This is a genomic window from Aquimarina litoralis (assembly GCF_019295435.1).
GTDB lineage: Bacteria > Bacteroidota > Bacteroidia > Flavobacteriales > Flavobacteriaceae > Aquimarina > Aquimarina litoralis_A.
In genome coordinates, this window is the sequence record NZ_WEKL01000019.1 from 57,672 (window position 1) to 108,687 (window position 51,016).

The 51,016-nt window shown below is 33.8% G+C and carries 27 protein-coding genes (1 of these 27 running past the window's edge); 11 read left to right on the plus strand and 16 right to left on the minus strand.

The window, feature by feature from the left end; all coding sequences use genetic code 11:
* Positions 1-821, plus strand: partial view of a glucuronate isomerase gene (gene uxaC / locus GBO31_RS11860; protein ID WP_219008560.1) — the 3' portion only. 586 nt of this gene lie to the left of the window's left edge; 821 of the gene's 1,407 nt are visible here — the last part of the coding sequence; its start codon lies off the left edge, out of view; it ends in the stop codon at positions 819-821.
* Positions 822-902: 81 nt separating this feature from the next.
* On the opposite strand, the gene GBO31_RS11865 is transcribed toward uxaC, so the two are convergent.
* The 7 genes from GBO31_RS11865 to GBO31_RS11895 form a co-directional block, all read right to left on the minus strand.
* A complete protein-coding gene (locus tag GBO31_RS11865; protein WP_219008561.1) occupies positions 903-3,332 on the minus strand; it encodes a glycoside hydrolase family 2 protein in 2,430 nt (809 codons plus the stop codon).
* Positions 3,332-4,534 (minus strand): glycoside hydrolase family 88 protein, encoded by a 1,203-nt coding sequence (locus GBO31_RS11870; protein ID WP_246615850.1) that lies wholly within the window; start codon positions 4,532-4,534, stop codon positions 3,332-3,334. The genes GBO31_RS11865 and GBO31_RS11870 overlap by 1 nt, the downstream gene beginning before the upstream one ends.
* Before the next feature lie 14 nt (positions 4,535-4,548).
* Entirely contained in the window at positions 4,549-6,054 is a 1,506-nt protein-coding gene (locus GBO31_RS11875) for a RagB/SusD family nutrient uptake outer membrane protein (RefSeq protein WP_219008562.1), read from the minus strand.
* Positions 6,055-6,095: 41 nt separating this feature from the next.
* The gene (locus GBO31_RS11880; protein ID WP_219008563.1) at positions 6,096-9,110 is read right to left on the minus strand and encodes a SusC/RagA family TonB-linked outer membrane protein; all 3,015 of its coding nucleotides are present in this window, start codon (positions 9,108-9,110) and stop codon (positions 6,096-6,098) included.
* 235 nt (positions 9,111-9,345) lie between these two features.
* Positions 9,346-13,446, minus strand: coding sequence for a hybrid sensor histidine kinase/response regulator (locus GBO31_RS11885; protein WP_219008564.1), 4,101 nt, complete (start codon positions 13,444-13,446; stop codon positions 9,346-9,348).
* A 105-nt stretch (positions 13,447-13,551) separates the two neighbouring features.
* Entirely contained in the window at positions 13,552-15,210 is a 1,659-nt protein-coding gene (locus GBO31_RS11890) for a hypothetical protein (protein ID WP_219008565.1), read from the minus strand.
* An 11-nt stretch (positions 15,211-15,221) separates the two neighbouring features.
* Positions 15,222-16,355 (minus strand): T9SS type A sorting domain-containing protein, encoded by a 1,134-nt coding sequence (locus GBO31_RS11895; RefSeq protein WP_219008566.1) that lies wholly within the window; start codon positions 16,353-16,355, stop codon positions 15,222-15,224.
* 322 nt (positions 16,356-16,677) lie between these two features.
* On the opposite strand from GBO31_RS11895, the gene GBO31_RS11900 reads away from it, so the two are divergent.
* The 10 genes from GBO31_RS11900 (at position 16,678) to GBO31_RS11945 (ending at position 26,104) form a co-directional block, all read left to right on the plus strand.
* The gene (locus GBO31_RS11900) at positions 16,678-17,508 is read left to right on the plus strand and encodes an SDR family oxidoreductase (RefSeq protein WP_219008567.1); all 831 of its coding nucleotides are present in this window, start codon (positions 16,678-16,680) and stop codon (positions 17,506-17,508) included.
* A gap of 9 nt (positions 17,509-17,517) precedes the next feature.
* Complete coding sequence (gene uxuA, locus GBO31_RS11905; protein WP_219008568.1) at positions 17,518-18,699, plus strand: mannonate dehydratase; 1,182 nt, start codon at positions 17,518-17,520, stop codon at positions 18,697-18,699.
* 25 nt (positions 18,700-18,724) lie between these two features.
* A complete protein-coding gene (gene kduI / locus GBO31_RS11910; RefSeq protein ID WP_219008569.1) occupies positions 18,725-19,564 on the plus strand; it encodes a 5-dehydro-4-deoxy-D-glucuronate isomerase in 840 nt (279 codons plus the stop codon).
* A gap of 7 nt (positions 19,565-19,571) precedes the next feature.
* Positions 19,572-20,366: a gluconate 5-dehydrogenase gene (locus GBO31_RS11915; RefSeq protein ID WP_219008570.1), complete on the plus strand. Its 795-nt coding sequence runs from the start codon at positions 19,572-19,574 to the stop codon at positions 20,364-20,366.
* An 87-nt stretch (positions 20,367-20,453) separates the two neighbouring features.
* Entirely contained in the window at positions 20,454-21,695 is a 1,242-nt protein-coding gene (locus GBO31_RS11920) for a DUF4861 domain-containing protein (RefSeq protein ID WP_219008571.1), read from the plus strand.
* A gap of 1 nt (position 21,696) precedes the next feature.
* A complete protein-coding gene (locus GBO31_RS11925) occupies positions 21,697-22,692 on the plus strand; it encodes a sugar kinase (RefSeq protein ID WP_219008572.1) in 996 nt (331 codons plus the stop codon).
* Complete coding sequence (locus tag GBO31_RS11930; protein WP_219008573.1) at positions 22,693-23,364, plus strand: bifunctional 4-hydroxy-2-oxoglutarate aldolase/2-dehydro-3-deoxy-phosphogluconate aldolase; 672 nt, start codon at positions 22,693-22,695, stop codon at positions 23,362-23,364.
* Positions 23,365-23,366: 2 nt separating this feature from the next.
* A complete protein-coding gene (locus GBO31_RS11935; protein WP_343211312.1) occupies positions 23,367-24,341 on the plus strand; it encodes a TRAP transporter substrate-binding protein in 975 nt (324 codons plus the stop codon).
* On the plus strand, positions 24,338-24,805 hold the full coding sequence (locus GBO31_RS11940; protein ID WP_246615851.1) for a TRAP transporter small permease: 468 nt from the start codon (positions 24,338-24,340) through the stop codon (positions 24,803-24,805). The genes GBO31_RS11935 and GBO31_RS11940 overlap by 4 nt, the downstream gene beginning before the upstream one ends.
* 3 nt (positions 24,806-24,808) lie before the next feature.
* Positions 24,809-26,104 carry a TRAP transporter large permease gene (locus GBO31_RS11945; protein ID WP_219008575.1) on the plus strand — a complete coding sequence of 432 codons (1,296 nt, stop codon included), beginning with the start codon at positions 24,809-24,811 and terminating at the stop codon, positions 26,102-26,104.
* Between the two features lie 106 nt (positions 26,105-26,210).
* Here the strand turns inward: GBO31_RS11945 and GBO31_RS11950 are convergent, their stop codons facing one another.
* The 9 genes from GBO31_RS11950 to GBO31_RS11990 all read right to left on the minus strand — a co-directional run.
* Complete coding sequence (locus tag GBO31_RS11950) at positions 26,211-30,689, minus strand: Ig-like domain-containing protein (RefSeq protein WP_219008576.1); 4,479 nt, start codon at positions 30,687-30,689, stop codon at positions 26,211-26,213.
* A gap of 669 nt (positions 30,690-31,358) precedes the next feature.
* Entirely contained in the window at positions 31,359-36,239 is a 4,881-nt protein-coding gene (locus GBO31_RS11955) for a carbohydrate-binding protein (protein ID WP_219008577.1), read from the minus strand.
* Between the two features lie 419 nt (positions 36,240-36,658).
* Positions 36,659-36,856, minus strand: coding sequence for a T9SS type A sorting domain-containing protein (locus GBO31_RS27395; protein WP_429725743.1), 198 nt, complete (start codon positions 36,854-36,856; stop codon positions 36,659-36,661).
* The gene (locus GBO31_RS11965; RefSeq protein ID WP_219008579.1) at positions 36,857-38,305 is read right to left on the minus strand and encodes a T9SS type A sorting domain-containing protein; all 1,449 of its coding nucleotides are present in this window, start codon (positions 38,303-38,305) and stop codon (positions 36,857-36,859) included.
* Positions 38,306-38,399: 94 nt separating this feature from the next.
* The gene (locus tag GBO31_RS11970) at positions 38,400-40,508 is read right to left on the minus strand and encodes a T9SS type A sorting domain-containing protein (RefSeq protein WP_219008580.1); all 2,109 of its coding nucleotides are present in this window, start codon (positions 40,506-40,508) and stop codon (positions 38,400-38,402) included.
* Positions 40,509-40,983: 475 nt separating this feature from the next.
* On the minus strand, positions 40,984-43,215 hold the full coding sequence (locus GBO31_RS11975; RefSeq protein WP_219008581.1) for an Ig-like domain-containing protein: 2,232 nt from the start codon (positions 43,213-43,215) through the stop codon (positions 40,984-40,986).
* Between the two features lie 83 nt (positions 43,216-43,298).
* On the minus strand, positions 43,299-46,097 hold the full coding sequence (locus GBO31_RS11980) for an Ig-like domain-containing protein (protein ID WP_219008582.1): 2,799 nt from the start codon (positions 46,095-46,097) through the stop codon (positions 43,299-43,301).
* Between the two features lie 86 nt (positions 46,098-46,183).
* Positions 46,184-50,281 carry an Ig-like domain-containing protein gene (locus GBO31_RS11985; protein WP_219008583.1) on the minus strand — a complete coding sequence of 1,366 codons (4,098 nt, stop codon included), beginning with the start codon at positions 50,279-50,281 and terminating at the stop codon, positions 46,184-46,186.
* 221 nt (positions 50,282-50,502) lie between these two features.
* Positions 50,503-51,016, minus strand: a 514-nt coding sequence (locus tag GBO31_RS11990) for a T9SS type A sorting domain-containing protein (RefSeq protein WP_219008584.1), incomplete at its 5' end; no start/stop codon positions are given.

The following is a 51,016-nucleotide window of genomic DNA, read 5'->3' on the forward strand; positions in this document are numbered from 1 at the left end:
TTTCCTACTTACAATATCTTGATCAGCTTAGTCAGGTATCAAGCATACAGATCAATTCATTTAGCGACTTATTAGCCGCCTTGGAAAATAGAATTGATTATTTTCATAAAATTGGTTGCAGGTTAGCAGATCATGGTTTAGAAAATTTATCTTTTGTCTCGAAAGGAAGTTATTCCATTGATAAAATATTTAAGAAATTACAATCCCAAACACCATTAGATAAAGAAGAAACAGGCTATTTCACGTATCAAGTATTGTATTTTTTAGGTACTTCTTATCACAAAAGAGGATGGGTCCAGCAATTTCATTTAGGAGCCATCAGAAATAATAATAAAAGACTTTTGAATACACTTGGGCCTGATACTGGTTTTGATTCTATAGGTGATTTTTTACAAGCTAGAAATCTGAGTAATTTCTTGAACTCTTTGGACGAAACAGATCAACTTGCCAAAACTATATTATACAACCTAAATCCTTCACAAAACGAAGTTTTTGCTAGCATGGTTGGTAAWTTTAACGATGGATCGGTTAAAGGAAAAGTTCAATATGGTGCTGCCTGGTGGTTCTTAGATCAGAAAGATGGAATTGAAAAACACCTAAATACCTTATCTAATTTAGGATTATTGAGTTGTTTTGTGGGAATGCTAACCGATTCTAGAAGTTTTTTATCCTTTCCAAGACACGATTACTTTAGGCGTATCCTTTGCAATTTACTTGGTGAAGATGTAAAAAATGGAATACTTCCTAAAGATGAAAAATGGTTAGGTAAAATAGTTTCCGATATATGCTATACCAATGCTAAAGAGTATTTTCCATTCTAAAAAGTATTAGAGGAGAAATCCCTGAAGACAACTCCCCTAAAAACAATTCAAAAACTAACAAAATGTGAGAACTCTATTTAATCATAATGGTATGGTTAAATAAGTTCCTTTAAAACTCTGGTTTAACACCATCATTTCAATTTTTTCTTTTTCTTTATTCGGTATAACTTCAATTACTGCTTTGCCATTTGACATTTTTATAGATTCACTACCCATAGGTGTTCCCATGAATTTTTTAGTTTCTCCACCAGAAAGACATTGGAAATAAACCCTTTCTTCATAATCCAAACAACGTAAACCTTCTTTGTCCAAGGCTGTTGCCATCACTAGATAGTTTCCATTATCCATCTTTTCATAGGAAAGACTCAAAGCATTAGCAACTCCATTTTTCTTATGCCTATAATTAATACTTAAACTATCTGTGACTTTATTACCATCTATATAACCTATTGCTTTTAGTTTATTAGCTCCTTCTCTAAAAAGAACGTCCCAAGTAAGCCCAGACGCAGGGAATATAGCTATGTTTTTTTCTTTCTTTCCACATGACTTCCCTTCAAAAAACAATTCTACAGTATCACAATTACTATAAACATTAACTGTCCTTGATGTATCTTTAGGACCTTGTCTCTCTGTCCAAGAATGTGATTCTATATATACAAACGGATCTTTGGCCCAGTAACTTTTAAAAACATAATAAGCATCTTTAGGGTTTCCTTCCCGATCCATAATTCCTTTCTRATTGACATAGGGAATATCATTTTCTGGTCGTAAAGGAGTTCCAAAGTCTTTGAATGCCCATTGTACATTTCCTACAAAGGATGGCGTTGTTTCAGAAGTTTTTAAATGCCAATCGAAGAGGTCTACAATATAATTCTCACTCCAATCTCCTATTTTGGCAATATTAGTAACTGCAGTTTGTGTAATCGCTTCTGTCCAACCATCATTATCCATTTCTCCTAAACCATCTATTGGATTTTCAGTATGCCTTCCGTAATGACTGGATCCACCATATTCCGCATGAAGAAAGTGCGGATATTCTTTAATGTATTTAGTTAAAGCTTTTTCATAAGTCACATAACTACCCGAATACCAACCAGACCAAATTGATGGTGAAAAAACATCTACAATATCTGATCCTGCATAATATTTTCTAATCGCTGTTTTCCGAGAAGGGTCTAATTGATGAGATAAATCATTTAATTCTTTTAGGAAAGAATTCATTTTCTCCACATTATCACCATCTTCAAAATCAGGTAACCAATAAATTTCATTTCCTAATGACCATATAATGACACTTGGGTGATTATAATTTTGGTTAATGATTTCTGTTAGCATGTTTTTGGTATTGGCTTTCCAATTTTCATTACCGATTCCTCCTCTACACCAAGGTAATTCATCCCATACTAAAATTCCGATTTCATCACACATTTTATAGACTTCTGGATCTTGGGGATAATGGGCTAACCTAATAAAGTTAGCCCCCATTTCCTTGATAGCTTTAATATCCTTACGATGTAATTCATTAGGCATTGCAGCTCCATAACCAGCGTGTTCCTCGTGTCGATGTGTTCCTCGTAATAGCACCCTTTTTCCATTAAGATAAAATGGTCCTTTATGCTTGAATTCAAACCAGCGAAAACCAAACCGATCTGATAGCACATCGATTTGTTTTCCTGATTCTTGTAACACCACTTTTACTTGGTATAAATGAGGTGTATCGATATCCCATAACAATGGGTTTACAATGTTTTTAAAATCTATTTTAAATTGACTGTTTGTAATATCTTTCGAAACTGTTTGTATTTTTTTTCCTTCTGGATCAAATAGTTGGGCTTGTGCTTTATATATTCTGTTTTCTTCTAAATCTTCGACTGCAATATTAAGTTGTAAAGAAGCATTTTCTTTAGATACATTCGGAGTTGTTATTTTTAAACTTGAAATATTGGTTTTATGTTTTTTAATTAACCAAACATCTCTTGTAATTCCACCGTAAATAAAAAAGTCACTTTTTTGAGAAGGTATAATTTCAGGATCATAGCTATTATCAACTTTCACTAATATTTCATTAGCACCTTTTCTTACATATTTTGAGATATCAAAATTAAAGCCAATATAACCACCTATATGTTTTCCAACCAGTTGTTTATTAATGTAAAGCTGAGTTGTAATATTTGCTCCTTCAAAATATAGTTCATATGCTATGCCTTGACCAACATCTTCTATTTGCAAGTTCTTTTTATACCAACTACCACTCCTTCTATATCCTGGTGTAAGATCCATAGTATCATAATTATTCCAAGTATGTGGTAAGTTTATGGATACCCAATCTGTTTGTTGACTAATCTGACCAACATTTTCAATATTTTGTTCCAAATATTGCCAATCTGTATTGATATTCTCTTTTGACCTGTATACTTGAGCTGAGCAAAATAAACTGAAATACATAAACAGTAGCATGCTCAAAAACCTGCGAGAAGAAAAAACGACGATATTCTTAGAGTTTTTCTTCATTATTTAAGAGTTTTTCTTCTTAAAATTGCTTCTAAAAAATAATAATCTGCATAACTAATTGGTCCATTAATCTCATCATTCTTTGGCCAATTTCCTGTACTATGATCAAGAATAAATGGTACTATAGTTTCTTCTTGAATTACATATTTTTCTGAGGATAGGCTATTGATAATTTTATCAGAAAAATCTAAGTACTTTTCATCTTTAGTATGTTCATATAATTCTATCATCCCAGAAGCAATCACTGCAGCGGCAGAAACATCTCTAGGTTCGTTAGGAATTTTAGGCGCATCAAAATCCCAATAAGGTATTGCATCTTCCGGAAGTCTATGATGCTCTATTAAAAAAGTTGCTATTTTTTTAGCTTGTTCTAGAAATTCATTATTATTAGTATATCGATATGCCATTGTATATCCGTAAAGTCCCCAAGCTTGACCTCTAGCCCAAGAAGATTCGTTTCCGAAACCTTGATGGGTTACTTTAGATCTAATACCACTACTTATAGTATCATAATCTACAACATGATAACTACTATTATTTGTTCTGAAATGATTCTTTAAGGTAGTCTTAGCATGCTGTTCCGCTATATCGTAATATTTCTGGTCTTGAGAATACTTGGAAGCTTCAAAAAGAAGTTCCAAATTCATCATGTTATCAATTATTACTGGAAACTGCCACTGTTCTTTATTAAAATCCCAAGATCGAATGGATTTTACTGTGCTATTGTATCGTGTAGACAAGGTTTCTGCACTTTCAATAATAACATCTTTATATCTCGGATCATTTAGTATTTTGTAACCATTTCCAAAACTACAAAACACTTTGAATCCCATATCATGGGTTCTATCATTATATTTTTCTTTTTCAATAAAAACTGTCCACTCTTTGGCTCTATCTCTGTATCTAACATCGTCAGTTATTTGATAAATTCGCCATAAACTCCCAGGAAAAAAGCCACTTGTCCAATCTTTTGATGGGACTTTTTTTATTTTTCCATCTCTATCTGCACTTCTTGGAAACGAAATAGAATCTATTGGGTATTCTAACAAATAAGAAAATCTATCTGAATATTTTACAATTGTGTTTTCTTCACCAATCTCTTCTTCGACTTTATCTTCTGAAGAAGCATCTTTACAAGCTGTAAAGAAAACCATTATAAGTATTAACAGCATGGGAGATATGAGTTCTTTTTCTTTGGTCATAGCATATTATAGGATTAGTATCCCGGGTTTTGTGGTAATAAATTTGGGTTCCTTCCTAATTCATCATCTGGTAATGGGAATAAATAATCTCTTGTACTATCAAAATTAGTTTGGGGTTCAAAAGATGTAGGTCCGAAAACTTYTACCCCTAAGTTTAACCTTTTAATATCATACCATCTTTTAAATTCGAAAGCTAATTCAATTCTTCTTTCCTCTAAAATAGCATCTCTTAAAGCATCTTTTGACAAGCCAGTCATTAGATCTTCTGGAAAACTACTCATTGTTCCTGCAGCATTTCGTGCTCTTGCTCTAATTTGATTGATATAATCATATGCTTCTCCTGTAGGTCCTGAAAGTTCATTAGAGGCTTCTGCTGCAATTAAAAGAACTTCTGCATATCTCATTGCTCCATAGTTATGATCCGAATCTCTATTATTGTTCCCTGCAGTTCCTGGGAAACGATAATACTTAGCGATATGAGGTCTGGAAACTCCTCTATTAGCTGTTCCAAAATCCTGCCAAGGAACAGTCACTCCATCAAAAACAGCTTGGGTATCAAAACTTACAGCCTTTCGGTAGTCATTATCATCAAAGGAATCAAAAACATCAACCGTTGGCACAGCAACACTCCATCCTTCAATATCTGGTCCTCTCATACCTGTAACAGGAGGTAAGAAATCAATTCCAGGAGCTCCACTAACTACATCTAATCCCTTAAAATCAATTGAAAATATGTGTTCTACTAAACCATCTGCCTTAGTAGCGTCAAATAAATCCTGAAAATCAGCTTCTAAAGCGTACCCAAATCTACTTCTATTATTAATCACAAAAGTAGCTTCGTCATAAGCGTTTTGCCAGTTACCTAAAGTTAAATGAACCGACGCCAGATATGCGGCCGCAGTTCCTTTTGAAGGTAATGAGCGAAAAGGTTGTTGATCTGGCAACCAAGTTTTGGCGAATTCTAAATCTTCAATAATTTCTTGATAAATGTCTTCGACTGAAGTTTTTTCAATACTAGACAAGGTTTCAGCTTCTCGTACCGCAAAATCAATATAAGGTACTTCACCAAAAATACGAACCAAATGATAGTACGTAAAGGCTCTTACAAAATATGCTTGTGCCACTACAGCATTAATTTCTTCTTCACTTCCTTCCACTGACGCTGCTCCTTCTATAGCATAATTAGTAGACCCAATAATAGCATAGCTTCTTGGCCAAAAACTAGTTACCATTCCATTATCACCATTCATCCGAAATTCATCCACTTCGATCCTTCTAGAAGAGGTTGTAGGATCACCGATCGTTACCATATCTCCTCGTAAAAGCAAACTAAGAGTAAATTTTCTACCCCAAAACTGTTCTGAGGCAATATGTCCATAAGCACCGTCTACAGCAGCTTGCACATCATCTGTAGTATTAAAGAAAGTTTCTGGAGCTAATATTCCAATGGGTTCTTCTTCCAAATCTGTGCAACCCATCCATGTAGTTGCTACAATTAGTATAAAAATTATCCTTTTCATTTGTCAGATTTTAAGTTTGTTATAATTTTATTTTTTCTTTTTTAAAAAGAAACATTAAGCCCTAATGTGTATGATCTAACATTTGGGTAACTTCCATAATCCAATCCAAGATTTATATTACTTCTACTATTACTATCAGATCTATATAGAACTTCAGGATCTAATCCAGGGTAATCAGTAAATGTTAGCAAGTTTTGACCACTTATATAAATTCTTAGTTTAGACATTTTTAGTTTGTCTAAAAGCTGGTTATTAAATGTATACCCTAGTGTCATATTTTTTAATCGTGCATATGAACCATCATATACCCATCTTGAAGAAATAATTCTGGTTCTTGGTGCTGCACTTGGCACATTTGTATTTGGATTTGTTAATGTCCATCTATTTAATGCTTCAGTAGTAGCATTGCTAGAACCTGTAAGTGTATTTAATTCTAATAATGTGAAGTTAAACATATCTCCACCAACAGCTCCTTGAAAAAACACATTTAGATCAAAACCTTTATAAGTAAACGTATTATTAATTCCAAATGTAAAATCTGGATGTGGGTTACCTATTATAGTTTGATCGTCGCTATTCAATTCACCATCTCCATTAAGATCTCTATATCTTTCTCCTCCAGCTTGTTGTTCAAAAATTGCTCCTGGCAGAAAGGTATCTCCATTTTGATATACTCCATCATATACATATCCAAAATATACTCCAACAGGTTCACCCTCTCTTAAGATCGGAACATCTGGTAGCAACAAATGTCCTGGACTAGAATTACCAATATCACGAATATCTTCTCCGTCAGGTAATTCTAAAACCTTATTTCTGTTTCTGGAAAAGTTAATATTAGTATTCCATGTGAATTCTCCTACTAAGTTTCTGGTAGATAATTCAATTTCAAATCCTTTATTTTCTAAACTCCCTACATTTTGAAGTTGTACCGGATTACTTAATCCGGAGGTCTCTGGTAAAGGTCTATCCAGTAACAAATCCTCGGTAACCATATCGTAGTAGTCTGCAGTTAAGTTAATTCTATTGTTAAACAATCCAATATTTACACCTACATTAAACTGCTTGGTAGTTTCCCATTTAAGATTATCATTAGCCAATCTTGCTAAAGCTACTGCATTTACAAGTTCTCCTCCTTGAATAGAAATAATATCTTCGTAGGTTGCCAAGGTACCAAATGGTTGTATAGCTCTGTTTCCAGTAAGTCCATAACTAACTCTCCATTTCCACTGGGATATTAGTTTTGAATTTTCCAGAAAGCTCTCATCTCCCATATTCCAGGCAATTGCTCCAGATGGAAAGAAGCCCCATTTATTATTTGCACTAAAGGTAGAAGACCCATCTTGTCTTGCATTAAATGTAATCAAATATTTATCCAGTATATCGAAATTGATTCTCCCATAATAGGAGGCTAACTCTGACTCTAGTAGTCTTGATTCGATAAATAACAAGTTTGAAGCACCATCTAAATTCCAAAAGCTAAAGGCATMATCTAAAAATCCAGAACCAGAAGTAGTAACTCTCTCCGATCTTTCTTTTTGGTAAGAATATCCTACGGTTCCTGAAAATTTAGCAAAGCTAAAATCCTTTTTATAGGTAAAATAATTCTCTGAAAGAATATTGGTTTGTTTAACCGTTTGTATACTTCCTTCTCCATCCACACCAGCTCCTCTTACTGTTGTCGTTGGGAAAAATATACCTTCTCTATTGTTTCTCACATTATATCCTAGGGTAGATTTAAAAGACAAACCTTCATATAATTTTAAGTCAGCATATACATTTGTTTGATAAAGATCATTTACAGTTTCGTTAAATATCTGTGTAGTTGTAGCAAATGGATTATCGATATCATCTCCAACACTTGGAAGGGTAAAATCTCCGTTTGCATCCCGAATTCCTTGATCAGGACTAAATCTAAACGCTGCTGAAACTGCTCCTGCACTTCCTGTTCCTCCAGTAGACTCTTGTGTTCTTGCTCCTTCACGAGTAGATCTTCTTCCTAGTGCGTTCATTCCAACTTTTAACCGATCAGAAAAGTTAATATTGATATTACTGGTAAACGAAAAACGTTCTAGTCCAGAACCTAGCACAGCTCCATCTTGATCAAAGAATGTTCCCGAAAGATAATAATCCACATTTTCTGCACCACCAGATAAGGAAACTTGATGATTTGCTATTTGTCCAGTTTTAAATATTACATCTTGCCAATCTGTATCTGCTGTTCCTCTTACATAGCCAGGATTAATTTCCTGAATATAATCTCCAAATTGATCTGCGTTTAACAGGTCTAATGTGTTGGAAACTGTCTGCGTCGAATATGATGTATTAAAATCAATTCGCATTCTTCCTTTTTTACCTTTTTTAGTAGTTACAATTACAACTCCATTAGCTCCTCTAGATCCATAGATTGCAGTTGCAGATGCATCTTTTAATACTTGTATAGAAGCAATATCTTCTGGTGCTGGTAATGCTGCTCCCACAAAGCCATCTACTACAAAAATGGCATCACTACTAGCATTTATTGAAGTAGCACCACGAACTCTTATTCTAATATCTGCTCCTGGTTCTCCACCATTAGCTGATTGCACYGCCACTCCCGCAGCTCTTCCTTGTAATGTTTGTTGAGCTGTTGCAGAAGGATATGCAGTTATGTCTTCGGCATCTACAGACACTACTGATCCCGTTAGATCCTTCTTTCTTCTGGATCCATATCCTACAACCACTATTTGTTCTAAGGATTCTACAGAAGCTGATAATGTAACATCAATTTTTCTTTGAGAACCTACGGTTATTTTCTGATCTGTATATCCTACATAAGAAAATATCAATACCGAATTTTCATCAGGAACTTTTATTGTATAACGCCCATCAAAATCAGTTGTAGTACCAATCGCTTCATTTTGTACACTAATATTGGCACCTGGTATTGGCACTCCATCTTCTGATATAACAGTACCTGTAATTTCGATTTGGGCAGTTAAACTAGTTCCAAAAATTAGAAGAAGTATGGGGATACATTTTTTCAATAATTTTAAATATGTATACTTTTCATTCATGAGTATTGATTTATGTTAGTGTGTGTGTTTTAGTAGAGGTATATAATCAGAAGACAAAAAAAGATGATGCACAACGAAAAGAAGAGCTGCAAAAAAATATATCTGTTTTGTTTTCTATTCATACTCAAACCTAGTCAAAACACTATATCTAAAAGTCCTAAAAAGGGTATATTTCTGTACTAAATACTGAAAATGAGCCTGTAAACGCGATAGTTACAGTTAAAACAGCACATTTTTAGGAATAAAATTTTGATGCGTATTCTGAAGGGGTTTGATTGAAGTGTTTTTTAAAGCATTTTGTGAAATATTTGGGGTTTCTAAAACCAACTTTATAACAAACTTCTGAGATATTTATCTGTCCAAGTTCCAATAATTGAGAAGCTCTTTTCATACGAATAGAATGGATGAACTCATTTGGTGTTAAATTTGTCCATCCTTTAATCTTCGAAAACAACATAGTTCTACTTACTCCAAGTTCTGAACTAAAATATGGAATATCAAAAGAGGTATTACTAATATTTTCTTCTACAATTCTTACAGCTTTCTTCAATAATTCTTCATCTACGGAAGTAACAGTTAAATCAGACGATTTAAAATCATTTGAAGAAAATTTTTCTTTTTGTTTTTCTATAGAAGAGAGAAGGTTTCGTATAGTGAGCAAAAACTCTTTTACGTTAAAAGGTTTATTGATATAAGCATCTGCACCAGACTCTAATCCGTCGAACTTATATATCAATGATGTTCTGGAAGTAAGGAGAATAAATGGAATATGGCTAGTTCGAATATCGCTTTTTATTTTTGCACATAATTCGGTACCTTCCATTTTAGGCATAATTACATCACTGATAATCAAATCCGGCATCTTCTGTAATGCTTTTTTAAAGGCAATTTGTCCATCTTCTGCTTTAATCACCTGATAATAATCTTTAAGCATATCGCCAATAAAATTTCTTAGCTCATCATTATCTTCTGCAATAAGAATCAATGGTTTTTCATCATCCTCAAAAACCATTTCCATATCCAACTCCTTATTTTCTTTTGCTATAGAAATTTGATTCTCATATTGTGAAATATCATCGCTAATCTTAAAATCTTTAATGATATCAGCTTCTTCAAGATGCGATTTACCTATTAATAAGCTAACCCTAAAAACAGTACCTTTTTCTACATTGGTATCCACAACTTCTATAGTTCCTTTATGAAGATCTATAGCTTTTTTTGCAATTGACAAGCCAATACCACTTGCCTGATTAAATTGTTTTTGATAATCTTTATCACCCGCTACTTCGTAGAAACGATCAAATACTTTATCTACAAATTCTTTTTCAATACCCTTCCCATTATCCTTAATTTCAATAACTACCTGATTATCTTTCTCAAAAATGTTTACATTAATTTCACCTCCTTCAGGTGTATATTTGAATGCATTCGAAATTAAATTATAAAACACTCTCTCTAATTTGTATCGATCAAAATACACATTGATTTTATCGGAAGAAGCTTCAAAAGTGTAGGTATAAGATCCTGCCTTTGCAAATTCATTGAACGACAAATAAATTTCCTTTAGGTATTTTACCAAATTACCTTCTGCAACTTGTAACTTAGAGTGTTTATTTTCAAATTTTCTAAAATCTAAAAGTTGGTTTATTAATTTTAATAATTGATCTGCATTGCGCTCAATAACCAATAAACGCTTATACATTTTATTACTTCCTTGATAGTTTTCTATCAATTGTTGTAAGGGTGCTATTATTAATGCCAAAGGTGTTCTGAATTCATGAGAAATATTTGTGAAAAATTCTAGTTTAGAGCGATTCATTTCCTCTTTCCTTATATTTTCTAGGTGTTCTAAATCTAGTTCATGTTTTAATTTTGTTCGTGCTTTATTAATATGATTTAATCCAAACAACGCTAGAGCAATCATCAATGCATATCCTGCAAATGCAATTGGACTTTTCCAAGGTGCTGGCTTAACTAGGATTTGAAGTTGTGTAGGAGTTTCATTCCAAATATTATCATTATTAGCTCCTTTAACTTCAAACGTATACTTTCCTGCTTTTTGTATGGTATAATTTATTTCAGTATTCTTTGTATACTGCCATTGATCATCTAATCCAACCAATCTATAGGCATAGTGATTATTTGAAGGGTTGATAAAATTGGGAATAGCAAAACCAATTCCGAAAGAAGCCTGATCGTGGGCTAATGATAACTTATCTGTATAGGAAATACTTTGTTTTAGTACAGCACCCTTCCCGTAAGTGTCGATATTTTTACCTTGAACATTAAAATCGGTAAGAACTACTTGCGGAATAAAAGTATTCTTTTTTATTCTTTTCGGATTTAAAAAAGATACTCCCGAAGGTCCTCCAAAATAGAGATCTCCATTTTTGGCTTTCAGACAAGAATTATTGTTAAACTCATTACTAATGAGTCCGTCGGTTTGATTATATAATATAGAGGTTTCCTTTTTAGGATTATATGCAATAATACCTTTGTTAGAACTTATCCAAATTGAATTTTCTTCATATTCAACGATGCTAAATACAGTACTAATTTTAGTTCCTACAACATTCAGTTCTACTCTTTGAAATGTTTCATTTTCAAACTTATAGACTCCATTGGCTTTGGTTCCTATATAAATAACTCCTTTTGAATCTTCGTAAATACATAAAATATCATCTCCAGAAAGTTGCTCTTCATTAAAGAAATAACGTTTTACAACAACCTTTTCATCTTCTAATTTTGAATTTTCAATATAATTCAACCCATTCTGAGTACCTATCCATAAATTCGAATTACTATCTACTAGCATAATTCGAATTATATCATTTGAAAGGGATTTTTTATCGATATCACTATGTGCAATAAATCTAAATTGTTTCGTATCTAGATCATATTGAATTAGTCCTTTTCCAAAAGTACCGAAGTACATAAAATTATCGGATCTCTCAATAGCATATACCCCTACCTCTTGCAGAAGTGTTTGTAAATCTTTACTTAATCGGTTTGTTATAAACTCCTTAGAATTAGTGTCGAATAATGCAATTCCAGCATTGTACGTTCCAATCCAAAGTATTTCTTCATTTAGATAAAGGGATTTTATATTCAAACTTGGAAGTTTATTTTTTGAAATTGTTTGAATATCGAAAGATGCATTTCTTTTAGGATTTAATATGCTAATTCCTTTTCCTTCAGTTCCAAAATAGATATTGTTATTTTTATCCTGTATAATACTACTTACCACACCATACTCGATATCATTATTATTCTTTTGTAGTGATATAAAATTAGAATTAGATTCATCCCAAATATTAATTCCGCCATAATATGTACCTAACCAGGTAGATCCTTTTTTATCGATAAAAATAGTTTTGACCGAATTTCTGCTAAGACTTTTAAGATTGTTTTGTTGGTGTTTTATTTTAATAACTGAATCATCATTATTTTTTATACAAAGTCCATCATATGTTGCGATCCATAATACTCCTCGATTATCTATTGACAGGCTCCTTACATCTTTATTAATTAACTGATTTTTCCTAGTTCTTCTAATTTGCTTAAAGGAATTGGTTTGAGAATTATAAAAATTTAATCCTCCGTATTTTGTTCCAATCCATAATCTATTCTGGTCGTCTTCTACTATTGCCTGAATGTAGGAATCACTAAGTGTATTTGATTTATTGCTACTATAAAATCTTTCAAAAACAAACGTTTCTTTGTTTCTTGTTTTTAATTTATTAAGTCCATTAGCGGTTCCAATCCAAATATCCTTTTTCTTATCCTGATAAATACTCAAAATATAATTATTAGAAAGACTAGAAGTATCTGCTGCATCATTCTTAATAATCGTAAATGAATCAGAACCTCTATTATAAACCATTAATCCATTAGAAGAACCAAACCATAGCTCACCATTATCTAACATCTTCATTGTCCAAATAGTGTTATCAGATAAGCTTCCTTCTTTACTGGAATGGAAATATGACTTGAAAACATTTTGTTTAGGATCGTACCGATTGAGTCCATTGTATGTACCTATCCAAATAAAACCTTCCTGATCTTCCTGAATGGATAGAATATCATTATTACTAATAGAGGTAGAATCATTAGGTATATTTCTGTAAACGGTAAAATTGTTACCATCATATTTATTGAGCCCATCTCTAGTTCCGATCCACATTTGTTCCAGACGATCCTGATGTATAGCTATTACAGAACTTTGCGATAAACCATCTGAAGTAAAAAGATGTAAAAACTTATTATAAAAATCATCTTGTGCAGTAGAAACAGTTGATGTAAAAAACAACAATAACGCACAGTATATATATTTCATCAATTCCCCTAATTTTTTCAACTAATAACGTCTACCTTTCTAAAATATTAAAAAAATGTTAATAAATTAACACCTAAAATCAGTTTCACAAACTTCCTAATGACTTTACATATGTTGTCTTTTAGCAAGTTGGTATTGGTATAGCGATGGAATTTTCTCCATTCTTTTATTCACACATTTTACATAAGAAACTGGATCATAATTGATTACTATTTTATTATTTCCCCAAACACCAATTACTCTTGCATTGGGTCCATCATTCATACCATTAAGTTTTATAACATTTTCCTCTTTAGAATTATTCAAAATATTTATTTCAATATTCCAAAAAGTATTATAAGATCCATGAGATGGTTTCCAATAACTAGCTCCTCCTCCAGCAAAAAGAGGATATGAATTATCATTCAAAACATCCAAATGCACCTTTATATTGTCAAAAAGATTTTGATGGTTCACTCCAGAATGTTGGTCTAAAATTGGGTTTTTAAATATCTCACAATTGCTATACACACTTTTTGTAGAGAACGTATCAAAACTTAATGGATGTAAACTATCATTATATACCGATAGATTTTTCACTAAGACATTATGAACTCCTCCCATTTGTACTGTATAATGAGCTTTTTTCTCGCCTTTTGTAACGATATCTTCTATTGTAACATTAGCGATTGCCTCGGTTAGTATACCGCTATCTGCATTTTCAACGACCACATTTTTAACCCAACTATTAAAAACACGAGTTAAATAAATACCATTATATCCTTGTTCTACATGATGTGCTATATAGTTAGAAAAAGGAAATGTAATTTTAAAGTTTTGAATTCCTACTTCCTCTAAATGCTTCCATTCTACAATTCTTACTTCGTATTCCGAAATAATATTTAATAATAGTGGAGATTTTATCACAATAGAATCATTAGTAATTTTTACAATTTTAACCTGTTGACGTACCAATGGTAAATCAGGATAATTCCAATGATGAGCTCCTATCTTCAAATTTTGATCTCCATACAACTCCTTAATTAACTTCCCTTTTTTACCTTGTTTATTAAACCATTGTATTTCAACAACATCACCAACTTTCAATCTCTGGTTTTGCAGTACTTTAAAAGAAGTTTCTCCTCGATATGCGGTAGCAATAGTGCCTAAAACTTTTGGTGCTACATCATATTTTTGTAAATAAGATTTTACTCTAGTTCCAGGAACTCTTGTCCAAAAAACACCTCCAGACCAGGAATATTGAGAGAAAGGGATTGAGATATTATTTTCTTTTTCTCTTTGAACTTTACTAAGACGAATTAAATACTCTCTTAACTCCTTTAAATCTTCTGGATCTTTTATATACATCAAAGGTCTTGGACAAAATACTTCTGTCCCTTGATCTCCAATTCCACTACCATTAAGTATGATATTACTTCTTTCAAAATAAAATATATCACTTAAGATAATCCTTCCAGGAGGTAATTGAATAAGAACAGGATCTTGCTTTTCATGCGCAATCTCGAAGACTTTTTGCAATGCTTTAGAATCATCTTTTTCATCATTTGGGATTACTCCAAAATCTAAAGCGTTCAATACCACAACACTTTTAGGAATTTCAATACTTTGTTCTCCAAAATGATATCCTGCATAGCTATAGTTGGGAATAAAAGGCCCTTTATTATTTGCTAAATCTGTTAGGGAGTAAGTATCTTGACTTGAAATCTTACCGAATGTAAAAATTAATAATAGCCAGAAGTTTATATTGTTGTTTACCGCAAACATATTAGTTGAGACTATTGTTTTAGAACCTTATATATACCATTCCTATTGCCATTTGTCGTTTTAAGAATATAAATTCCAGCATTCAAATTATGTACATCAATTTCGTTTGCAGTAGCAGTAATTATTAATTTACCTTGGAGATTGTACAATTCAAAACGAACTTTTGATTGTACGTTTTGAAAATATATCTTATTTGAAACGGGATTTGGATAAAACCCAAAAGCATTTTCGTCAAATTCATCAGTACTTAATAGTAATTGATCTTTTTCTGTGATTGAAAAATCAGCAAAATATACTGTTTCGTCTCTTAGTGGCATTGAAGATTCCAAACTTCTATATATTCCCCATTTTGGTCTCAAAAACACAGCACTCCCCTCTCTTAACATATCTATATCCAGATCCTCATAATTTAATAGTTCATTTCCTGTAAAAACATCTTTTATTACCAATTTTATTGATCCTGGTTTCTCATCAGAAGGAATTGTAGTGCTATCTTCATTTACATACACTTCGCATGTAGCCTCCACCCAATTGCCTAAAAAGGGTGCCAAATCTATCTCTCTTACCGTAACATACTCCGGTCCTGATGGAGGATGATCACCTTGACTATATCGTACTCTCAGCTTACGAACTGCCGAAGAAGAACTTGACTTAAATGGAGAAATCGTAAGAACTGGGTTAGAATCATCATTACCTCCTTTAGCCTTTATTTGAAAAATATGTGTAAATCGATTAGTTGGTAGAAAATCGCTATCTAATTTAAATTTCCAATTATAAACAACCAACTCTTCTTTTACCGCCTTTAATTTATTTGGAGAAGGATCATAAGTCTTAATCTCGTTTCTTTGTCTATCAATATTGATACGACATCGATCGGTATCTATATCTCTATGTATATCGAACTTGAATACATCCTTATTTAAGTCATTATCAAACACCTCATTAATATGTGCTACTGGAGGATTATGATCACAATCTGGGACTTCATATGGAGTACCTCCGAAGGTGTTTTCTATTAATTGATAAGTATCTCCTGGACCATCTGCTGTTAATAAAGTTACTACATCTTGCGCTTGTAAAAAACTTATAGAAAAAAACAAAAACAGATAAATTCGAAGTATAGTTAGGGGTAATTTAACAACCATGACTTTAAAGATTTAAGCTTAACAAATCAAAACTATCAAATCTTCTAATTGCAAGAGTTCATATTATGGGGGTCAATTGTTCAATTAATCTCAAAAAAACTCTTAAAATTCATGTTTTTCATCAACAAAAACATAGAAAACCAAAGATCGTTATGAGCTCTCAATAAGTCATTCACAATATTTTTAAAAAACATAAAAACCTCAATACCAGTAACTTGTACTTTTTTATCCTACTTTATGTATGATCCTTTTTTTAAATTAAAAGAGTAATTGTCATAAAAAGTTCAACTTTGAAGGAGTTGATTTTTTTTCTCTTTACACAATGAATAATAAAGTAATCGTATTAACTGGCGGCGGTGGAGTTTTAGGTAGCACTATAGCACTGGCTTTGGCAAAAAAAGGAGCGAAATTAGCCGTTTTAGATCTTAGAAAAGAAGCAGCTGAAAAAGTTGCTCAAGAAATCAAACAACAAGGAGGAACGGCAATTGGAATCTCAGCAGATGTTCTCAATAAGAACTCTTTGTTGGAAGCCAAAAAAGAAGTGAATCAAAAATTAGGTAGTTGTGATATCCTAATTAATGGAGCTGGAGGAAATCATCCAAAAGGAACAACTTCTCATACGCATTTAACCTTAGAAGATCTTGAAAACAACAAAAATGATTTTAAAACCTTTTTTGACCTAGACTCAGAAGGAATTCAATTTGTTTTTAATCTCAATTTTATAGGCACACTGCTACCAACACAGATTTTTGCAAAAGAAATGGTTGGTAAAAAAGACTGTTGTATTCTTAATATTTCTTCCATGAATGCATTTACACCTTTAACCAAAATACCTGCTTACAGTGGTGCAAAAGCTGCCATTTCCAATTTTACACAATGGTTAGCAGTACATTTTGCAAAAGTGGGGATTAGAGTAAATGCTTTAGCTCCTGGTTTTTTCTTGACTGATCAAAATAGATCCTTGTTAACTGATGCAAAAGGAAATCCTACAAAAAGAGGAAAAACAATCATTGAGCATACACCCATGGGAAGATACGGTGAACCTGAAGATCTTATCGGAACCACCGAATGGTTATGTGGAGACGGTTCCAAATTTGTTACAGGTATAGTAATACCTATTGACGGAGGTTTTAGCGCATTTAGCGGAGTATAATAATAAGTTATGAATTTAGAACAAACATGGAGATGGTATGGACCAAATGATCCAGTAACGCTATCTGATATAAAACAAGCGGGTGCAACTGGAATCGTATCAGCACTGCATCATATTCCAAATGGTCAAGTATGGACCAAAGAAGAGATTATACTTCGAAAAAACACTATTGAAACTTCCGGACTTCGATGGTCTGTCGTAGAGAGTGTTCCTATTCATGAAAACATTAAAACCAACTCCGGAAACTACCAACAATACATAGAAAATTATAAAACGACCATCAAAAATTTAAGTGCCTGCGGCATTCATATTATATGTTATAATTTCATGCCTGTTTTAGATTGGACACGAACAGATTTAGTATATCCTGTTTCGGATGGATCAACAGCTCTTCGTTTTGATGCAACAGAATTTGCTGTATTTGATCTATTATTACTAAATCGACCAGGAGCTGAAAATGATTACACGGATAAGCAGATAGAAAACGCGAAAGCTTTTGAAAAGCAAATGTCTGAAGATCAGAAAAAGCTATTGATAAATAATATAATAGCAGGATTACCAGGTGCTGAAGAAGGATATTCATTAGAGGATTTCAATAATATCCTAAATACCTATAAAGATATTGGATCCAAAGAATTAAAGACACACTTATTCAATTTTCTTAAAGAAATTATACCCGTTGCACAAGATTCTGAAGTACTTATGTGTATTCATCCAGATGATCCTCCATATCCAATTTTAGGTTTACCAAGAGTAGTAAGTACTGAACAAGATATTCTGGATCTATATAAGGCTGTAGATTCTCCTAACAATGGACTAACCTTCTGTACAGGTTCTTTTGGAGTACGAAATGACAATGATTTGTCAGGTATGATTGAACGTTTAGGAGATCGAATTCATTTCATTCATTTGAGAAGTACTAAAAGAGATGACGAAGGTAATTTCTATGAAGCTAATCATCTAGAAGGCGATGTAGATATGTACGAAGTGATGAAAGCACTCATTAAAGAGCAAAAAAAGAGATTTAAAAATGGACGATCTGATATCAATATCCCGATGAGACCAGATCATGGTCACAAAATGTTAGACGATCAACATAAGAAAACAAATCCAGGCTATTCTGGTATTGGAAGACTTAGAGGTCTGGCAGAACTTAGAGGTTTGGAATTAGGAATTAGAAAATCTTTATAACGTAAATAAATAAAATAAGAGAATTATGGCTACTGCTTACGAATCAAGATATGCATCTCACCCTAAAGCTGTAAAAGCAATGGATACTACTGAGCTAAGAGATGAATTTTTGATAGAAAATATTATGCAACTCGGAAAAATCAATCTCACCTATTCGCATTACGATAGATACATAGCCGGATCTGCAGTACCAAATGACACTCTAAAACTAGAACCTATCGATCCTTTAAAATCATCTTATTTTTTGGAGAGAAGAGAATTGGGTGTTATCAATGTAGGAGGAAAAGGATCAGTTATAGTGGATGGTACTTCTTATGATTTAGAATATAAAGAAGCATTATATGTAGGAAAAGGAAATAAAGAGATACTATTTAAAAGTCAAAGTGCTTCTAATCCCGCCAAGTTTTATATCAACTCAGCACCTGCACATCAGAGCTATCCAACCGTAAAGGTTACGAAAGAAAAAGCAAACAAAATAGAATTGGGTTCTTTAGAAACATCTAACCATAGAACCGTACTGCAACTTATTGTTGGAGGGATTGTAGAAACATGCCAACTACAGATGGGGATGACAGAATTAAAAAAAGGAAGTGTTTGGAATACCATGCCTGCTCATTCTCATGATCGAAGAATGGAAGTATACTTCTATTTTGAAGTTCCTGAAGGTCAATCTGTATGTCATTTTATGGGTCAAACTCATGAAACTCGACATATTTGGATGCAAAATGAACAAGCTGTTATTTCGCCACCCTGGTCCATTCATTCTGGTTCTGGTACTTCTAATTATACATTCATTTGGGGAATGGCAGGAGAAAATTTGGATTACGGAGATATGGATACATGTAAAATAACAGATCTTAAATAATACATATATGTCTTTATCCTTATTCGATATAAAAGATAAAAATGCCTTAATTACAGGAGCTACTCATGGTTTGGGTATGGCAATGGCAAAAGGTCTAGGGCTTGCTGGAGCAACTATCATTGTTAATGGCAACTCATCACAAGAAAAAATTGATCATGCGATAACAACTTATACCGATTTAGGAATCAAAGCAAAAGGCTATAAGTTTGATGTGACCAATGAGCGTGAAGTACAAGATGCAATTTCAAAAATTGAAAGTGAAATTGGCCCTATTCATATCCTTATCAATAATGCTGGAATTATAAAACGAATCCCTCTGGAAAATATGGAAGTTGATGACTTTAAAGAAGTATTAGACGTGGATCTAGTGAGCCCCTTTATTGTCTCCAAGCATGTAGTCAAAGGAATGATAAAACGAAAATCTGGAAAGATTATTAACATCTGTTCGATGATGAGCGAATTAGGTCGCAATACTGTTGGAGCATATGCAGCTGCTAAAGGTGGACTAAAGATGTTAACTCAGAATATGGCTACTGAGTGGGCAAAACACAATATACAAGTTAATGGAATTGGCCCTGGATATTTTGCGACAGAACAAACTGCACCTATTCGAATCGACGGGCATCCATTTAATGATTTTATTGTAAACAGAACTCCCGCAGCAAAATGGGGAAACCCTAATGATCTTGCAGGTTCAGCAATTTTTCTAGCCTCAAAAGCAAGTGATTTTGTTAATGGACATATACTATATGTAGATGGGGGAATCCTTGCAACAATCGGCAAGCCTACGAACGAAAAATAAGGGAATGTAATCTATTAATTAGGTTATCAATTGCAGATAAACTTCAAGGTACATTCTACCTTAATTAAAAACCTTAAAAATAAACAGATGAGATATCTATTTATCATTATTTCTTTATTCTGTGTAATAACAAGTTGTAAAGATAGTTCGAACCCTGAATTACCTAAAAAGTATATTAGTTTTACGAATACAACTAATATTGATCGAGTAGACCAAGATATTGTCATTTCTAAGGACCAAATAGTTACTGTTTTAGATAGTCTTCCAGCTAACAACATACCCGTACTAAAAGATTCGACTGGAAAAATTGTCCCTTTTCAATTGGACGATTTACAGAAAGATGGAGCTTGGGATGAACTGATTTTAGTTTTGGATTTTAAACCAAGTCAAACTAGAAAATTAGAGTTAACAACTATCGCTCCCGAAAGCATTCCTTCTTTTAAATCTAGAACAAATATTCGTTTCGGAATAGGAACCAACAAGTCAAATGTAAAAGAAGTGCTAGCTCAGGAAAGAAAGGGGGATCCTAGAACTAACGACAGTATTTTTTATCAAATGGAAGGACCATCTTGGGAGAATGATAAAGTAGGTTTCAGATTTTATTTTGATCCTAGAAATGGCATCGACATTTTTGGTAAAACAACTTCAGATCCCGTTTTGGACAAGGTTGGATTAGGAGAAGGAAACTACCATGAACTAGCTGATTGGGGTATGGATGTCCTAAAAGTTGGGAAATCATTAGGTGCAGGAGCTTTAGCGATAAAATACAAGGATTCTTTATATCGAATTACCGGAATAGATCATACTAAATTTGAAGTGATTACTGAAGGTCCTATTCGGTCTATTTTCGAAATGAATTATAAGAATTCAAAAATCGGAGATCAACATATAGATGTAATCCATAGAATTACTATTTGGAAAGGACAATGGGGATATCAAAGTGATGTTTTTTTTAAAGGCCTAACAGATCAAATGAAACTAGTTAGTGGAATTGTAAATCTAAAACCTAACCAAATGAATACCAAAATTTTTAATAAATATAATGTCTTAGAAACTTTTGGTAAGCAATCCGAAAATAAGGATTTGCTAGGTATGGCCATATTAGTTTCCAAAGCTGATTTTATTACTCAGGAAAAGGTCGATGATGGAGAAACAAATATTGTAAACACCTATTATACAGTTATGAAAGCTTCTGATCAAAAACCAACTACTTTCTATTTCTTATCAGGATGGGAAGCATCAGATGCACAATTTAAAAACCACAAGGGGTTTGAAAAAATGGTTATCGAAACGAGTGAGAAACTATCGAATCCAATAGTAATAAACTAATATGAAAAAACGTGTAGTTACATTAGGTGAAGTATTGATGCGTTTAACCACAGCTTTGAATGAACGATTCGAACAATCGAATTCATACAATATTCATTTTGGTGGTACTGAAGCCAATGTAGCCTTATCTTTAGCAAGATGGGATGTAACAACATGTCATATTTCTGGCTTTCCAGATAATGCTATTGGAAAAACAGCCTGCGCATATTTAAAAAAATCTGGAGTTCATACCGATTATATCAAATTCACTGAAGGTCGAATGGGACTGTACTTTCTCGAAAATGGAGTCATGCAGCGATCTTCAAAAATTATTTACGATCGATTTCATTCTGCATTTTCTCAATTAGATCCTTCGTTGTTTAACTGGAACGAAATTCTTAAAGATGCAAATTGGTTTCATTGGACAGGAATAACTCCTGCTATTTCTGCTTCTGCTGCACAGATCTGTTTAGATGCTATTACCGCAGCTCAAAAACTAGGAATTACTATTAGTAGCGATATCAATTATCGCAGAAATCTTTGGCAATACGGAAAATCACCTTTAGACATTATGCCCGATCTAATAAGTAAAAGTAATGTAATTGTTGGAGGTTTGACAGATTTCAAAAATTGTCTAAATATTTTGGAGGATAGTTTCCAAGAAGCTTGTAAAAAAATACAGAAACAATACCCCAACATTCATACTATATCCAATACAAGTAGAGAAATCATTTCTGCTTCTCATAATAAATTATCAGCTGTACTTTGGAAAAACAACACGCTATACAATTCTCAAACCTATGATATGCAAAGCATTGTAGATAGAATCGGTGGTGGAGATGCATTTATGGCTGGACTAATTTATGGGTTAATGCACAAAGAAAATACAGAAGCTTTAGAGTTTGCATTAGCATCATCGGTATTAAAACATGGTATTACTGGTGATGCTAATTTAGTTTCCGTGGAGGAAGTTGAACAAATAGTAAATGGTAACAACATCGGACGATTATTACGATAAATGAATTACACAAAAGAACATATAATTTCTACAATGGAAAAAGTGGGTGTAATTCCCGTTTTTAATCATTCCGATATTGAAGTTTCTAAAAAAGTATTAGACGCCTCATACAACGCTGGTATTAGAGTATTTGAATTTACGAATAGAGATACCAAAGCTCTTGATATATTTTCTGAATTAAAGCAATATGCAACCAAATATGAAGATTTACTTTTAGGTATTGGAACCATATTTACTAAAGCTCAAGCGCAACAATTTATAGATGTCAAAACAGATTTCATAGTCTCACCAGCTTTGATTCCTGAGGTTATGGATTTTTGTAATGAAATAGACTTGTTATCCATTCCTGGATGTGCCACCATTACTGAAGTGTATACAGCTCATCAATATGGAGCAAAACTTATCAAAGCTTTTCCAGGTAATGTTTTAGGTTCGGATTTCATAAAAGCGGTAAAATCTGTTTTGCCGCAAGTAAAAGTAATGCCTACAGGAGGCGTGCAGCCTACAATAGAAAACTTGAAACTATGGTTTGATTCTGGAGTGAGCTGCGTAGGAATGGGGTCTCAACTTTTTGATAAAAATGATATCAAAAAACAAAACTTCTCAAAACTTACTAGTGATATCAAACAAGTGATACAATATGTTCAAACATTAAAAAATAAAGATCTATGAAAATGAAGAAACTAATTTTATTTTTTACTGGTTTGATTGTAATGGTGTCCTGTTCCACTGAAAAAGAAATCAAAATTCTTAGGCTAGCTCATACTTTGGACACAAAACATCCGGTACATAAAGCAATGGTTATTCTAGGAGAAAAACTCGAAAAAAAGTCAAATGGAACCCTACAAGTTAAGTTATATCCCAGCGGTCAACTTGGGGCAGAAAGAGAATGCTTAGAGTTACTGCAAATAGGAAGTTTAGATATCACCAAGGTTTCTGCCGCTGTTTTGGAAAATTTTATTACAGAATATAAAGTATTTAGTATTCCTTACTTATTTAGAGACAGACAACATGCTTTTGATGTTTTTGATGGTGCCATTGGTGATGAAATGCTCACCAAAGGTGATAAATTCAGATTAAGAGGACTCACATTTTATGATGCTGGTAGTCGAAGTTTTTACACCAAAGAAAAGCCTATTAGCACCCCTACTGATCTTGAAGGACTTAAAATAAGAGTTCAGAAAAGTAATATGGCAATCGCTATGGTTAATTCGTTGGGTGGATCTCCAACTCCAATTTCGTGGGGAGAACTATATACCGCATTGCAACAAGGTGTTGTAGATGGTGCAGAAAATAATCTTCCTAGCTTTTATACTTCTAAGCATTATGAAATATGTAAATACTTTAGCTTAGATCAGCATACTTCAGTTCCAGATGTATTATTAATTGGTTTAGACACTTGGGAACGATTATCCGAACAAGAACAAAAATGGCTAAAAGAAGCTGCTAGAGAATCAACCATAGAACAACGGAAATTATGGGCTGCTTCAGAAAAAGAATCATTAGATGTTATAACTAAAGCTGGTGTAGAAATTATAACTCCCGATAAAGTCCCGTTTCAGGAAAACACTAAAAGTATCCAAGATATGTTCAGTGACCGTCCTGAAATGGTATCCCTAATTCAAAATATCAAAAAGATAAATCAATGAAAAAGATAATCGATACCGTTTTAGAAAAAGCATTGATTGTATTGTTTTCAATAATGCTATTTAGTGTTATATGGCAGGTTTTTTCACGATTTTTATTAAAATCACCAAGTACAATTACTGATGAAGTCTCTAGTTTTTCACTGATCTGGTTAGGGTTATTAGGAGCTGCATATGCAACTGGGAAACGTTTGCATCTGGCTATAGATTTAATCCCTTCTCATGTTATTGTTAAAAGGCAGCTATTCTTTGATGGGATTATACAAATAGCTGTATTTATTTTTGGTTTTCTTGTAATGGTCATAGGAGGTTCACGGCTATGTTGGTTAACCTTTGTATTTGAGCAAAAATCGGCTACGTTAGAGATTCCGTTAGGGATTATTTATCTGGTTATTCCACTAAGTGGTTTATTAGTTTGTTATTATTCTTTGGAAATTTTGCTTCAAAAAAGAGCTCTTAAAAAATAATTTATGAATTATACTGAAGTTTTAATCCTAACACTAAGTTTTCTGGTACTACTTTCTATTAGAGTGCCTGTCGCATATGCTATTGGTCTTTCCGGATTATTTACGCTAATCGTTGCAATGCCTTTTATGCCATCAGTTACCACCTTAGCACAACGTATGGCAACATCATTAGATAGTTTTACGCTTTCTGCTATTCCATTTTTTATATTAGCTGGGCAAATTATGAACAGAGGTGGTATTGCAGTAAGGCTTATCAATTTTGCGAAAGCCATTGTAGGTCCTTTACCTGGTGGATTAGCCTTTGTAAACATATTTGCTTGTATGCTTTTTGGTGCCATTTCTGGCTCTGCAGTAGCTGCTGCTTCTGCTATTGGAGGATTTATGAATCCGATGATGGAAAAAGAAGGATATGACAAATCTTTTAGTGCTGCTGTGAATATTACAAGTTCAACAACTGGTTTATTGATTCCACCAAGTAATGTCTTAATTATATATTCTCTTGCTAGCGGTGGAGTTTCTATTGCTGCTTTATTTGTAGCTGGATATGTGCCTGGATTATTAATCGGTTTCGCCTTAATGTTGGTTGCAGGAATCTATTCGGTAATCAAAAAATATCCTACCGAAAAATTAGTCAGTATTACTACTTTTTTCAGGAGATTTTTAGATGCATTACCAAGTCTTTTATTATTGGTAGTAGTTATTGGAGGAATAGTAGCTGGTATTTTTACAGCTACTGAAGCATCAGCAATTGCAGTGATCTATACATTTATATTAGCATTAGTGTATAAGGAAATTACATTTAAAAGTATTCCAGTCATATTACTGGAAACCATTAAAACCTCATCAATTGTTTTATTATTAATTGCTACTTCTATTGCTATGTCTTGGGTAATGTCTTATGAAAATATTCCTCAGGAAATCAGTAATGCATTACTCTCGGTTAGTGATAATCCGATCGTCATATTAATCCTTATCAATCTTATTTTACTGTTTGTTGGAGTATTTATGGATATGACTCCAGCAGTATTAATTTTTACACCAATATTCTTGCCTATTGTCACGGATTTAGGAATGAATCCTATCCACTTTGGTATTGTTATGATATTAAATCTATGTATTGGATTATGTACACCTCCTGTAGGCTCTGTTCTTTTTGTAGGATGTAGTGTGGCAGAATTAAGTATTCAGAAAGTGATTAGACCTTTAATGCCGCTATTTCTGATTATGATATTTGTCTTAGTAATGATTACATATATTCCAGAATTAAGTCTTTGGCTACCAAGAGTATTTGATCTCTAAAAACCAAATTGTATACTATATATAACAGACCTCTTGACGAATTGTCAAGAGGTCTGTTATCATTCTATTAATCTATTTCCTATATTATTTATTTGAGAGAAATAGCCTATTTTTTAGCAACTTTAAAAGTTTTAGTATTTGAATTATTATCATAATCTATTATTTTAACTAAATATAGCCCAGCAGAAAAAGGTTCCATAGAAATAATATTTTCTCCTTCTGTTAACTCCTTTTTAATTTTAACAGCTCCTAATACATCATATACTGTAACTACTTTCTCAGCTGTATTTCCAGAGATAAATAAGGTGTTCTGAACTGGATTAGGGTAAAGTCTCAACTCCTCATCTTCTATTGGAGTTTTATCTTCTTCTAACACCTCAAAAATCCAATGTTGATTTTGATTACTATTACCGTTAGTCCATAGATAAGTAGCCCTTCCATTAGCTCCTCCAAAATCTCCATCTATAGAGAACCCACTAGAGTTTCGTTTTTCCAAACGATACATATTCCCAGAGATTTTAACCTTTCTCCAGTGCTGATTCTGATTATTATTTTCGCAGTTCCATAGGATTATGTTTTGACGTAGTGCTCCGTTATTTCCTCCATCCATACATAAATCAGTATTAACTTTTTGGTATGAATAATAGCCATTCCCACGATCAATTTCTATCCATTGTTGGTTTACATTATTTGGATTGGCAGCATATAAAAACACGTTATTATTAGGAACTCCACCATTCCCACCATCCAGAGCAAAATTTATAGCATTACGTTTACGTATATGTACTACGGTATTACCAATAACCTGCACATTCTTGGTTATAGTTGCTGTAATTCCTGCATTATTTGTCGCTACTGCTTTTAATTCATAAGTCCCAGCTGCCATATTCAACAATAAGGCATCATTTTGACCAGGGTTTGCAGCACCCCATTCATAAGGTGTTACATTTTCTTGCCGTACCAAAATATCATTTATATATAATCTTACATTAGAAATACCTTCGTCATCTATAGCATTTACCACTACACTAAGATTTTCTCCTACTTCAAATGTTGTATTCACAGGACTTGTAAAAGTCACGGTTGGTGGTTCATTGGGCTCAGAAACTTCAATAACTTTTGTTATTGTAGTCATTGCTCCATTGTTATCTCTAGCTTCTGCTTTTAAAGTGTAATTTCCAGATGATAAATTGAGTAATAAAGGATCTTCGTTACCCGCATTTGCTATACCCCATTCGTAAGGAACTACATTTTCCTGACGTACAAATTCATCATTGATATATAATCGAACATTAGTAATAGAACCATCACTATCAACAGCATTGACCACTACACCAAGATTTTCTCCAACATCAAATGATGTATTCGTAGGACTTATAAAAGTTACAATTGGTGATTGGTTCTGTCCTGAAACGACAATGGTTTTTGTTATTGTCGTGCTAGCACCATTATTATCAGTTGCTACTGCTCTTAAGGTATAATTACCAGCCGACAAGTTGAGTAATAAAGCGTCTTCATTACCTGCATTTGCAGTTCCCCACTCATAAGGAGCTCCATTTTCTTGTCGTACCAAAATATCATTCATATATAATCTTACATTAGCAATAGAACCATCATTATCAGAAGCATTAACTATTACACCTAAATCAGACCCTTCATCAAACTGATTGCCGTTTGGACTCTGAAAACTTACTATCGGAGGTGTGTTATCAGGAAGATCATTATTGCAACTTGCATTCTCTTGATTATTTTTTACCATTCCAATAGGTTGCCCACAAGATTGCCCAGCCCATCTAGCATAAATTAAAGTGCCTACAGGAACATTATTAAAGCTTCTTGTTCCTACATTATCATTGAAATTTTGTGTATATGTTTGTCCTCCATCTAAACTTACTTGTACCTGCGTCTTCGTAGGGTTATTTTCTATATGAACTGTAGCTCTTGCCATACAACCCGATTGGTTAGAAGTTCTTACATAAGCATTCATAAGATTTGGTTCTTCATTATATTGGTTAAGGTTAGGTAAACTACCAGAGTTCCATCGAACTATATACTTGGTGGTCAAAAGTTTATTCTCCAGTATAAATTTCACATACAAATCCCCATTATTTTCTACATAATAAGCTGTAGTATTTGAATTGTTAACTTGATTAATGCCATTGCTTTGGGATATTCCATCTATCCTTACATTATTCAAATTTCCAAAACCTTTAAATCGTACGGTCATAGCTTTTCCAACTTGTCTGTCATTATTTAGTATTACCTCCATACTATTTCCAGAAAGACTACTATAATAAATAGCATGTTCAAATTGATCGTGAGCATCATCTAGTGTAAAGTGATGGTTGGAATAAGGTCCGACACCGCAAGCACTAGAACTGAAGACTTTGGAAATTGTACATCCCACTTTTTTTCTAGTCATAGTAAGAGGAACATCATTGCTTGTTCTCAACAATGCAAAGGATTTAGGGGCACTATGCAACCCATCCCAGTTATGCAATTGGTAAGTATCATCAAATACATAAAAATCAGTTTCACTAGTTAAAGAGCTAGACACGCCGGTGCGTGTGAGGGAGCCATCCAAATCTTGAATAACATTACTCCAGGTCTGTAGACATGTATGATCATTATCGTTGGGTGGTGTCCATTGATGCTCAATATTTATTCTGGGAGGGCCTGCATGATTATAAGTAATACCTTTAAACTGGTGATTGATAAATTTGGTACCTGCTCCATTATTATCAAATATAGAGCTATCATTTTTATCCCAGTCTACTAAATGACTATCAAACATTCTTAGTGCGCCATCATACAAAAGGTTAAGAGATTTTTGCTCATTTGATGTGTTTAAACCATTACCGGTATCAGAAACAAATAACGAATTTTGGAGGGTTGCTCTAGTGGCTAGCATTGTATGAAATCGAGCATCTGAGGACATCGCATTCTCAAATATGATATTTTCTAAACCTCCACCAATACCAGCATATATATTAATATGATTACTAAACATTGTGAAATCTTTGATAACAAATGGATTATCTACTGTAAAACCAACATTCTTTCTTAGCGTATGGTTTTGTGTAAGTGCATCGTTGATATCAAAACCTGATCGACTACTATGTGCACTATTCCCAGAAAACTCCTTTAACTCCGTTTCTCTAGGCTTTAAATTGGCCAAAGCGGGTAAGCTTTCTGAATTGCCCGTAGGTCTATCAGGAAAGGCGAACCAGTAGGCTGTACCTTCTGTTCCAGCAACGATGTTATCAATGAAACTATTATCTGGATTTGTGATCCAAAAAGCAGACGGAGAAACATTCTGTGGTTCAGAAAAATCAAAATCCGAATCCAATAAAGCATCTTGCTCTAATGGCTTTTTAGATAACAACACCAAATTATTTGAAAAAACATTGTTAATCTCTGAACCATCTTCTAAAAAGATACCATGGCCTCTATGATCATAGGCTACATTATTGTCTACCAAAGTTCCCCAAGTACCGTGTACAGTAATGGCTCTATTATAACTTTTTCTAATGCTACAATTGGTAATATACTGCCCATTACCTGCAGCCCCTAATAAATGCCAATGCCATGGATACCTCCCTAGTGTTCCTCCTTGTCCCATGCGATAAAATTCTACATTGTCCGCATTTCCTGTGGAACCATTCATAATCATCACATGAGCTCCATATCGATTACCATCAGTAGTGTTATTATCTCCTTGAATGGTAAGATTTCTACTAAGTAGCCCAACTTCTACTCGAGTATCCATTGTCCAAGTTTTTGTGCCATTAGAATAGGTCTGTAATTGTCCCATTCTAGGGAATTGCAAACCTTGTGCAAAAGAAATGGTTCGTCCATTACTGGAAACATTTGTAATGCTCCTAACTTCAGCTTCTTCCGGGTTTAGTCTGTTTGGAGTAATCACTACTTGGTCACCTACTTCCCAATCAACATCTTCTGTAAGGGTTATTGATGTTGATCCAGCTGGTGTTTGAGTGGCTATTTTTACCCAAGATTTTTTTGGATTACCGTGTAAATTCATAGTAGCGCCGCCCATTACCATAATAGCCTTAGAATTAACTGGAGTTCCTGGGATTAATTCATTTCTATTGGTTCCGGTTAAGGTAATAACGCCACCTTCGGCACTTATATACGGCTGATCCTTAGTACCAATTTCCATTAATGCATTTTGGCCCATTACCATAATATATTTGGTCGTTAAGTTGAACCAAGTTCCTTGAGTTTGATGATTATAAGCTCTTAGGGTTCCATTCACTTCAATACTTCTGGCATTACAGTTTCCTATTAGTGTAAGTGTCATTCCTTCTGGCACTACTACATCATCATTTGAAGTCGGTCGGATACCATTTTGCCAAGTACTATCTTGATTCCAAGCCCCAGATTGTATAGGTTGTATGGTGGCTAAATTTAAAGGAGGTAGACAATCATAAGAAGATGTCACCTTTTTAATGGTATTCTTTCTGGGAGTATGAGCGAAAATATTGCCAATTCCCACAGATAAAAACATCATTATAACAAACGTATAAAAACGTTTATTTTTCGATATGTATCTACGCTTTTTCATAAGTTGGTTTGTATTAAATTAATCTTAGTGGTTAAAAAAATATATTGTTATAGCTAAAAACTCTATATGTAAATATTACATATGAATTCATTTTTTATATTTTGTTGATTTTAATAAATCATAGACAATTAAATCCTATGCAATCATATTGCAGGCAACTAATGGAAGCCTGAAAAAATGGAAACATCTTATGTTTAAAATAAAGTGTTAAAGATCCTGGAGGAGAAGGAACATTAAAACAAATACAATTGAACTGTTTTCTTCACTATAAAGAAAATTAATTAGGATCTTAATAAAATGGAAAGACTTGCAAATAAGACCTGTCTTAAATAAATTCTATAAGGAGATACAATGTAAATTCATGTATAAAAGAAGAAAAGTCTGGAATTTCTTCTATGCATGAAACTATTTTTTCTTGTTTTAGTAAACATTATTCGACAAAAGATAATGGAGATACAATTATTATATAATATTACCTCTAATAAGTTAATAAATAATCATTGGTTTAAGTCCAAGAGATATTCAATGGATATTACATTATAAACTTTCACGTTTTATTGGTCTATTGAAACGTAGTGATATGACATTCCTTGTATAGAAAACCAAACCGCTTTAGTTTGCGATTTGGTTTTTTCATAGAATTATAAACTAAGGCTACATTCACCTTTACTAATTCGATTTTACAACTTTATATAACATTGGTTCTATTCTCCGATTATTTACATCAATAATTCGTACCATATATATTCCTTTGGATAATCGTCCTAAGTCAACTTCATTTTCATTTTCTCCCAGAGAGATATTTATTTTTTCTGCTCCAAGCATATCATATACTTTCACAGTTTTAGTGAAATTAGCCTGTGACATACTTAAAACATCTCTTACTGGATTAGGATATAACACAGGCAAATTCTGATCAACATCAGGGTTTTTATTTTCCAAATAAGTAATTACTAATTTTGGAGCACCTGTAGTTCCATTTTCTTTAGATCCAAAAGCAAAATCATTACCTCCACTCATTTCTAATATCAAACTTAATCTATTACCTGTAGTTTTGGAAAGATCAAGTGGTACTCGAATAGTTGAACCTATAGCATAAGCACCTGTTCTTGAGCCTATAGTCTGTGACTTTTTATTCGGTTTATTCTGATTAGAAAGATTTGTCTCAGTCCAATTGTTATGTGTTGCTTCCTGAATAACGACTCCTCCATTTCCAGCATCTCCAAATACTTCAAATTCTAATTCAGCATTCAGAATCTCTCCATTAATACTGGATGTATCAAACATTAAATATCCGGTACGTCTTCCATTTTCTAGTCTCAYCATATTGTTATTAAAACGAATACCATTATCGAGATAAGCATCATGTATTGCTGATAATGTGGTAGTAGTTTCTATCTGAGTTGGTTTTGTAACTTCAACTCTATCTACATTAAATAAGTAATTGCCTCCTCCAGTATATGATAATCGCAATGTTTGAATCCCACTGGAAAGACTTATAGAACTGGTGTACGCTTGATACGAATGCCAATTTGCATTACCCGGAATTTGAATTGTTCCTTTCAATGTATTATTTGTATAAATCTGGATATTACCTCCAATGGTAGCACTAGAAGCAAAAGCAGTAATCTCATACGTTCCAGAATCGGCTACATCAATCTCATATTCAGTATAGTTCCCATTAAGAATGAACCCAAGATTTTCTCCTCCGCCTGGTGTATTTTCTATTCGTACACTTCCAGATATATCAGTATAATCTTCAGCTTCAAAATTCCCAGGAATAGCGATAGCATTTGGATTTGGATCTGCATTAATATTTAAAGTAAAACTTTTAGAAGCGGTACAACCATTAGCATCCGTATTCGTTACTGTATATGTACCTACTTGATTCAATTGTACATTAGATAACAACAATCCTCTATCATTATGACTAAAATTATTAGGACCTGTCCAAGACCAACCATTTGATGTAGGACCAAATTCTTCGGATTGTGGACCAAACCATACCGTATCACCGACATTTGCATTAGCTACATCTACAGATTGCCAACCTGTATTATTGATATTTACATATGGTACAATATCACATGTTAGATCAATTACAGTAATCGTCTTAATTTCCGTAGTACTTGTACCGTTTGTAGCTGTCGCTACTGCCTTTAACTCATAGGTTCCAGCCGCTAAATTTAATAAGGCATTATCATTAGCACCTGGATTTGCAGTTCCCCATTCGTACGGTGCTGCATTCTCTTGTCTCACCAAAACATCATTTAGATAAAGCCTGATATTAGCGATATTTCCATTGCTAACACCAATTACAACGCCAACATCATCTCCAGTTAAAAACTGGTCATCTGTAGGACTTGTGAATGTGATCTCTGGTGTATTATCACATGGAGCGCTGGAGGCATCAGGACCATGTATATAATCTATCCAAGTATGTCTAGGCGCAGATGCATCTGGAGGGAAGTCCAAACGAATTTTGGTAATTGTTTTCCCCATCCATGTATTCAAATTACTCATATCAAAAACAAGTTCTTCGAAAACATTTGTTGTTTGAGGAGCRACTGTTACTGATCTAGCAGCAGCGAAATTAGGTTGATCCGTAGTTGCCCAGAATAATTGGAAAGTACCCGCAGCTTCAGATTTTGTTCTGATTTTCAATTGTGGTACTTGACTTCCACTAAATTTTAAACCATTCCTTACGATATAGGGATCATTAGAATTATCTGCCCTAATCAACCAAAACTGATCACTACTTGTATTTGCTGCAGCTGTATTAAATCGTTGAAAACTCTCATCCGTATTGCTAAACTCAAAGTTTAAATCAGATGCATTATTTGGATTTCCACAAGTATCCGTTTCGACAATATCTGGCCTTCCATCACCATCGCTATCCATTGCTGTTACTCCATCTAGATCATTTGTAGTACAAGGTAGGGCTGCTGGTTGAAAACTTCCATTATTATCCCAATTGAAGAAAATATTAGATCTATCATCACCTCCTAAATTTCTAAGTTTAAGATATACATCACCATTCCCTGCAATAAAATAAGCATTATCTGTAGCATTTTCTACTGCCGCTATAGAATTTAGACGCGGTAGATTAAAATTATGCCCTCTTGCTCTAAAATTACCTAGTTTTCCAAGTCCTTTAAAAACTACAAATCCTAAATCACCAGCATCTCCTCTATTCCAAATGAGATGAATGCTTTTATTTGATGGTGCTCTATCCAGATAATATGTATATCTAAAGCCTTCATTGACAATCGTAGGAAACTTATACGTTCCTGAAGATGCATTTCCAGATTCATAGAAACAAACATTTTCTGTTCCAGGTTTCGAACGGACTACTGATATTCGTGTTCCACTGGAATTAATCCCTGCAAGCCATAATCCTGCGAAGAAATAATCAGATCGTGCAGCATTTCTCCAGGAAGGATGTCTGTATTCATGTCCATCTCTAAGAAATGCAATATCTCTAATTAGCGTTGTATTTGCTTTACCTGTTAATCCTCCATCATAGTCTTTGAAGAACTGTCCCACTTTTCTGGCGCGAGTATTATCTGTATTTGGTAAAGGAAAAAATCTAAATGGGAACGGTTCTGAAAACCCTTTTGTAGTTCCACGGAATGTAGGGTTAAAATTCTCCGTGGCTCCTCCTCCTGTAATTTGCTTAATCATTTCTGCATTAGATCGATTCCATCCTTCAAAATGACAATCGATATGTCTACCAGGTCCATCATAGAACCTAAAGAATTCTCGTACTCCATTAAACACTCCTAGATCCGTATCAACATTAAAAAGACTATTTTCTATAGTTAGATCTCCAGCGAGCATGGAAACCGTTTTATTATCGCTAAAAGCACAGTTATAAAAAACAGTATTTTCATTGGTTCCACCTACACCCAATCCGCTATATAATGCTTGGTCATTTCCATACATCAGACCATCTTTAATCAATTGCCTAGTATTAACATCCCATCCAAAATTCTTTTTTAAAGAATGATTAGGGTTTAATCTATCAAAAACGTCCCAACCAGTCATACAGGTATGAGCTACAAAACCATCAAATCTTCCTAAAGGCTCCTTTGAAGGGTTCAAACCTTGATAATAGGCTAGATTACCAGAATCGAACATAGGTCTTTCAGGAAAGGCAAACCAAAATCCTGTTCCTTCAGTACCTGCTGCTATGTTATTTTCGAAGTAATTATTTGGGTTCGTAATCCAATAAGAAGCAGGAGTTCTGTTTTGAGGTTCATTGGCTTCGTTATCCGATGGTGTTAGTTGTTCTCCTGGTTTTGGTCTTCTAGTTACAAAAACTACATTATTCTTAATGGTATTGAATCGTTCAGCACCGTCTTCCAAAAAGATTCCATGACCTATTTGATCATAGGCAAATATACCGTCTACAGTTACATAATCGGTACCATGAATGGTTACAGCTCTGTTGAAAGATTTATGTACACTACTATTTCTAAAATAACTGCCTTGAGCCTTATCTTCATTTAAATGCCAATGAAACGGGTATCTTCCTAAAACTCCTTTTTGACCCATTTTATACAATTCTACATTTTCTGCGTGAGCGATAGAATTCTTCATTAGCATAATATGTCCTCCAAATCCAGTTTGCTCATTATTAGCATCCATTTTACCTTGGATCTTAATATAATGTGTAAGCAAACCAACTTCAGCCTGAATATTTACATTCCAAGTTTTCCCGTCTCGAGCTCTTGTATAGGTTTTAGATCCACCGATATGGGTAAATTGCAGTGGGGATGCTAATGTAAGTGTTCTTCTATTTCCGCTAATGGCAGTAATCTGTGCTTCGTCAACATTGTTCCAAGCTTTCGATTGAGAGCTTGCTAATCCTGTAGCAGTTAATGCAATTTGATCTCCTACTTCCCAGTCTACAGCTTCTTTAAGTGTTATTTGTTGAGCTCCTTGATTCGCGGTAGTTGCAATATTAGTCCAACTCATTTTTTTCTTTCCATGTAGTTCTAAGCGACCACCACCCATTACCATAATGGCTTTATAAGATGCGGCCGCATTAACTACTTTTGTACCAGTAAGTGTGATCTGACAACTAATTCCATTGGCATTTCTGTTAGCATGATAAGGTTGTGCTTCGGTTCCTACTTCCATATAACCGCCATTGGCAACCATAATGCTTCGCGCTTCTAAATCGATCCACGCTCCTCCAGCTTGCCAATTAACAGCACTTAACTTTCCTTGTACATTAATGTTTCTCGCTCTACAGGTTCCTACCATAACTAAGTCTATTCCGGAAGGGACAACAACATCATCATTTGATGTGGGAGCAATACCATTAGGCCATGTAGATGCCTGATTCCAAAAACCTGATTGTACAGGACTAATAGTAGCCAAAGTACTTAAAGGTGGGGCACAATCATAGGAAGAAGTAACTTTCTTTGGTTTCGTGTTCTTTGGGGTATTTGCAAAAACATGACTCGTACCCATAATTAAAAAAAGCATCATGACAAACGTATAAAAACGTCGATACTTCGTTGTGTGTTTACGATTTTTCATTGGTGAGTTTGTGTTAGGTTAATTTTAAAGGTTTAATAATTAAGAGTATAATTGGTTAATTAAGAATTCATTTATAATAAGGTTACGTTACAAGAGCATAATATCCCTAGCTAATACGTATTTTGATTTAAAAAGCGGTTTATACATTTTATGTTTAAATTATATTACAATCATCAATTTCTAACAAATCGATGCATAGGTCTTTGTTCCTTTTCTTCAAAGGAGTTACAAATCAAATATTGACACGCTATTGCGAATAAATATCTAAAGACTAAGGGAAGAAATATTTTAACTCTAGACGAACTATATTCGTTCGCATTTATTAAGAACCTTTATTAAGATAATATCGACTAAACACTTTTTTTCTAAAGCGAATTCCCAAATGATACTATCCCTAAAAATGGAACATTTTTATCAATTTATTTTTTAATGAATATTCTATTAATTTGATTTTTACGATTACTAATATTAAGAATATACAAAACAGAATTTAGTCGAGTAAGGTCTAGTTTTGTAATTTCTTTTGAAACTTCTTTAGTGATTAAAATTTTACCAAACACATCATGAATCCTCAATACCATATTCTCTTTTGATAGTCCATCAATTGAAGTTAAAATCTACTTTTTTACTACTTTAATAGTCTCGATGTCTGCATCTTTAAATTGTGCTTTTAAGAAATAAACTCCTTTAGAAAACATAGAAAAGTCTAAAGAAAATTTTTCCTTTGATTCTCTATCTATTGTAGCTTCGACTAATTCTTTACCCTGCAAATCATATATAGAAACATTAGAAATTTCAGCTTTTGGAGTTTCTACAGTTAAAAAGTCAACCACAGGAATAGGATAAACAGTCATTGGTTTTTCTCTAGCAAAATCTGGTGTAGATAATACAGTGTCTTCTACAACTAAGGTGAAAGAAATCTCGCTTGTTCCTCCTCTATTATCAGTAGCTACTGCTTTTATTTCATATGTACCTGCTACCAAGTTTTTTAATTCATCATCTAGATCATCTCTATGTCCCCATTCGTAAGGTGAATTCACTTCTTCTCGTATTTCCACATTATCCATATACAATTTTACATTGTCTATATTTCCATCTGGATCACTTGCATCTACATTTACCATCAGATTATGACCTTCATCTACTGTTACTGTTTGAGTGGTGGGGTCATTAAATGAAATAACTGGTAATTGATTCTCACCAGAATCCGATCCTGACGGCATTGCTGATTCTAAAGTAGTTGCAATTCGCATTTCATCATAATAAGTAGTTGTATTATAATTACAAGCATTTGAATTATAGGATCCCCATTTTGGATACACTACTTTACCATCAAATGTTTTATGATATGCTCTTTTACCGTCCGAAGAAATATCCACTTGATAATCTTGAAAATCAGCATTTGATAGTGTTTGTTTTTGTCCGTTATACCATAATTCTACATAACCTATTTCATCATTTCTAGACATTTTTATTCCGACTACAAAACTTACCCAAGTATTCTCCGGAATTGACTTACTCCACAGTGTAGTTTTACGTTTACTAATCGATCCACTACAGGAATTCCAATTTGGATAACATGGTCCCCAAGCGCTAAAGCTCAACCTACCATTTCCATATCCCATATTTAGCGGATAATTTTGTGTATTGTTTTGTCCTCCAGCATCCGTTTTCCATTGCCAAACAGCAATGCCACTAGTAATGTCAGGAGTAGACTCTATTTTCCATCGCCATCCGTAATAAACCAAATCTCCTTCTTCAGGTTCATAGTTATTTATTGTACCCGTAGTTCTTGCGAATTCACCTCTCTTTTGACCTATGGGTTTACGTATTCTCCAAACCTTTCCATATTCTGAATCATTTACTGTTGATGCAAAGGAATTATTATTAGATTGATTATTACAATCATCACCTGCATTACCTGAGTCAAATCTTCTAAAACTAGAATTAACACTTTTATCTGGATCTCCATACCATAAAACCTGTGCCTTTATGCTATTGATTGCAAACAGAAAAAGTATAAAGACGGAATACTTCCAAATTTTGTGTAGGTCTTTAGTTTTCATAATAAGTTTTTAGTTGGTTTTAAGTTTCTTGTATTTACTTGTTTACAGAACTTTTATTTATGTTTTTAGATTGGTTACTTCTAAAAACAACTATCTAGTTTTTCACAAAGAATACAGATTCCTTATGCCTACTTGATTTGATTAAAAGAATATAGGTTCCTTGATGTAAGTTAGAAACATCTATTTTTTGATTATTAGGATCTAGTTTTTGGGATATTATTGTTTTTCCTAGTAGATCTACTACTTCAACTGTTTTTTCTTCTCTGGAAATAGTTGATATATGTAAGTGTTTTCGATGTACTGGGTTAGGGTAAATCTTCACATGTAATTCTCTTTCCGAAAAATCTGGGTTTGACAATGTTGATTCACACTCAGGGCTTTCCGTTGAATTATTAAAATAAATGGTAAATCCATTATTTTTAGAAACCATGACGAAATTATCACCATCTTTAGTAACCCAATAAGAACCATCCCATCCTAGCAAATTAGAGTTACTTAAGGTAAGTTCAGGTTGAGGAGTATTAAATTCATAATCGATAACATCTTTAAGATTCATATAAAATTCGGGTACTCCATCTGATGTATTCATATCAAATCTGTCCAATTTATTTTCTTCCAAATTCCAAGAGATTCTTAAACGACTAATATTACTTACATTTGGTCCTTGACCTAAGACATGAGCATTATCAAACGAAGCACTATCAAAGGTTGGTAATCCTTCAGACATGGGAGCTCCGAATGAGCAATCTCCATCTCCTCCAGTATTCTCATTTTGCACAGTTAACGTAAACGCCACATCACTAATCTTTCCTTCATTATCTACTGCTTCTGCCTTAATCGTATGGGTTCCTAATGGAAGTCCCAATAATTCATCTATATAATCGCCTGTTCCCCATTGGTAAGGAGGTTCATTTATTTGTCTTACTAATGTATTGTTTATGTATAATTTTACATCTGAAATACTACCATCCGGATCTGTTGCACTGACCTCAACAGTTAGCGCTTCATAACCTACTAATACGGTTACATTCGAAACTGGATTCATAAATGAAACAATTGGTGCTTGATTCTGAGTTCCATCACATGATTCTATATTCCAGCTGGGACAAGACTGAGTAATATGGTTTAAACTACCATCGCTAATAGGAAAATCTGGAGTATTTGGATTTCTAATATTATCCCAGACATGTATTTCTGAAGGATCTCCTTGCTTTTTTCTAGCTGTTGGTATTTCATCTCCTCTACTTTCTAGATTGAAAGTATTATTAAATATTGCATTTCTAAACCCAGTATTATAGTTAGTACCTCGATCTAAAAAATCTACTCCTGCATTGATTATCGTAGATCCATCTAGATTGAAAGTGTTATTATACACAAAACCATAAGCTCCTTTAAGATCTATAAATGCATCTGCACTATTCTCTCCTGAGATTCCTTCGGCAGAGAACACGCAATCTCGTATGATTGTATTTTTTGTTCCTTCCTTGATATCAGCACCTTCTGCAGTAACATTTGGACCAATGATACATCCTTCTATCGTATTGTTATTACAATCAGGATTATATTTACTATTGTTATTTTCATCACCAGGTCCAGCATGTTGATTTTTATCCGAGCCTACATATAATCCTTCTCCAATACCTGGTTTTTTAATCCCAACATTATATACTTTACAGTTTTTGACAAGATTATAACTAGAGCCATCTCTCAAGTGAATTCCCTCTTCTCCCAATTCTCTAACGGTAACATTTTCAATAATACCATAATTAGCATTATCAAAGACGATTCCTTTAGAACCTTCTTCAAAAATGATGTCTTTGATTTGCCAGTAATCCCCTAATATATGAAGTGCATATCCATCATAAATTCCATCTGGACCTTTAAGAACAGGAGGATTAGTAGGATTTTGTCCTCTTAATATAATTGGGTTTGATGAGGTACCATTGTTAGAAGAAGCAAATCTGGAGGCTTTTCCTTGGTTATTAAATTTATCAGGAGCAATATAAGTTCCAGATTCAATGATAATTTCATCTCCTGGCGCTGCATTTGTCATTGCTTCTAGAATACAATCTACAGTATTACAACTAATACTGTTCATTTTGGTATTATGTTCTTGTGCCTGAACAGCATCTGTGAGTGAAGAAAAAGTAACTAATAATAGTGTAAATATTCGTAAGAGTAACGAATTCGTATAGGTCTTCATTTTTTGGGACTTTGTAGTTATTTTAATATCAATTATCTATTGTTTTTTCGGATCAAGAATTCTAAATGAATTCATTATATCCAAATGCAAAACGCAACATCTTCTTTTAGATATTAAAAGACTAAGGGAGGTAAATCAAAATACTTCAAACGAGTAAACTATTCGAAATATCATCTATTGAATATAAATTGAAGGTCTGGAACTTCAATCACTTTGCAACCGATGTAAAATTAGTAAAAATAGTTGTTTAGACGTGTACAGAATAGGGGTGACAAATATCCAGATATTTGATTACCAGTATTTTGATTATTTTTTTTCAATGACTTTTATAGATAATTAGTATAAAAACTATATCCTTCATCTATTAAAATTAAGATGAATATTATATATTCAATTGTTTTAGATCAATGAATAACATAAATAATAAACCAGGATGTTTATAATAGTCCAAAACATCCTGATAAATTCTACTTTTTTATTTTTTTACAAATAATATTGATTCTTTAAATCGTATTGATTTAACCGATACGAAATATGAACCAGATGGTAATTCTGAAACATCTATTATCTCCGTTTCTTTATCTGTTGTAATTTCTTTTACTATTTTTCCTTCCAAACTGATTATCTGAAGAGTTTTTAAATCTTCTGACATTCCTGAAACTGTTAAAAAAGAATCCAATAAAGGATTAGGAAAAGCCTTAATCTGTGAAACATCCATTGCTGGATTCGATCTATTGCAGTTTGGAGTAGATGTTGAATTATTGAAATAAATAGTATAATCTCCAGATTTAGAAACCAATACAAAATTACTCCCATCTCTAGCTACCCAATAAGAACCATCTAATCCATCAAAACCAGTATTGCTTAAAGTAACTTCTGGGTTTGAATCTTGTAATTGAAAACTCATGGAATCTTTAAAATCTACATACCAATCTGGCGATCCATTATTCGTATTGATTGCAAACTGATATAAACCGTTACTTTGAGGCTCCCAATTAATGGTGAATTTCCTAAAATTACCAAGTTTAGGACCATTATCTCCCAATACGTGAACATTGGAATAGGTGACTTTATCCATAGCGCTTAAGCCACTATTCATAGGTGCTCCAAAAGAACATGTATCTCCACCTCCAGTATCTGTTCCTCTTACCGTTAATGTAAATGTTGCTTGGTTGGTAGCTCCATCATCATCAGTAGCTACCGCCTTAAATGTATAAGAACCTGTTCCTAATCCATTTAATTCTTGTGGATTTGGAGATGTATCATGTCCCCATTCGTATGGAACTTTATTCTCCTGACGTACCAAATTATTGTCAATATATAATTTTACATTGGCTATGGTACCATCTGGATCTGATGCATTCACAACTGCAGTAAGATCATATCCTTCATCAACCGTAATATTATCTGATGGTAATGCAAATGAGATATTTGGTTTTTGATTATTTGAGGTGCCTGTTACCGTTACCCTTATAGACTTACTCGATCTTGCACCGTCATTATCGGTAGCTTCTGCCTTGATTGTATGCTGTCCTACAGACAACCCTAAAAGCTCATCGGTGAAATTTCCTTGTCCCCAAGTATAAGGTGCATTTACTTCCTGACGAATAAAATCTCCATCGACGTACAACTTTACATTTCTAATAGATCCATCAGAATCAGATGCATTTACAGTAACTTCGAATTCATCATACCCTTCAGGCAAACTAATATCTCCTGATGGTGAAGCAAAAGAAATATTTGGTTTTTGATTGGATCCTCCATTGCCAATTGAAGAAGGACACTGATTCACAGAAGATTCTGAAATACACCAATCCGCAAATCTAACCTGTTCATCTTTTAGTCCATTTACTTTTTTTCTATAAATCCCCCATTTAGGTCGGTTGTAATCTGCTCCACTCCTCCATAAATCTATATTAGATTTGGAATAAGAAAGAAGTGTTTGTCCGTTCGAAACTTTCTTCAAAGTAATAGTAACTGAACCATTTTCACTATGTTTCAGTTTAATATATCCTTCTATCCATTCTCCTTTAAAACCTGATAATGGCACTTCTTCTACTTTTCCTAAATCCGTTCCTGTATCACCTCCATTATGAATAAACTGTAATGTGCTGGATCGTGGTGTAATGGTTAAAACTGGAAAACCATCATCATTTCCACCCTTTGCTTTAAGTTGAAAAATATGGCAAAAACCAGAACTTCCTTTGAAATTATCTGCCAAACGAAACTTCCATCGATAGTAACTCGTGGAATTTTTGGTATGTCTTAAAGTATTTGAACTACCACCAGGACCTCCTTTTATTTCGGTACGTACTCGATCGAATTTTATACATCTATCGCTATCTTCATCAATATAACTGTAAAAAACAAATACATTTTTGTCTAACTCATTATCAAACCTTTGGGTAATATGAGGTTTGAATCTTTCTGCTACGCAGTCATCTGGATGTTCAATACCAAAACCAGCGTTCTTAATTACAGAATACCCACTTCCTGAACTGGAAGTAGCCGAACATCTTACTTGCGCATGAAGCATTGGCATATTTATAAACAAAATAACCCAAACAAATATGCTAAATATACCGATTGACGTATCATGAGAAGGTTTTTTCTTTATATTATTAAAAATCAAATCTTTCTGAAACTCGACAAGATGTTTTTGCAACCAAAATAATTTTTGATTGGGTCTTATTTTAATTCTTTTCATGATTAGTTGTGTTTTAAAGTCTTTTATTTAAGCTTGTTATATAATTTTCATAGCAATTTTTTTCCATTCATATTAGTAATGTTCTACTTTTTAATAAATAAAAGTGATTCCTTGAATCGTATGGCTTTAACAGAAAGAAAATAAGATCCAGATGGCAATTCTGAAACATCTATTATCTCCGTTTCTTTATCTGTAGTAATTTCTTTTACAATTTTTCCTTCCAAACTGATTATCTGAAGAGTTTTCAATTCTTTTGACATTCCCGAAACCGTTAAAAAAGAATCTAAAATGGGGTTTGGAAAGGCTTTAATTTGTGCAGTATCCGTGCTTGGATTAGATCTATTACAATTCGGAGCGGTATTAGAATTACTAAAGTAAATTGTATAATTCCCAGACTTAGAAACCAATACAAAATTAGCACCATCTCTAGTTACCCAATACGAACCGTCTAATCCATCAAATCCTGTGTTATTTAATGTAACTTCTGGATTAGCATTCTGTAACTGAAAACTCATGGAATCTTTAAAATCTACGTACCAATCTGGTGATCCATTATTAGTGTTGATTGCAAATTGATATAATCCATTATTCTCAGGAACCCAATTAATGGTAAATTTCCTGAAGTTTCCAAGCTTAGGACCATTATCTCCCAATACGTGAACATTAGAATACGTAACCTTATCCATAGCACTTAAACCATTACCCATTGGTGCTCCAAAAGAACATGTATCACCTCCACCGGTATCTGTTCCACGAACTGTTAAGGTAAATGTCGCTTGCTTAGTAGCTCCATCATTATCGGTAGCTACAGCTTTGAATGTATAAGAACCAGCTCCTAATCCATTTACTTCTTGTGGGTTTGGAGAAGTATCATGTCCCCATTCATATGGAACTTTATTCTCCTGACGTACCAAATTATCATTGATATATAATTTTACATTCGCTATGGTACCATCAGGATCTGAAGCGTTAGCAACTACAGTAAGATCATAACCTTCATCCACTGTAAGATTACCAGTAGGTGAGGTAAATGATATCATTGGCTTTTGATTACTCGATATTCCGGTTACTGTTACTTTTATAGACTTACTGGATTTGGCTCCATTATTATCTGTAGCTTCAGCTTTAACCGTATGTTCACCTACTGATAACCCCAAAAGTTCATCCGTAAGGTTTCCTTGCCCCCAGGTATATGGAGCATTTACTTCTTGACGAATAAAATTACCATCCACATATAGTTTCACATTACTAATAGACCCATCAGAGTCAGACGCATTTACTGTTACTTCAAATTCATTATACCCTTCTGGTAAACTAATATCTCCTGATGGAGTAGCAAAAGAAATGTTTGGTTTTTGATTCGGTCCAGAATTTCCTAATCGATCTTCTAATTGTTTTTGGTATAAACTTCTAGGATTAAGGTGAGTTCCTCTAGATTCTACGTATGATAAAGGTTCTGTAGCGAAAGATCCATTGTTCGTAATACTACCTTTGCATCCTATTGCCCAATTTCTATGATCTCCTGGTGGGTCATGCATCACAAATCTGCTTGTTGTTTCACAATTCCAAAACATGGTCTGAGCACCTGCCCACCCATGACCAGATCCTGAATTCCTTCTGTTCTCTGCGGCAAAAGCTTTGGTTCCTTTTACTCGATCAAATAAAATACCTGTAGCCCATCGATGATGGGGTCCTGTTGTACTCTTTTGATTTTCTGAAACACAATCTACAAAAGCATTTGGTCCTGCAACTCTGGCTCCAGTAACATAATCATGACGTCCACCTCTAGAAAAACAGTTCTTAAATAAAACTTGTTGACCATTACAATTAAATGAATATTTTCTACCTCCAGAAGTCTTGGATTTTGGGTCAATCATCTTACTATCCAATACAGATATTTTACTACTGGAATTATCTACATTTACACAAGAATACCCAAAGTAATACGAGTTGATATTTCTTGCCCAGCCATTTTCTGTATTCTTAAAAGTTACAGCATCCCAGGCATGATCTTCATCGTCGTTGTCATCAAAAACGGATTCTAATCGCATTCTTTCGATACCAACATTCTCTATTCTTCCGTTCCATGAATATTTCATTAAAAACCCTTCAGCATGATTGGGATCAATAACATCAACAACTGGAGCGTCAAAAGTGATTGTATTACCACTTACTTTGGTTACAACTCTCTTATATCGTATCGTATAAGCACTAGGTGTCCAATTGGTATCTCCACTACCCGTACTGCTTAGATTATGCATTTTTAATAGTCGAATCCAATCTTGATTGGGTTTTCTTTCTAAGAAAATCCTATCACCTTTACTAAAGCTATGCCCCGATTGAACCTTAACAGTTTGTGTTCCTATAGGAACGTATCCTGAAGTAATCTTTTTCCTTGTGCTAGAAATACTATTTGCACTTCCAGAACCTTGAAAAATAATAAAATCTGCTCCTTTGTTTCTAGTAGTTGCTATTAATCTGGTTCTATCTCCTTCTCCTCTTATAACAACTCCACTTTTTCGGATTTTTAGTTCTTTACTAACTCTATAGGTTCCTTCTTTTAGTAATAATACACCTCTAAAACCATTAGAGAGACTTCTGGATTCAACATCTTCAATTGCATCTTGAATATGCCTCCAATTATCACCACTTCTAGGTGATATTGTTTTAACAACAGGCACATTGGGGATTGGTTTTTCACCATGTTGATATCCAACATAGCTAAAATCAGGAATACGATTCCCTTTATTATCTTCTTTATAAGTCAGTCTTCCTGATGAATCAAATCCTAGAAGATTTGAAGTCTGTGCAGATGCCACTGAACATCCAAAAAGGAATAGGCATACAAAACAGTTTGATAAAATTGTTTTAAAATTTTTCATTGCGATTAGTTGTTGTTGTTTTAGTATGTAGTAATTAACACTAGGAAGTTCTGCTGAACAAAACATCCCAGTGTTAATTAAGTATTCTATTTTTTGACAAATAGCAGTGATTCTTTGAATCGTATAGATTTAATCGATACGAAATATGAACCAGATGGTAATTCAGAGACGTCTATAGTTTCCGTCTCATTTTTAGTAGTAATTTCTTTTACAACTCTACCTTCTACACTTATTATTTGAAGTGTTTTCAATTGTTGTGACGTCATACCAGTAACTGTTAAAAAAGACTCCAAAACTGGGTTTGGGAATGCTTTAATTTGTGTCAAGCCAGTTTCAGGGTTTGATCTATTACAATTAGGAGCGGTTGCTGAATTACTGAAATAAATAGAGAAATCTTCTGTTCTGGAAACCAACACGAAATTATCACCATCCCTGGCTACCCAATAGGCTCCGTCCAATCCATCAAATCCTGTATTATTTAGGGTTACCTCTGGTTCTGGATTTAGCAACTGAAAAGTCATCGTACCTTTAAAGTCTACATACCAATCAGGTGACCCATTATTGGTATTGATTGCAAACTGGTATAATCCATTGTTTTGTGGAGCCCAATTAATAGTAAACTTTCTAAAGTTGCCTAGCTTAGGACCATTATCTCCCAATACATGAACATTGGAATACGTAACTTTATCCATAGCACTTAAACCATTACTCATAGGTGCTCCAAAGGAGCAACTATTTCCACCATCTCCATCACCACCAGTATCCGTATTATTGACGGTTAAAGTAAATGTCTTACTTGTGATAGCACCTTCATTATCTGTAGCTTCTGCTCTGAATATATGTATCCCAGCAGATAATCCATTTACTTCTTGTGGGTTAGGTGATCCATCATGTCCCCACTCATATGGAACTATATTTTCCTGACGAACCAAATTATCATTGATATACAATTTTACATTTGCTATAGTTCCATCAGTATCATTTGCATCCACAACTACAGTAAGATCATACCCTTCATTTACCGTTATATTGCCAGATGGAGAAGTAAAAGCAACTTGCGGAGCTTGATTATTGCTAACTCCATTTACGGTTAACATAAATGTTTTACTGGTTGTAGCACCATCATTATCTGTGGCTTCTGCTCTAATTGTGTGTTGTCCAACAGAAAGTCCTAAAAGCTCATCTGTATTATTACCTTGACCCCAAGTATAAGGTGCTAAAAGTTCTTGGCGAATTAAATTTCCATCCACATACAATTTTACATTATCTATAGTTCCGTCGCTATCCGAAGCATTCACCGTAACTTCAAAACTGCTATATCCTTCTTGTACGGAAGTATTACCTGATGGAGTAGCAAAAGATACAGATGGAGGTTCATTTTCGCCAGGATCAGATCCGTTTTTGGTAATTAGTATTACCCAATCACTACTAGTACTATTAGGAGCATTTCCAAGTGATCTATTACCTCCACCACTCACTGAAGTAACCGAACCATTAACAAGATTACCGCCATTTCGAGGATTGTACCACTTTACTGTAAATTGACCATTTTGTCCGTTCAGATTAAGATTTGTAGATCCTCCATTTTTCAGATAAACCACATAGGCTTCTCCTTGTTTTGCGTAGCAATAATCATTGTTATTAGAAGACAAACCATTGTTATTGCGCATTTCGGTCAAAGGAAGGTCAGCAATATTGAAGAATCGGATAGCATGACGTCCGTAATCCCACCATTTATCTCGGCTTCTAAAATCTTGAAGGGTAAGATCAGAATGTGCATTTTGATATCCAAAGTACCATTCATTACCCCATCCTCCTGCTAGTAATGTTGCCCATAAGGCATTTTTACGTCCATCGGTGTGAGAATTTGCAGCATTGTTATCCGGTCTTATTGCATGCTGTGCATCTCCTGGTTCATCACAGGCGATTGCCCATTTTTTACCTGAATTTCTGGATTTGTCAATTCCTTCTTTTACTCTACTGAAAACATTAGCGAAATCAGATTTGTTAGTTTGTAAAGAAAAACCAGTTAGTCTGGATTGATTTCCAGTTAAATAGTCCGGAAAATCATTTGGGTGTTTATGTATCACCACATGATGACGATAGGGATCGTTTTTATAAAAATATTCTGCCATCGCTCTTTCCTGTGCTGGTGATTGATCCACAGATTGCGGTCCGCCACCATTCTCTTCTCCTAAATTCCAGTTGAGTGCCAAATTATATCCAAATCTTGCAATAAGTTCACGATAATATAATTTACGTTGATTACCGGTATTTCCGTTATCAAGAAGGGTTTCGTTTTCAGTTTCTTGTGTTTTAAAATGTGCAAAAATTCCGTTTTCTTGCATATGTTCAATTACAATAGCCCATTGTGCAAGTTTGGACACATCCATACGGGTTCGTTGGTTACTAGCTATATATGGATACACATTTTTATCATCTCCATTGATATTCATTGTCAAAAACGACATAGAATTTAGGCCTTCACTAGCGATATAATTTACAGCTCCGATTAATCCTTTTCCTTTTCCATTTTTCCAAGTTGGATCACCATTATCCCAATCGCTTATATGTGGTTGATAATCTTTGCGGCGATTACCTTCATTAGGTGTATTATCAAAATCATCATAAGCAAATAAGTTTTCAGGAGAATCAGGTCCTTGCTTTATCATATACTCTCCTGTTTCAGCAAATTTTAGATAATGTTCTCCTACATATTGCAAGCGACCCTTTCTTCTAAAATCTCTTCCAGTTTTATCAGATGCAGCAATTGAAAAAGATCCTGTTTTTCCATTCATAAAACCAGCAACAGTTCCTGCTGTTGCTCCATCATTTACAGCAACATTATTTCCTTTTCTAAAAGAGACACTATAATTCCACTGACCCGTTTTATCTGGTGCAAAATGTACTCTCCATTTGTTACCACTATTGGCTGAAGTTTGTGCAGCATTCCCATCAGCGGCATAATAGCCAGGGACTACATAGGATGGAGAACCACTTTGATGTGTGAATGTAACATTTAGTCTATAATTTAAAAATGGATTGTCACCAGCAGTTTCCGAAGTATTAGGCCCATCAAAAGTTAGGGTTACCTTATGCCATTTTTTGCGTTCTCCACTAATTACAACACTACCATCACCATCATTACCACCGCCATCATTACCATCACAAGTAGTTTCTTGTAACGATGTATTTGTAGCATTGACACTTGATTTATTCAATGTTACTCTATCGATAATATGGTGCTTAGAACGACCAGAAATTAACATGGTATAGATACCAGGAGCATCAAATTCTACAAACACATCGTGGGGATCATTATCACTTACTTTGGTTGTCCAAGTCCAGTTGGTAGTTCCTGTAGAATATACTTTAAAGTATCCTTCTCCTCCAGAACCTTCTGGATTTGGAGTCTTTCCTGACCCTTTCGGATATACTATTTCATTTCCTTTTTGTGCATAAAAATCACTAGCATCAGGGAACTTCAACCAAGTATCATTAGCCTCCGTTGGACTATTACCTTCACCAACTTTCGATCTCCATTGAAACTTATATCTACCGGGAGAGTTGATTTTAATTTTTGTGTTAATTACTCCATTACCAGGATCATTAAAGTGATCAGGACCGGTCCATTCTAAATATCCTCCTCCTGTAAATCCTGAAATAGTACTTCTCTCACTCCAGTTTCCAGAAGTCGATAGATTTTCCGTTTCGATTACTACTAATCCATCTTCTTCTTCATAGGTGTCACAAGTATCTCCTCCTCCTGAAGAACCGGATACTGTAAAACTATCCGTATCTTCATCTGTAGCTCCATCATTATCAGTCACTACTACTTTTACCGTATAACTTCCTGCTTGTACATTAGTAATTTGATGAGGAGTGTAATTAGCTCCATCAGTATCTACTAAAGTTCCATTCACAAATACTTGATGTTTTGTAATGCTGCCATCAGAATCATTTGCATTAATAGTTATACTGATATCAGCTCCAACATTATATGAATTATTTAAACCCGTAATAGCAACTGAAGGTGCGTTATTAAATGCATTCGTTTTAATCTTATTTTTTAATTCGTTACTAATTTTATCTCGTGCAAAGCCATAAAAACAGCCAGATAAAAATAATAGGTTGAATACAAGGAACATGCTAATTCCACTTGTACTTTTAAAGTGCTTTTTCATGATTGTGTAATATATTTTGAGGTTAATAAACTATGAGGTGATTCTGCAGAATCAGGTATTTGGTTTTAAGGTATTTTATTGATTAACAAATAAATAAACTGCAAACTCTTTTTTACTCTACCTGTTCATATAGGATAATAGTATGATAGTATACATAGGTTGATAATCTCATGAAATCAACCTATGTATTTGTGATTTGTTTGGTGGGTATGTTTTGCGGTTTATTTAATAAATAGAATCGACTGTTTAGAATTCTTACTTCTACTAATTAGCAAATAAGGTCCTTTTGGTAATTCTGAGACATTCAAAGTTTCTGATACGTTATTTGAATTTAATTCTCGAATTACTCTTCCTTGAAGATCTAAAATCTGTAATACTTTAGTTTTCGCAGATAATCCTACAACATTTATAACATCTCCATTTACTGGATTAGGATATACTAACATTTTTCCTTCAATATCTTCTAAACCTGAGGATCTATCGCAATTAGGCTCTGAAGATGAGTTACTAAAGTATATAGTAAAATCTTTGTTTTTGGATACCAATACAAAGTTTGCCCCATCCATTGTTACCCAGTAGGAGCCATCTAACCCAGCAAATCCTGTATTATTTAAGGTTACTTCTGGATTTGTGTTATGAAGTTGGAAAGTCATTGTGTTTTTAAAATCTACATACCAGTCTGGTGATCCATTATTGGTATTAATAGCAAACTGATATAATCCGTTGTTTTGAGGG

Coding starts and splice junctions, on each gene's coding strand:
- GBO31_RS11885 (WP_219008564.1), bottom strand. CDS start 13,446: ATGAAATATATATACTGTGCGTTATTGTTGTTTTTTACATCAACTGTT.
- GBO31_RS11900 (WP_219008567.1), top strand. CDS start 16,678: ATGAATAATAAAGTAATCGTATTAACTGGCGGCGGTGGAGTTTTAGGT.
- GBO31_RS11895 (WP_219008566.1), bottom strand. CDS start 16,355: ATGGTTGTTAAATTACCCCTAACTATACTTCGAATTTATCTGTTTTTG.
- GBO31_RS11915 (WP_219008570.1), top strand. CDS start 19,572: ATGTCTTTATCCTTATTCGATATAAAAGATAAAAATGCCTTAATTACA.
- GBO31_RS11985 (WP_219008583.1), bottom strand. CDS start 50,281: ATGAAAAAGCACTTTAAAAGTACAAGTGGAATTAGCATGTTCCTTGTA.
- kduI (WP_219008569.1), top strand. CDS start 18,725: ATGGCTACTGCTTACGAATCAAGATATGCATCTCACCCTAAAGCTGTA.
- GBO31_RS11970 (WP_219008580.1), bottom strand. CDS start 40,508: ATGAAGACCTATACGAATTCGTTACTCTTACGAATATTTACACTATTA.
- GBO31_RS11890 (WP_219008565.1), bottom strand. CDS start 15,210: ATGTTTGCGGTAAACAACAATATAAACTTCTGGCTATTATTAATTTTT.
- GBO31_RS11975 (WP_219008581.1), bottom strand. CDS start 43,215: ATGAAAAGAATTAAAATAAGACCCAATCAAAAATTATTTTGGTTGCAA.
- uxuA (WP_219008568.1), top strand. CDS start 17,518: ATGAATTTAGAACAAACATGGAGATGGTATGGACCAAATGATCCAGTA.
- GBO31_RS11940 (WP_246615851.1), top strand. CDS start 24,338: ATGAAAAAGATAATCGATACCGTTTTAGAAAAAGCATTGATTGTATTG.
- GBO31_RS11930 (WP_219008573.1), top strand. CDS start 22,693: ATGAATTACACAAAAGAACATATAATTTCTACAATGGAAAAAGTGGGT.
- GBO31_RS11935 (WP_343211312.1), top strand. CDS start 23,367: ATGAAGAAACTAATTTTATTTTTTACTGGTTTGATTGTAATGGTGTCC.
- GBO31_RS11920 (WP_219008571.1), top strand. CDS start 20,454: ATGAGATATCTATTTATCATTATTTCTTTATTCTGTGTAATAACAAGT.
- GBO31_RS11870 (WP_246615850.1), bottom strand. CDS start 4,534: ATGACCAAAGAAAAAGAACTCATATCTCCCATGCTGTTAATACTTATA.
- GBO31_RS11945 (WP_219008575.1), top strand. CDS start 24,809: ATGAATTATACTGAAGTTTTAATCCTAACACTAAGTTTTCTGGTACTA.
- GBO31_RS11925 (WP_219008572.1), top strand. CDS start 21,697: ATGAAAAAACGTGTAGTTACATTAGGTGAAGTATTGATGCGTTTAACC.
- GBO31_RS11950 (WP_219008576.1), bottom strand. CDS start 30,689: ATGAAAAAGCGTAGATACATATCGAAAAATAAACGTTTTTATACGTTT.
- GBO31_RS11980 (WP_219008582.1), bottom strand. CDS start 46,097: ATGAAAAATTTTAAAACAATTTTATCAAACTGTTTTGTATGCCTATTC.
- GBO31_RS11965 (WP_219008579.1), bottom strand. CDS start 38,305: ATGAAAACTAAAGACCTACACAAAATTTGGAAGTATTCCGTCTTTATA.